The sequence below is a fragment of the Saccharopolyspora antibiotica genome (assembly GCF_047200635.1).
Classification (GTDB): Bacteria; Actinomycetota; Actinomycetes; order Mycobacteriales; family Pseudonocardiaceae; genus Saccharopolyspora_C.
Map to the genome: position 1 here is coordinate 113,890 of NZ_JBJZOI010000016.1, position 40,667 is coordinate 154,556.

Here is a 40,667-nt window from a genome sequence, read left to right on the forward strand (position 1 = left end):
TCGGCGGCGTGCTCGGCAACCGGGCCGCCGAGGCGATGCCCGCTCCCGCCACCGCCGGATGCGGCGGCTGCCCCGGCGGCTGCTGCGGCTGACCTGCCCCCCTACCGGCGGCCCTCTCGACCGAACGCGGCGGGAGGGCCGCTTCGCGTCCGGGCTAGTTCAGCTTCACGTCGCCGGGGTGGGTGGCGAGGAAGGCCAGCGGAGTGCTCTGGCGCCGCAGCACCCGGCCCCACAGGTCCGCCCCGGGAGCGATGATCACGTCGTCGGGCAGGGCCGGGACGACGTACCAGTCCCCGCGCCCGATCTCCCCGGCGAGCTGCTTGGCGTCCCAACCCGCGTAGCCCGCGAAGAACCGCATCCCGCGCGCCCTCGGCACGAGCTCGTCCGGGTCGCCGTCGAGGTCGACCAGCCCCACCGGGCCGCGCACGCCGATCATCCCCCCGACGCGCGCGACGTCCTCCCCGGCGCGCAGCGCGGCGAGGCAGATCGCGGTGCTCTGCTCCACCGGTCCGCCGACGTACAGCGAGGGCGGTTCGCTGGCGTGCGGCGCCCACTGCGGCAGCACGTCGCTGACCGCGACCTCGCTCGGCCGGTTCAGGATGACGCCGAGGGTTCCCTCCCCCCGGTGGTGGATGATGTAGACCACCGTCCGGCGGAAGTTCACGTCGAGCAGCTGCGGGGCAGCCACCAGCAGCGTCCCCGGCTCCACCTCCGCGTCTGATTCCACCTCCGCATGATCGCAGAGCGAAGGCCCTGCTGGCTCGGCCGCGCCGCGAACGCGCGAGAATTCGGGCGAGCGGGTCCGTTCAGCGGTGCCCAACTGCTGCGAGCAGCGAATAGCGGTCGCTCACGTGTTCCGGCGAGTATTAATAGAACCCGCTGACCAGCAGGAACGAGAGGTGCGGTTCCGCGTTCGGCGCCGGTCAGTCGCCGGGCACCTCGATGCCCTGTTCGGCCGCCCAGCGGTGCAGCTCGGCGACGGCCTCCTCGTGCGCCATCGGGCCGCGGTCCAGCCGGACGTCCTTGAGGTGCTTCCACGCCTGCCCGACCTGGGGACCGGGGGCCAGCCCGAGCAGCCGCATGATCTCGTTGCCGTCCAGGTCCGGGCGCACCTTCGCCAGGTCCTCCTCGGCGGCGATCCGCGCGATCCGCTCCTCCAGGTCGTCGTAGGAGCGCTGCAAGGCGTTCGCCTTGCGCCGGTTGCGCGTGGTGCAGTCCGCCCGGACCAGCTTGTGCAGCCGGGGCAGCAGCGGACCCGCGTCCGTCACGTACCGGCGCACCGCCGAGTCGGTCCACTGCCCCTCGCCGTAGCCGTGGAAGCGCAGGTGGAGGTAGACGAGGTCGCAGACCTGGCTGACGACCTCCTTCGAGAAGCGCAGCGCCCGCAGCCGCTTGCGCGCCATCTTGGCGCCGACGACCTCGTGGTGGTGGAAGCTCACCCCGCCGCCCGGTTCGAACCGGCGGGTCCCGGGCTTGCCGATGTCGTGCAGCAGCGCCGCCAGCCGCAGCACCAGGTCCGGCTCGCCGTCCGGATCGGCCGCCCGCTCCAGGTCGATCGCCTGCTCCAGCACGACCAGCGAGTGCTCGTAGACGTCCTTGTGCTGGTGGTGCTCGTCGATCTCCAGCCGCATCGCCGAGACCTCGGGGAGCACGTGCTCGGCCAGCCCGGTGTCCACCAGCAGCTCCACGCCGCGCCGCGGGAACCGGCCGCAGAGCAGCTTGGCGAGCTCCGCCTGGATCCGCTCCGGGGTGATCCGGGCCAGTTCACCGGCCATCTCCCGCATCGCCGCGAGCACCCGGTCGGCGGGCTCGAAGCCGAGCTGCGCGGCGAACCGGGCGGCGCGCAGCATCCGCAGCGGATCGTCGGCGAAGGACTCCTGCGGGGTGGCCGGGGTGTCCAGCCGAGCGCGGGCCACGTCCTCCAGGCCGCCGTGCAGGTCCACGAATTCGCGCCTGCCCAGCTCCACGGCCATCGCGTTCACCGTGAAGTCCCGGCGCAGCAGGTCGCCCTCGACGGTGTCGCCGAAGGCCACCTCCGGGTTCCGGCCGACGCGGTCGTAGCTGTCCGCGCGGAACGTGGTGATCTCCACGGTGGTCCCGCGCCGGTAGGCGCCGAGAGTGCCGAACTCGATCCCGGTGTCCCAGATCGTCTCGGCCCAGCCCTCCAGCAGCTCGCGCACCTGGTGCGGGCGGGCCGCGGTGGTGAAGTCCAGGTCGGTGCCCAGCCTGCCCAGCAGCGCGTCCCGCACGCTGCCGCCCACCAGGTACAGCCGGTGGCCCGCGGCCTCGAAGCGCGCGGCGAGCTCCTCGGCCACCGGGGCGACCTTCACGAGCTCGACGACCGCGTTGCGCTGCGCCTCCCGTTCGCGGGCGCGCAGGTCGGTCTCGTCGGGTGCGTCACGGGTCGAAGGGGCCACGGGAGAAGGGTATCGGCTGCTCAGCGGAGGATCTCCGGGCCTGGTGCCGCCGTGGTTCGACCGACTGGATCGCCGCTGATCGCACTACCATCGCCGCATGTCTCCGTCGCCCGGCCGCTCCGGCGGCGCTCAGCCGGGGCGCCGGAACCGGCGCCGCCGCCGACGGCTGCGGACCGTGGAGGAGACCTCCGCCGGGGGGTTGGTGGTCGCGGAGGCCGAACGGCTCGCTGCGATCATCGGTAGGTCAGACCGCAGGGGACGACTGCTGTGGTCGTTGCCGAAGGGCCACATCGAGCCTGGTGAGACGCCCGAGCAGACCGCGGTGCGTGAAGTCGCGGAGGAGACGGGGATCATCGGACGGGTGACGGTGGCGATCGGCACGATCGACTACTGGTTCGTCGCCGGTGACCGGCGCGTGCACAAGACGGTGCACCACTTCCTGCTGGACGCGGTCGGCGGAGAACTTTCCGACGAGGACGTGGAGGTCACCGAGGTGGCTTGGGTGCCGCTGGGTGAACTGGACGGAGTGCTGGCCTACACGGATGAGCGACGCCTGGTGCGGCACGCGCTCGCGCTGCTCGGCGGCGCCCGGCGGGGCGAGGGCGAAGCGGGGGGCGTGCCTCCCCGGAACACGGGAACGGAGCAGGGGTGAGGTGTCTGCTAGCCGCTGTGGTCGCGGTCCTGCTGATCAGCGGGATTCCGATCACCTCGGCGCGCACGGCGAGCGCGCAGAGCGGTGCGAGCACGGCCCGACTGGAAGTGACCGAAGTCACTCCTTCGGTGGTTTCGGGAGGGGCCGGTGAGGTCGCGATCAGCGGCCGGATCACCAACACGACCAGCGACCCGATCAACGGCATCGAGGCCCGGGTGCAACGCGGCTACCCGCCCCAGGCGGTGACCGCCGCCCAGGAGGCGCTGCGCGGCGAGGCCGCCACGGTCAACGAGACCGAGTTCCGCCCGCTGCTGGAGACCCTGGCTCCGGGGCAGCAGGCCCCGTTCGAGCTGCGGGTGCCGCTCACCGGCCCGGACTCGCTGGAGATCACCGAGCCCGGCGCCTTCCCGCTGCTGGTCAACGTCAACGGTCAGCCCGAGGGCGGTGCCCGGGCCCGGATCGGCGAGGCGCACTTCCTGCTGCCGGTGCTGGCCCCGCCCGGTGCTCCGCCCGCGAAGCCGCCGCGGCCGACGCCGATCTCGATGCTGCTGCCGATCGTCGACTACCCGCGGATGCAGCAGGAGGGCACGCCCGGTCAGCGGGCGGTGCTGGCCGACGACGCGCTCGCCGCCTCGCTCACCCCCGGCGGCAGGCTCTACGACCTGGTGCAGTCCGTGGTGGACGGCGCCGGTTCCGGATCACCGCTGGGCAGCGGGCTCTGCTTCGCCGTCGACCCGGACCTGCTGGCGACCGTGCAGGCGATGAGCCGCGGCTACCAGGTGCGCCAGGCCGACGGCGGGGTGCGCGACGGGACCGGCGCGGCCTCGGCGCAGCTGTGGCTGAACAAGCTCCGCGAGGCCACCGAGGGCCGGTGCGTGCTGGCGCTGCCGTACGCCGATTCGGACGTGGTCGCGCTGGAGCACGCGGGCCTGCCCGACCTGGTCAAGGGCTCGCTGGACGGTGCCGGAGTGGTCCAGCAGGTGCTCGGCGTGCAGCCGCGGCGCAGCGTGCTGTGGCCGATCGAGGGCGCGGCGGACGACGCCACGACCCGCAGGCTCGGCGAGTTCGGCATCGACACGATGCTGGTGGAGCCCTCCGCGATGTCCGAGGACGGCCCCGCGCGCCTGAACGGGGACGGGCCGGTGGCGGTGCCGGTGGACCCGCTGCTGTCCGAGGCGCTGGACCCGAGGTACGGCACCCCGCTGGAGACCACCTCCATGTCACCGGACGGCAACGGCGGCGCCGCGGTGCAGAACACCCTCGGCGCGCTCGCCTTCCGCGCCACCGCGGGCGCCCGGGAGGGCGCGACCTCGGTGCTGGCCCCGCCGCGCCGGTGGAACCTCGGCGGTGACGAGCTGCGCTCGCTGCTGGACGGGATGCGCTCGCTCACCGAGGCCGGCTACGTGCGGCCCACCGGGCTGCCGGAGGCCGCCGCGCTGACCGCGCCGGGCGCCCCACCGCTGCCCGAGGCCCGGCTGGCCTACCCGCCGGCCAACGCCGCCGAGGAGATCCCGCAGCCGGTGCTCGACCGGCTCGCCGAGCAGAACTACAAGGTCGGCGACCTCTACCGCTCCAGCCAGCGGGACCCGGCCGCCGACCTGGACCCCGCCGCGCTCACCACCCCGCTGCGCAACGGGTTGCTGCGCGGCGCGTCGAGCGCCTGGCGGGACAACCCGGGGGCGGCGCGGCACTGGGTGCGGGTCGCCACCGACACGCTCAACGGGGTGCTCGCCCGGGTCCGGCTCGACGAGTTCGCCGGCAAGATCACGCTCACGGCCTCGAACGCGCCGATCCCGATGACCGTCACCAACGACCTGCCGGTCACGGTCTCGGTGCGGCTGCGGATCCCGGCCACCGCCGGGCTCGAGACCCGCGACCTCGGCGTGATCCGGGTGCCCGCCCAGGGACGCAGGCACTTCCGGCTGGAGACCGAGGTGCACCGGGCCGGGCAGTTCACCGTCGACGTGGGCGTGACCACCGAGTCGGGCACCGAGCTGGGGCCCGCGAAGCGGATCCAGCTGCAGTCCTACACCTACGACCCGTTCACGGTCGGGCTCACCGCGATCGCCAGCGCGCTGCTGGTGGTCCTGTCCGCGCGCCGCATCCTGCGCAGGCTGCGCGCGCGCCGGGAGCGGCTCGCGGCGGCCGCCGGGAACGCGGGAGAGCAGTCGAGCACCGGTTCGGACGAATCGGGTGCCCGCCCCGAGTCCGTCCCGTCCGGGAGCACCACCGAAGGTGACCGCGGCCCGAGCTGACATCCTGGTTCGGCCACACGCGGGAGTGATATCCCGCGGCGGCGCAGGCGGTGAGTGAAGGGCGCAGGGCAGTGAACCGAGACAGCGACGCGGAAGCACGGCGGAACCCGGCGGGGCCGGGTCCCGGCGCGAACGGTCCCGTCGACGACCTCACCCGGCCGATCCCCCGGGTCGGACCGGGCGGGCCGTCGAGGGTGCCGGTCGAGGAGCGGGGCACCGTCCCGCACCGCGCCGCGCCACCGCCCGGCTGGCACGCCGCCGAGACGCAACCGATCCCGGCCGTGCTGCCCGCGCCCGGGCTGGACCAGGCCGCCGAGCTCGCCGAGGAGCAGACCCGGGTGCTGCGCCCCGCGGGCGGCGCTCCCGGGGGCGGCGGCAAGTCGTTGCTGCGCGCCAGCGGTTCGATGGCCATCGCGACGCTCATCAGCCGCATCACCGGCTTCGGCTGGAAGGTGATGCTGGCGCTGGTCATCGGCTTCGGCGTGCAGAACGACTCGTTCACCGTCGCCAACAACCTCCCGAACAGCGTCTTCGAGCTGCTCATCGGCGGCGTGCTCACCAGCGTGATCGTCCCGGTCCTGGTGCGCGCGCAGAAGTCCGACGCCGACGGCGGCGAGGCCTACATCCAGCGGCTGCTGTCGCTGTCGATCGTGCTGCTGGTGGTGGGCACCGCGCTGGCCGTGGTGGCGGCCCCGGTGCTGGTCTGGCTCTACGTCCGCGACGGCGGTGCCGCGAGCCCCGAGCTCGCCACCGCCTTCGCCTACCTGCTGCTGCCGCAGATCCTGTTCTACGGGATCAGCGCGCTGATGAGCGCGATCCTGCAGGCCAAGCAGATCTTCAGCCCACCGGCCTGGGCGCCGGTGGTGAACAACCTCGTCGTGATCGCCACGATCTGCGCGTACTACGCGCTGCCCGGCGAGCTCACCGTCAACCCCGTGCGGATGACCGACTCGCACCTGCTGGTGCTCGGCATCGGGGTCACGCTCGGCGTGGTCGCGCAGGCCTTCATCCAGGTCCCCGCGCTGCGCCGCACCGGTTTCCGGCTGCGCTGGCGGTGGGGCTGGGACTCCCGGCTCAACGAGTTCGGCGGCCTCGCGCTGTGGATGCTGGCCTACGTCGGCGTCAGCCAGATCGGCCTGATGGTGATGAGCGGCGTGGGCACCCGCGCCGTCGTGTGGTCGATGTACAACTACGTCTGGATGCTGCTGCAGCTGCCCTACGGCGTGATCGGGTTCTCGGTGATGACCGCGATCCTGCCGCGGATGAGCGGCGCGGCCGCCGACCACGACTACCCGAAGGTCGTCTCCGACCTGTCGCTGGGCAACCGGCTGTCGACGGTGACGCTGCTGCCGATCAGCGGCGTGATGAGCGCGCTGGGCCTGCCGCTGGCGCTGGCGCTGTTCTCCGTCGGCAAGAGCAGCGGCGACGCGGACCAGATCGGCGTCGCGCTGGCCGTCTCCGCCTTCGGCGTGCTGCCCTACGCGATCACGATGATGCAGATGCGGGTGTTCTACGCGCTCAAGGACGCGCGGACGCCGACTCTGATCATGGTCGTGATGACGATCGCCAAGATCGCGATGGCGCTGCCGTGCGGTCTGATCGAGGACCCCGAGATGGTCCTGTACGCGCTGGTGTTCATCAACTCGTTCAGCTTCGTGATCGGCTGGCTGGTCGGCGAGATCTGGCTGCGGCACCGCCTCGGCCGGCTGGAGGGCCGCGTCTTCCTGGCCACCTTCGGCAAGACGCTGCTCGCCTCGGTGCTCGGCGGGCTGGGGACCTGGGGGGTCGTGCTCGGGGTGGACGCCCTGATCCCCGGGCCCGCTGGCTCCGGCACCGGGTGGTCGCAGCTGGTCGCGGGCTCGGTGATCGGCTTCGCGCTGACCTTCGGACTCATGATGTTGCTCCGGGTGCGGGAACTGGAGCCTGCGATCGGGCGGCTCACCGCTCTGCTGCGTCGTCGGTGACATCGGCGTCACGTACCCTCGGGGCGGAAGTCTTCTCCCGTGGGGAGGGGGTGTTCAGTGCCCCCCGGCTGGAGCGGGAGGAGCGGGAGAGGGAAGGTGAGCAGCAAACCGACCAGGCAAGCGATGCCGGAACGTGACGCGGGCGAGTCGACGGCGGATGACGCCGAACAGCTGACCCCCGGCGCGGTACTCGACCACGGCCGATACCGCCTGCTGGAGAAGGTCGGCACCGACCCCCGGTGCGATGCGCAGCTGTGGCGGGCCAAGGACGGTGTGCTCGGACGCGACGTCGCGCTGACCATCCTGACCGGGGACCGGTCCCACTCGAACGCGGCCTCCAGCGCGCGGCGCACGCTGGAACGCGCGATGCACGCCAGCACCTTCAACCACGTCGGCGTCGCGCGGGTGCTCGACGTCGTCACACCGGCGCCGGGCGATCCGCAGGGCGTGCTCGGCGTCGTCATCGCCGAGTGGACCCACGGCACGGACCTGATCGAACTCGTGGGCGACGGGCCGCTGGCACCGGGAACCGCCGCACGACTGCTGCAGCCGCTGGCCGCCGCGGTCGAGGCGGCCCACCACGCGGGACTCGTGCTCGGCGCGGACCACCCGCAGCGGATCAGGGTCACGCCCGAGGGCGACGTCCGGATGGCGTTCCCCGGGCCGCTGTCCACGGCCAGCTCCAGCGACGACGTGCGGGGGCTCGGCGCCGCGCTGTACCTGCTGCTGACCGGGCGCTGGGCGTTGGACAACCCGCCGGACGGGTTGCCGACGGCGCCCACCGGACCCGACGGGACCATCGTGGCGCCCCGCACGCTGCGCCCCACCGTGCCGCTGGAGCTCTCCACGGTGGCGCTGCGCGCGCTCGGCAGCCCGGACACGCACGGGACGACCGGCGGCGTGCGCACCGGGGCCGCGGTGCTGCGGGTGCTGGAGCAGCACGCGACCTTCGACGAGCCGACCTCCTCGGCGCCCGCGGGGCCGAGGGAGAACAACGAGGTCTGGAGCACCCAGGACCCCAAGCCGGACAAGATCAAGCGCAAGAAGCTGGCGGTCAGCGTCGGCGCGCTCGCGGTGGCCACGCTGCTCGTCGTCGGCTGGATCGTCGCGAACCTCATCGGCGTGTTCGCGGGCAACCAGTCCGCCGAAGGTCCCTCGGTCACCCTGGACGACGGCAACAGCCGTCCGCCGCCTGCCCCGCAGCAGAACGTCCCGGTGCAGGTCACCGCCGGAACCCCGTTCGTCAAGGAGCAGACCCCGGACAGCCCCGGCAAGCTGGGCAACCTCTTCGACGGCGACCCGTCGACGTCCTGGGCCACCGACTCCTACAACGACCAGTTCGGCACCGGCTTCAAGTCCGGGACCGGCTCGGTGCTGAGCTTCGCGGCGCCGACCACCCTCCGCGAGGTCGTCATCGACTCGGCCAGCCCGGGGACCGTGGTCGAGATCCGCGCGGCCGACGGCAGCAGCCCGAACCTGGAGTCCAGCCCGGTCCTCGGGCAGCAGACGCTCTCCGGCGGCAAGACCGTCATCCCGATCAACGAGGCGCAGCCCACCCAGAACGTGATCGTGTGGATCACCCAGCTCGCGCCCGCCGAGGGCAAGTTCCAGAGCCGGATCAACGAGATCACCTTCTCCGGCACGCCTGCCTGACCGCACGCTCGTCCGACCCGCGCGGGGCCGCCTCCGGCCCCGGCTCCGCGCGGGACCGGCGCGGTGCTCGTGTCCGGGCTCACGATCAGTAGAGTGCTCAACCGTGTCTGCCCCCGTCAGATCGGACGCCGACCTCATCGCGGCGCACACCAGCGGCGACCCGGACGCCTTCGCGGAGTTGTTCCGCAGGCACCGGGACCGGCTGTGGGCCGTGGCGCTGCGCACCATGCGCGATCACGAGGACGCCGCCGACGCACTGCAGGACGCGATGATCTCCGCCTTCCGCAACGCCGGCTCGTTCCGGGCCGAGTCCCAGGTCACCACCTGGCTGCACCGGATCGTGGTGAACGCCTGCTTGGACCGGATACGCCGCCGGCAGGCCAGACCCACGGTGCCCTTGCCGGAGACCGGACCGGCGGAACCCGCCGTGCGCCGCGACGCGATCGACGAGCAGGTCACCCGGATGGCCGTGCAGGACGCGCTGGCCGCGCTGCCGGAGGACCAGCGCGCCGCGATCGTGCTCGTGGACGTCCAGGGCTATTCGGTCGCGGACACGGCGGCCGTGCTCGGCATCGCCGAAGGCACCGTGAAGAGCCGGTGCGCGCGAGGACGGGTGAAGCTGGCCACACTTCTGGGGCACCTTCGGAACCCGAGTGCGGATGCGAACGTCCCAGATGACGCCCATGCCACGCGCCGACGGGAGGGACGATGAGCGGCGAACAACAGCGCCCCGGCACGCCGCAAGGCCCGCCGTACGCGCTGGACCTGGTGGCCGATCTGCACGCGGGAGCACTGGACCCGGAGGAGGCCGAGCGGCTGCTGCCGCGGATCCAGGCCGACCCCGAGGCGGCCGAGCTGCTGGCCGCGCTGGAGGCGACCAGCGCCGAGCTGGGCGAGCTGCCCGCTCCCGAGGTGCCGGACGACGTAGCCGCCCGGCTCGACGACGCGCTGCGCACCGAGCTGCGCTCCTGGTCGATGATCCCCGGCTCGGAAGAACCGGTCGGAGCTCGCCCCGAACCGCGGCAGGAGGCGGAGGTCGTCGACCTCGCCGCCGCCCGGGCCCGGCGCCGGAAGCGGGCGGGCTGGACCGCGGGTCTGCTCACCGCGGCCGCGGCCGTCACCGGGGTCGTGGTGCTCACCACCACGCTCGGCTCCGGCGGATCCGAGCAGGCCGCTCCGCGACCCGGCTCCCCGCCACCGCTGGCGCTGCGGGGGGACACGCTGCCCCCGGACCAGCTCGGCGAGGCCCTGAACTCCGAGCAGTACGGCGCGTTGTCCGATCCGGCGCGGCTGCTCGGTTGCCTGCAAGCCAACGGCATCACCAGCGGGAACCCGCTCGGCGCTCGCGAGGTCACGATCGACGGCGCCCCCGCGAGAGCGCTGATCCTGCCCGGCGGCGGCATCGGGAAGTTCCGCGTTCTCGTCGTGGGCCAGGACTGCGGGCCGGGCCAACCAGCCACGATCTCCGACAGCACGCTGGGGGGCTGATCGGACCGCGCGGGGTCACGGGCGGCCGGCCCGGGAACAGTCACGCCTAGGATCGCGTTGACCCGGATACGCTCGCGCGCCCTGCGCGGCGGGCGGCACGCGACAACGAAAGGGGCGCGGTGACTGGCGACGTCCGAAACCTCATCATCGTGGGCTCCGGCCCTGCTGGGTACACCGCCGCGGTGTACGCCGCGCGGGCCGAACTGGAGCCGTTGGTCTTCGAGGGCACGCAGTTCGGTGGCGCGCTGATGACCACCACTGACGTGGAGAACTACCCGGGCTTCCGCGACGGCATCATGGGCCCCGAGCTCATGGAGCAGATGCGGGAGCAGGCGAAGCGGTTCGGGGGTGAGCTGCGCGCCGAGGACGTCGAGCACGTCGATCTCGCGGGTGACGTGAAGAAGGTCACCGCGAACGGCGTCGAGTACCGGGCCAGGGCGGTCGTGCTGGCGATGGGTGCCGCGGCCCGCTACCTGGGCGTTCCCGGTGAGGAGAAGCTCCTCGGCCACGGCGTGTCCGCCTGCGCCACCTGCGACGGCTTCTTCTTCCGCGAGCAGCACATCGCCGTGATCGGCGGTGGTGACTCCGCGATGGAGGAGGCCACCTTCCTGACCCGGTTCGCCGACTCCGTGACGATCATCCACCGCCGCGACGACTTCCGCGCGTCCAAGATCATGCTGGAGCGGGCGAAGGCGAACGAGAAGATCCGCTGGCGCACCAACGCCGCCGTCACCGAGGTCCTCGGGGACAACGCCGTGACCGGCCTGAAGCTGCGCGACACCGTCACCGGCGAGGAATCGCAGCTGGACGTCACCGGCATGTTCGTCGCCATCGGCCACGACCCGCGCAGCGAACTCGTGCGCGACCAGGTCGAGGTCGACGACGAGGGCTACGTCCTCGTGGAGCAGCCGACGACCCGCACCGGCCTGCCGGGCGTGTTCGCCGCCGGCGACCTCGTCGACCACACCTACCGGCAGGCCATCACGGCCGCAGGGTCCGGCTGCTCGGCCGCGATGGACGCCGAGCGCTGGCTGGCCGAGCACGACCTCAGCGAGAAGGCGCACGTCACGCCCGAGCACGAGGGCGGTGGCTACGCGCCGACCGCCGAGCCCGCCGCGGCGCGCTGACGTTCCCCGCCACGACCCGAATTTCCACACCTTCCCGAGGGAGATGAACATGGCCGGCAACACCGTGACCGTCAGCGCCGACTCGTTCAAGGACGACGTGCTGGGCAGCGACAAGCCCGTGCTGGTCGATTTCTGGGCGACCTGGTGCGGCCCGTGCAAGATGGTCGCCCCCGTCCTGGAGGAGATCGCCGACGAGCACCAGGACAAGATCACCGTCGCGAAGCTGGACATCGACAAGAACCCGTCGATCGCCCGCGACTACCAGGTGATGAGCGTCCCGACGCTGCTGCTGTTCTCCGGCGGCGAGCCGGTCAAGCAGATCGTGGGCGCGAAGCCGAAGGCGGCGCTGCTCTCCGACCTGGAGGACTACCTGTGATCCGCTGCTGACGCCGCGCGACGCAGCCGGAACCCCGCGTTCCCCCGCCCGTGAAAGGGGGACGCGGGGTTCCGTCGTTTCCACCGGTACCGGCCCTGCGATGGGCCGCAGCGCCGCTGCACAACAGGCAAGGCACAATGAGCCGGTGGGTTCGCACCTGAGCCCATCCACCCAAAAGTGGACATTCGGGGGAGTACGACCGTCCTACGCGCCGGGGTTTCCATCATCGGCGCCTGAATCGAGCGAGGAGTGCATGCAGCTGCTCCACCGCGGTGACGTCGGTCCGGCCGTTGCCGAGATCAGGAACACCCTTGCTGCGCTGGGTCTCCTACCGGCCCCCCCTAACGGAACCGCCTCCGGCCCCGCGAGCTTCGACGCGGTGGTGGAACACGCGGTGCGCGTCTTCCAGCAGCGACGCGGCCTGATCACCGACGGCGTCGTCGGCCCCGCCACCTACCGCGCTCTCACCGACGCGCGCTGGCGGCTCGGCGACCGCTCCCTCGCCTACCTGGTGTCCAAGCCGGTCAGCGGGGACGACGTGTTCGCGCTGCAGGAGCGGCTGCTGGAACTCGGCTTCGACGCGGGGCGGCCCGACGGCATCTTCGGCTGGCAGACCGAGCAAGCCCTGCGCAGCTTCCAGCGCGACTACGGCCTGGGCACCGACGGGATCTGCGGGCCCAGCACGCTTCGCGCGCTCAAGCAGCTCGCCCCCAAGGTCCGGGGTGGCCGCCCCGTCTACCTGCGCGAGCAGGAGAAGGTCCGGCGCTCCGGACCGCTGCTGCGCGGCAAGCGGATCGTGCTCGACCCGGGACACGGCGGCACCGACCGCGGTGTGATGTCGGCGGGCGTCAGCGAGGCCGATCTGGCCTGGGACCTGGCCCGCAGGGTCGAGGGCCGGATGGTCGCCACCGGGATGGAGGCGCTGATCTCCCGCGGGCCGCACTCGTGCCCACCGGAGGCCGACCGCGCCGGATTCGCCAACGAGGCGGGCGCGGACCTGTTCCTCTCGCTGCACATGGACGCCAACCCGTCTCCCGTGGCGCAGGGCGTCGCGAGCTTCCACTTCGGCACCGGCAACGGCACCACCTCCACGGTGGGGGAGGCGCTGGCGGGATTCCTGCAGCGCGAGATCGTGGCGCGCACCGGGATGCGGGACTGCCGCATCCACCCGCAGACCTGGGAAGTGCTGCGCCTGACCCGGATGCCGGCGGTGCGCACCGAGATCGGTTACCTCACCAATCCCGAGGACCGGCGGCGGCTGCTCGACCCGGCGTTCCGCGACATCATCGCCGAGGGCCTGCTGGTCGCGGTGAAGCGGCTGTACCTGCTGGGCAAGGACGACCAGCCGACGGGCACCTTCACCTTCGACGACCTGCTCCGCCACGAGCTCACCCGCGCCGAAGGCGCCTGAGCCCCGGCGGCCTCCTCCCGCCGCTCGTCGAGGGGGCCGTCGCACGGATCAGCCGAACACGGGTTCCGCGGTCTTCACCGAGACCGTGCTGAGCAGGCGTTCCAGCGCGGCTTCGACGTCTTCCTTCCAGGAGATCGCCGTCCGCAGCTCCAGCCGCAGCCGCGGGTACTTCGGGTGGTGCTGGACCGTCTTGAAGCCGACCTGCTGCAGGAAGCCGGCCGGGACGAGGCAGCCTTCGGCTGTCTCGTGCAGATCGCCGAACGCCTCGATCGCGCGCACTCCGCGCTTGGTGAGGTCCTTCGCGACGTTCTGCACCAGCACCCGGCCGAGCCCACCGTGCTCGAACTCCGACATCACCCGCAACGAGGTGAGCAGCACCGCGTCCGCGCTGACCGGGCCGGAGGAGAACGCCGCCGCCCGCGGCACCGCGGCGGGCGGCGCGTAGAGCGCGTACCCGGCGGGCACGTTGTCGATGTAGAGGACCCGGCCGCAAGACCCCCAGTCCAGCAGCACGTTCGAGACCCAGGCCTCCTTCTCCAGCCCGGTCTCGCCGAACTCCTCGGCCTGCTCCCGGATGTGCGGCGCGAGTTCCCAGAACACGCAGCGACGGCACTTCGGGGGCAGGTGGTCGAGGTTGTCCAACGTGACGCCGACGACGCGACGCGACACCCTGACCTCCCGCGATTCCGCCAGAACCCACGCACGGCAGGTGGGGCTGCCGCAAGGATAAGCCGCCGCCAGGTTCCGCCGGAAGCACCTCGCCGTTCCCAGTGACACTCGAATTGGTGAGATGGGTTACCGTCGACCCGGTTTGTGCGAGGCGCCCGTTACACGAACCACCTCCGGACGCGATAGCACAGATAGACTCGCGCGACCGTCACCTAGCGGTTACAGGAGACGATCACTACAGCGCACACCCGATCCACGGAGCGCGGAATGTCCGATCACGGCAGCACCCCGACCGATCCGCAGCAGCCAGGCCCCCAGCAGGAGGCCGCGGTCCAGCAGGCAGGAGCGGCGCGCAACCTCGACGCGCACCGCGACCGCTACGCCCAGCGCACCGCAGGCATGACCGCTTCGGAGATCCGGGCACTGTTCGCCGTGGCGAGCCGCCCCGAGGTCGTCTCGCTGGCCGGGGGGATGCCGAACCTCGCCGCTCTGCCGCTGGATTCGCTGGCCACCGAGGTCGCCCGGCTCATCTCCGTCGACGGCCAGGCCGCCCTGCAGTACGGCTCCGCGCACGGCGTGCCGGAGCTGCGCGAGCAGATCTGCGAGATCATGGCCGCCGAGGGCATCACCGGCCACCCGGACGACGTCATGGTGACCGTCGGCTCCCAGATGGCGCTGGACATGGTCACCCGGTTGTTCTGCGACCCGGGCGACGTGGTGCTCGCCGAGGGACCGTCCTACGTCGGGGCGCTCGGCTCGTTCAGCGCCTACCAGGCGAAGGTCGTGCACGTCGCGATGGACGACGACGGGCTCCAGCCCGAAGCGCTGCGGCAGGCCATCGCCGAGGTGACCAGCCGCGGGGAGCGGATCAAGTTCCTCTACACCATCCCGAACTTCCACAACCCCGGCGGCGTGACCCTGGCCGTGGAGCGCCGGGCCGAGGTGCTGGAGATCTGCCGCCGGCACGACATCCTCGTGCTGGAGGACAACCCGTACGGCCTGCTCAGCTTCGACGGGCGGACCTACCCGGCGCTGCGCAGCATGGATCCGGACAACGTGGTCTACCTCGGCTCGTTCTCCAAGACCTTCGCCTCCGGCCTGCGCGTCGGCTGGGTGCTCGCCCCGCACGCGGTGCGGGAGAAGCTGGTGCTCGCGGCCGAGTCGGCGACGCTGTGCCCGCCCACGCTGAACCAGATGATCGTGTCCCGCTACCTGAGCACGCACGACTGGAAGGGCCAGATCAAGACCTTCCGCGAGCAGTACCGGGAGCGGCGCGACGCGATGCTCGGCGCGTTGGAGCAGCACATGCCGGAGGGCTGCAGCTGGACCAAGCCGGACGGCGGGTTCTACGTCTGGCTGACCGCGCCGGAGGGCGTGGACACCAAGGCGATGCTGCCGCGGGCGGTGACCCAGCGCGTCGCCTACGCCTCGGGAACCGGGTTCTACGCTGATGCGCTGGGCTCCCGGCAGATGCGGTTGTCCTACTGCTACCCGACGCCGGAGCGGATCCGGGAGGGCGTGCGCAGGCTGGCGAACACGCTCACCGACGAGATGGAGCTGGTGCGGACCTTCGGCAGCGTGCCGCAGCGCGCGGTGTCCGGGCCCGAGGCTCCGTCCCCGGACACGGCGTAACCTCGTTCCTGCCGCACGATTCGATCGGTCCACTGCGCACCTGGTGCGCAGTGGACTCTTACTTTCAGGGGTGTTCGACTAGTGTCCGATCGTTGGGTCGCCGTGCTGTCCGGTGGGCTGTCGCACGAGCGAGATGTGTCGCTGCGCTCCGGGCGGCGGCTGTCCACCGCGCTTCGCTCCGTGGGGATGACCGTGGGGGAGTGGGACGCCGATTCCCGTCTGCTGTCGCGAATCCAGGACGAGCGCCCGGACGCCGTCGTCATCGCGCTGCACGGCGGTGAGGGCGAGAACGGCTCGGTGCAATCCGTCCTCGACATGCTCGGTGTCCCCTACGTGGGCACCGACCCGCGCGCCTGCCGCCGGGCGTGGGACAAGCCGACCGCCAAGGCCGAACTCGCTCGCGCGGGGCTGAGCACGCCGGACTGGGTCGTGCTGCCGCACGCCACCTTCCGCGAGCTCGGAGCGCAGTCCGTGCTGGACGCCCTGGTCGCCAAGCTCGGGCTTCCGCTGATGCTCAAGCCGGACCAGGGCGGCTCGGCCCTGGGGGCCCGGGTGGTCCGGGACGCCTCCGAGCTGCCCTCGGCGATGGTGGGCGCGCTGGCCTACGGCGACACGGTGCTGGTGGAGCAGTTCATCGAGGGGGTCGAGGTGGCGGTGAGCGTGGTCGACACCGCCGAGGGCCCGGAAGCGCTGCCCGCGGTGCGCATCGAGGCGGCGAACGGGGTCTACGACTACACCGCCCGCTACACCGCCGGGCTCGCCAGCTTCCAGGCTCCCGCCGATCTCGCGCCGGACGTCGCGGAACGGGCAGGGGCGCTGGCCGTGTCCGCGCACCGGCTCCTCGGACTGCGCGACGTCTCCCGGACCGACGCGATCATCGATCGGCACGGGGTGGCGCACTTCCTGGAGGTGAACGTCTCGCCGGGACTGACCGAGACCTCGCTGTTCCCGATGGCGGTGGAGGCGGCAGGCCGCTCGCTCGGCGAGGTGTTCGCCGGACTGGTGGAGAAGGCGATCGCCCGCGGCCGCTGAGCGCGGTGGCGCGGTTCGCCGTGTTTCACGTGAAACGACAGAACGAAAGAAGATGAGCCGCCGATGTCCGTCATCGGCGGCTCTATTTCTGACTCAGAACGCTTGGCTCACCTGCTCGCGCCGAGGCGCACCGAAAGGGGCGAAACGGGCGAATCGAAGATCGTCACCGTGACGAAAGGCGCTGGTGTCATCCTTCGCCGAGTTCACGGAGCTTCTCGGCATCTTCGGGCAACAACAGCTCCGCCAACCGCTCAAGATCGTCGACCGAGCCGAACTCGACGACGATCCGTCCCTTCCGCTTGCCGAGATCGACCTTCACCTTCGTGTCGAAGCGGTCGGACAGCTTCTCGGCGAGCCCCTGGAGACCGGGGGCCTGGAGCTGCTTGCGCGGCGCGGCCTTCGGCTTCGCCGGAGCCTCACCCTTCTTGAGGGTCACCGCCTCCTCCGTCGCCCGCACGGAGAGCCCCTCGGCGACGATCCGGGAGGCGAGCTCCTCCTGACCGCCCGCGTCGTCCAACGCCAGCAGCGCCCGAGCATGCCCGGCCGAGAGCACCCCGGCCGCCACCCGCCGCTGCACCGGCATCGGCAGCCGCAGCAGCCGGATCGTGTTGGTGATGACCGGTCGGCTGCGGCCGATCCGCTCCGCCAGTTCGTCGTGGGTCACGTCGAACTCGTCGAGCAGCTGCTGGTAGGCCGCCGCCTCTTCGAGCGGGTTCAGCTGCACGCGGTGGATGTTCTCCAGCAGCGCGTCCCGCAGCAGCGCGTCATCGTGCGTCTCCCGGACGATCGCCGGGATGACCTCCAGGCCGGCCCGCTGCGAAGCGCGCCACCGGCGCTCGCCCATGATGAGTTCGAACTGGTCCGGCTCGACCTCGCGCACCACGATGGGCTGCATCAGGCCGAACTCGCGGATCGAGTGCGCCAGCTCGGACAGCGCGTCCTCGTCGAAGACCTGCCGGGGCTGCCGCGGATTCGGCGTGATGGAGGCCGTGACGATCTCGCGGTAGGTCGCACCCGCCACGCTGCCGCCGCTCGTTTCACGTGAAACAGGCGCGCTCGCCCCGTCCCCGGGCGCGGGGGAGGGGGAAGGAGAGGGAGAGGGAGGCGAGCTGAAACCGGAGCCGCGCACCGCCACGCCGGTGGCGGGGCCTGCCTCCGCGGGAGGACCGCTCGGGATCAACGCCGCGAGACCGCGCCCCAGACCACCTTTGCGTTCGGTCATGCCGTCTTCCTCTCCACACCCCGCTCGGCGATCTCCCTCGCCGCATCCAGGTAGCTCATCGAACCCCGCGAACCGGGATCGTAGTTCAGCACCGTCTTGCCGAACCCCGGCGCTTCGGAGATCTTCACGCTGCGCGGGATGACCGTCCGCAGCGTCAACTCGCCGAAGTGACCGCGCACCTCGTTGGTCACCTGGTCCGCCAGCTTGGTGCGACCGTCGTACATCGTGAGCAGGATGGTCGACACCCACAGCGCCGGGTTCAAGTGCGCCTGCACCAGCTCGATGTTGCGGAGCAACTGGCCGAGCCCCTCCAGCGCGTAGTACTCGCACTGGATCGGGATCAGCACCTCGTGCGCGGCGACCATCGCGTTCACCGTGAGCAGACCCAGCGAGGGCGGGCAGTCGATGAAGACGTAGTCGGGGGCGATCTGCTCGATCGCCTCGGACTTCAGCGCCTCCTTCAGCCGCCCTTCCCGGGCGACCATCGACACCAGCTCGATCTCCGATCCGGCCAGGTCGAGCGTCGCAGGCACGCAGTAGAGGTTCGGCGATTCGGTGCTCGGTGCCGCCGCATCGGCGATGTTGATCTCGCCGAGCAGTACCTCGTACACCGAGGGGACACCGGAGCGGTGGTCCACGCCCAGCGCCGTGCTCGCGTTCCCCTGCGGGTCCAGGTCGATGACGAGCACCTTGAGCCCCTGGACCGCGAGGCCCGCGGCGAGGTTCACCGTGCTCGTCGTCTTGCCCACGCCGCCCTTCTGGTTGGCGACGGTGAGGATGCGGCGCCGGTCCGGGCGGGGGAGTTGCATCGTCTCCGGGTGCAGCACCCGGGTGGCGCGCTGCGCCTCTTCCATGATCGGAGTCCAGCCGACGCCATCCGCGGGAAAGTTCTCGTTGCCCGCCTGCTCGTCGGCTCCCGACGGGAAGCGCATGGAACCCATTACGCGGCCCCTCGTTTCACGTGAAACACGCCCTGCTCCGTTCGACTCCGTCACCGTTCACGATCCTTCCTCGCTCTCCGGCCGCCGTCACGACGCCGACCGGGCGCTTTCTGCGAGACCCGCTCCACGACGACCACCGTCGTCGGCACGTCGAGCACGTCGTCGCCACACGACATCACTTCACCGCGACTGCCACCCGCCGCTTGCACGGCGGCCGCATCGCGGTCCAGTTCCTCCGCAGCGGTCGACCCCTTCAACGCGAGCAACCGCCCTCCCGGGCGGAGCAGGGGGAGGCACCACGCGGCGAGGCGCTCCATCGGTGCCACGGCGCGCGCGGTGACCACGTCCTGATCGGCGAGCCGATCGCGCACGGGGCCTTCCTCGGCACGCCCACGCACCACCTCTGCGGAGAGATCCAGCTCTTCGATGACTTCCCGCAGCCACGCCACTCGTCGGGCCATCGGCTCCAGCAGAACCAGCTCGACATCGGGGCGGACGATCGCCAGCGGGATGCCCGGTAAACCTGCCCCAGAGCCTACGTCCACGGCACGGCAATTCGGTGGCAGCAACTCCGCGAGGACCGCGGAGTTCAGCAGATGGCGTTCCCAGATCCGCCCCAGCTCCCGAGGGCCGATCAATCCCCGGTGCACGCCTTGCTCGGCGAGCAGCTCGGCGAACCGCTCCGCTCGCGGAAGGCGATCACCGAAGACCGCCTGCGCGGCCGCCGGAACCGGGATCGGATCATCTCCTGCTGCGATCACAGTCTTCCACCCTGCTGTCGTCGTTTCACGTGAAACGGGGCGCGTCCGCCAAGTCGGTACGGAGTTGTTTCACGTGAAACGCGCTCGAACGGCAGCGCTCGGTTTCACGTGGAACATCGGCTCGGAACACGGGGTCCGCGCGGCCCGGTTCATCATCTCAGTCCGAAGTCGGTCTTGCTCCCGCGCCTGGTTTCACGTGGAACGCGCCGGGGGCGGTTTCACGTGAAACCAGCCGCGAACACGAAGGTGCCCGGCCGGAACCTCCCGGCCGGGCACCTTGATTCACCATCCCGCCATCGCGACGGGGGAGGGGTCAGCTCTTGAAGACGACGACCTTGCGGTTCGGCTCCTCGCCCTCGCTCTCGCTGTGGACACCGTCCACGGCCGCCACGGCGTCGTGAACGATCTTCCGCTCGAACGGCGTCATCGGCCGGAGCCGGGTCTCCTCGCCGGACTTCAGCACGTCCTCCGCCGTGGTCCGGCCGAGCGTGCTGAGCTCCTCGCGGCGACCGGCGCGCCAGCCCGCGACGTCCAGCATCAGCCGGCTGCGGACTCCGGTGTCCTGCTGCACCGCGAGCCGGGTCAGCTCCTGCAGCGCTTCGAGCACCTGGCCGCGGGAGCCCACCAGCTTCTCCAGGTCGCCGCCGCCATCGATGCTCACCACCGCACGGCCCGCCTCGACGTCGAGGTCGATGTCGCCGTCGTAGTCGAGCAGGTCCAGCAGCCGCTCCAGGTAGTCACCGGCCACGTCGCCCTCCTGGACGAGCAGGGTCTCGGTGTTGCTGCGCTCCTGCTCGGCCTTGGGCTCGACCTCCGCCGACTCTTCGACCTCGGTCGGCTCCTGCACGGTCTCAGACACTGGGCGTCTCCTCTCCAGGGGTACGCGACGCGGTCAGCGGGACTCACCCGGTCGCTCGTCGCGGGAACGGTCTTCGTGCACCCCGGGGGCATCACCGGGTTGGTCGGTGTCGGCCGAGTCGACGGGGGAGCGCTCCTCGGTCGCGTGCTGGCGAGCGGCGTCCTCGGGCTCCACCGAGCTCGGCGCCACCTCGATCGCGGGCTGGTCCGCGCCGGGGGTGCGGGCGGTGACGACCGCGGTGCTGTCGACGACCGTCGCGGCGCTCGCCGACTCGGCCTCCTCGCGGTCGATCCGGCTGTAGACGACACGCTGCTGCGCCAGGGTCCAGAAGTTGTTGGCCAGCCAGTAGAGCAAGATCGCCAGCGGCAGGAACGGGCCACCGATGATGGCGAACAGCGGGAAGATCCACAAGACCATCCGGTTCATCACCGCGGTCTGGGGGTTCGCGGCCGCCTCGGCCGTCTGTCGCTGCACCGAGTGGCGCGAGGTGAAGTGGGTGGCGATCGCGGCGGCGATCATCAACGGCACGCCGACCGCGATCATCGACATCCGGTCGGTGCCGAAAGAGGCGAGCACCTCGGGCGCCTGGCTGATCGTGTTGGAGAGCTTCGCCCCGAACAGGTCGGCGGCGACGAAGGACTGCACGTCCTCCGGCCCGAACACGAAGTTCGAGGGCGCTCCGGGGTGGAATCCGTTGAGCACGTGGAACAGCCCGAAGAACACCGGCACCTGGACCAGCATCGGCAGGCAGCCGGAGATCGGGTTGAAGCCCTGCTCCTGCTGGAGCTTCTGCATCTCCTGCGCGAGCCGCTGCTTGTCGTGGCCGTGCTTCTCCTGCAACGCCCGGACCTGCGGGGCGAACTCCTGCATCTTCTTCATCGACCGCACCTGGTGCACGAACGGCTTGAACAGCAGCGCGCGCAGCGTGAAGACGAGGAACACCACCGAGAGGGCCCAGGCGGTGCCGCTCGCCGGGTCCAGGACGAAGCCGAAGACCTCGTGCCAGAACCACAGGATCGCCGAGACCGGGTAGTTGATGAAGTCGAGCACTAGTCCTCCGCGGGGGATCGGGGCGCTGCACCCGGCTCGGCCTCGGGTCCGCCGTCGCGGTCCCGCCGGGGTGGGACGAAGTCGAGCCCGCCGGGATGCCAGGGGCCGCAGCGCAGCAGGCGCCGCAGGGCGAGCCAGCCGCCGCGGAACGCGCCGTGCACCGTCAGCGCCTCAACCGCATAGGTGCTGCAACTCGGGTAGAAGCGGCAGGTGGGCGGGAGCAGCGGGGAGATGATCTTCCGGTACACGTGCACCGGGAGCAGCAGCACCCACGCGAGCGGACTGGGCCGCGCCGATGCGCCGTGGTCGTGCGTGTCCGACATCCCGGGCCTCCGCCTGTCATCCAGATCCCGTCACCGGGCCACCGGGCCGCGCCAGGCGCAGCTTCCGCAACGCCGCGTCGAGGTCCGATCCGAGATCGCGGCTGGAGGCGCTCGCGGCCGGGGGGAGTGCGCGCACCACCACCAGTGTGCCAGTGGGCAGCAGGTCGAGGCGGTCGCGCACCAGGTGCCGGAGGCGCCGGGTCACGCGGTGCCGGAGGACAGCGTTGCCCACGGCCTTGCTCACGACAAAACCCACGCGGGCCGGTTCACCGGATTCCCGAGTGGGTTCGAGGCCCGAGGACGCGCGCGCGACCTCGGCTGAGCTGCCGGCCGCAGGCTCCTGCTGAGCGGTGCCGGGCGTCGAGCGCCCAGCACCGGTAGCGGCGTCCCCGGCCAGAGGCCGGGTCGCCGCGTTCGGCATCAGCAGGTGCACCACCAGACGGGTGCGTCCCGCACGGCGGCCGCGACGGACCGCCAGCCGGAATTCCTGGCTCGACGTCAGCCGGGCGGCCGCGGGTAGCACTGGCCGGTGATCAGGCCGTCAGCGAGGCACGGCCCCTACGGCGACGCGCGGTCACGATGGCGCGGCCGGCGCGGGTACGCATGCGCAGCCGGAACCCGTGCTTGCGGGCGCGGCGGCGGTTGTTCGGCTGGAAGGTGCGCTTGCCCTTGCTCACGGTGGATCTCCCCGTTACTTCTGGCCCGTTCGGAACGGGCGCGGTGCTCGGCCCGATGGCTCGGTCAAGGTGTCCCCGCCCGCCGTGGCGGCCATCGTGTCGAGCTCACCCCGAACGGGGGGCGTCCGCGCGCGGGAACACCGGGTGGTGCTCCGCGCACTGCGCCGGGAGATCTCGCGAAATCCAAGCGCGGCGACATTCCCGCTCGTGCGGCGGGGGACTGCACGAGGCTACGCTGCCGCTCCTCCTGCGTGGTCACCGGGGGTGCCCGGCGGGCCCGGCACGCCCGGGACCACCCGTCTTGTGAGGTGATCTCGACCTTGTTAGGTTGTCCCTCCTGCGATGCGCGCCCGGTGGTGTGGGAGCCGCCGGTCCAGTGCGCCGCCTGGGAGCCGTGACCACTCGGCGGGCAGGGAACCACCTGGATCGCGGGCACCGGCAGGGCCCCAGGGGGGATGTCCGAGGTCCGCTGCCGTACCTTCATGCACAGTTGTGGATAACTCTGTGGACACCTGTCCCGGGCGTTCGCGGAGGGAGTTCATCATCACCCCGCGCCGGCGATGACGCACTGCACAAGGTGTGGGAATCCCGGTGCGGGTGACGTGCCGGTGAGGGGAGCGCAGGGGTGTCCGACCATCAAACCGAGCTTGGTCGGGTCTGGGACGAAGTCGTGCTGGAGCTGTCCTCCGGCACGCTCTCGCCGCAACAACGCGCGTGGATGCGCGTGACCCGGCCGATCGGCCTGCTGGATGGTACGGCACTGCTCGCCGCGCCCAGTGATTTCGCCAAGGAAGCGATCGAACGAGCGCTGCGCGAGCCGATCACCGAGGCGCTGTCCCGCCGCCTGGGCCGGGAGGTCTCCCTGGCGGTCAAGGTCGACACCGCGGTCCCCGCGCCGACCCGCCCGCTGGCCGCTCCCGAAGCCCGGCCGGAACCCCAGGTGCGCACCGGCTCCCCTGGGCGCCCGGGCACCCCGTCCCGTCCGGAGACCGAGCGGCCCGCGGGTTACGGCATCGCCTACGAATCCTCCCCCTACATCGCGGCCGGTCCGCCGAGCTACCCGGCGCCGTCGCGGCGCCCGGAGGCGTTCGGCGGTCCGGCGCACCCGAGCGGTGCGCTGCCGGAGGAGCAGGGCGGCCAGTATCCGGCCGCCCCGTACTCCTACTCCGGCGGCGCGCAGTACGCCGCGGAGAGCTCCTACTCCGGCGAGACGCAGTACTCCTCCCCGAACGCGCAGTACCCGGCAGCCGAGAACGGCGCCGAGGCGCAGCCCGAGCCGGACCGGTACGCCGAGCAGCAGTGGCCGACGGCCCACGACTCCGCCGCCGACCACGACGAGGCCGACGTCGAGGAGGACTCCGAGCCGGAGGAAACGGTCCCGACCGAGTGGCCGACCTTCGGCCGCGGTCACCACGTCGAGCAGCACCCGCCGGGCCAGCCGTTCACCGCGCCGAAGCACGCCCCACCGACCTCGCAGACCAGGCTGAACGCGAAGTACACCTTCGACACCTTCGTCATCGGAGCCTCGAACCGGTTCGCGCACGCGGCCGCGGTGGCCGCTGCCGAGGCGCCGGCGCGCGCCTACAACCCGCTGTTCATCTGGGGCGAGTCCGGACTAGGCAAGACGCACCTGCTGCACGCGGTCGGGCATTACACGCAGCGGTTGTTCCCCGGGATGCGGGTGCGCTACGTGTCCACCGAGGAGTTCACGAACGACTTCATCAACTCGCTGCGCGACGACCGGCAGGTGGCGTTCCAGCGCCGGTACCGCGACGTGGACGTGCTGCTGGTCGATGACATCCAGTTCCTGGAGGGCAAGGAAGGAACCCAGGAGGAGTTCTTCCACACCTTCAACACGCTGCACAATTCCAACAAGCAGATCGTGGTGTCCTCGGACCGCCCGCCGAAGGGCCTGCGCACCCTGGAGGACCGGCTGCGCACCCGCTTCGAGTGGGGACTGATCACCGACATCCAGCCGCCCGAGCTGGAAACGCGGATCGCGATCCTGCGCAAGAAGGCCGCTCAGGACCGGATGGCCGCGCCGGCGGAGGTGCTGGAGTTCATCGCCGCCCGCATCGAGCGCAACATCCGCGAGCTGGAGGGCGCGCTGATCCGGGTGACGGCGTTCGCCTCGCTCAACCGGCAGCCGGTGGACGTGCAGCTGGCGGAGATCGTGCTGCGGGACCTCATCCCGGACTCGCAGACGCCGGAGATCACCGCGCCGACGATCATGGGAGTGACCGCGGAGTACTTCGCGGTCACGATCGACGACCTGTGCGGGCCGGGGAAGACGAAGGCGCTCGCCCAGGCCCGGCAGATCGCGATGTACCTGTGCCGGGAGCTCACCGACTCCTCGCTGCCCAAGATCGGTCAGAGCTTCGGCGGCCGGGACCACACGACGGTGATGCACGCCGACAAGAAGATTCGCAAGGAGATGGCGGAGCGGCGCCGGGTCTACGACCAGGTGCAGGAGCTGACCTCCCGGATCAAGCAGCAGTCCCGGGCCTGAGCCGTTCCGCTCGCTGTCCGCTCCCGGCCAGCGCTGGTGTCTTCCCTGGTCAGAGCTTTGCAGGTCGATCGCGGCTCGCCCGCGGAGTCCGCCCTTGGTCGCGCTGAGCGGTACTGGGAGCTGTTATTACCCAGCCGTCGGTGACGAATGCTTCTACCTGCGCGGACCTGGGCCGCTGAGGTCCGGCCAGGAGCTCTGGCGCCCCCCGCGCACTCCGGCCGCACCCGGCACCTTTCTGCCTCACCCCCTGAGCCCGGCCGCACCAGGCCGCCAGAAAGCCGTCGCGCGTTCACCCGGCCCCCTCACCCCGGCCACCGCGTCCCGAAGCGGGGCGTCCCGAAGCCGGGAGTCCCGAGCCTTGGGGCGTCCCGAAGCCGGGCGTCCCGAAGCCGGGCACGGCGGAGCGGACCGGGACGCGCAGCGGGGGCCGGAACCCCAGCCCGTTCCGCCGCACCTTTCTGCTGCGCCCGCTGAACGCTCCCGGTGGCCCCCCGGAGAAACATCCGGAGCACCGGATCCCGGCCTCGACCGCTCGGGGCCGGCTCTGGTCCGGCTCCGCGACGGTCGTTCCGCGCCAGATTTTCGGCCGCAGGGCGAACAGGTGATCGCAGAGCGCACGAAACGCGCCCGGGTTCGCGGCCGACGGCCTCCGACGCGCCCGAACTTTTCTGCACCGGGGGCGTGGTCTTGCCCTCACACCCCGGCAGAAAAGCCGCCGAAGCCCCGAGCTGTCCACAGCCCGGCCGTCCCCAGGCGCGAGCTGGAGTTTTCCCCAATTCATGCACAGGCTGTGCACAACGATCCCCACCTTGCCCACAGGCAGCACCCGAGTTGGCCACAGGAAACCCACAGATCCACCCACACCCCGATCGGTGGAGGGGCTCGAAGCGCGGTTCATCCGCAGGGGCTGGGTACAACTGGGGTCTCAGCTGTGGATGGAGATGTGGACAACACGGCCCGAATGTGGACAACTTCGGGCGAGGCAGAAGTTGTCCACGACCCGTTCAGACCATCCACCGGTTGCCCCCAGGTCCCATCCACAGGTGTGCACACCCGATGAGCTGCCAAAACAAGGGTTGTCCCCACAACCCACAACCGTTACTACTACTGCTCTCTTTCTTTTCTTTTGAATGAAGAAAAGAACAAGAGAAGGGGCGGTGGACAAGTGGACAACTCGGCGCCCGCCGGGCCCCGAGGCCGATCCGGCAGCCAGGACCCGGATGCGGCGATCACGTCGAACGCTCTACGGTGGAACTCCCGCGACGGTCGCCGGAATCAGGAGCTCCGAGTTCCTGGCGCCTCGCGGGACGAGTTCCGGCGCACCCCGAGCCAGGTGCTCGACCGCCCCGCGGCCGCACCCCGGGTGCTCGCGGCGGACCTCCCGACCTCCGACAGCCCTGTTCGACAGCACTCCCGGAAGCTGACCGACCGCGTCAGCGGCGTTCTCCCCGGAACCCGGCCTCGGCCGAAACCGAAAGGACATCGATGAAGATCCGCGTGGAACGTGATGGTCTTGCCGACGCCGTCGCCTGGGTCGCGCGCAGCCTGCCGTCGCGCCCGCCGGTGCCGGTGCTGGGCGGGGTGCTCCTGGACGCCAGTTCCGGTGAGGCGCTCACCATCTCCGGTTTCGACTACGAGGTCTCCGCCCAGGTCACGACCGAGGCCTCCATCGATTCCACCGGCAAGACCCTGGTCTCCGGGCGGTTGCTGGCCGACATCACCAAGTCGCTGCCGAACCGGCCGGTCGAGATCACCGTGGACGGCACCCGGGTGACGATCACCTGCGGGAGCTCCCGGTTCAGCCTGCCGACGATGCCGGTCGAGGACTACCCCGAACTGCCCTCCATGCCGGAGCGCGCGGGCGCCGTCCCCGGTGACCTGTTCGCGGCCGCGGTCGCGCAGGTCGCTGTCGCCGCCGGCCGGGACGACACGCTGCCGATGCTCACCGGGGTGCGGATGGAGATCAACTCCGACCGGCTGACGATGGTGGCCACCGACCGCTTCCGGCTCGCGATGCGCGAGTTCACCTGGGAGCCGGACGAGTCGATCAACGACGCCGCGATCCTGGTCCCGGCCAAGACCCTCGCCGAGTCCGCGAAGACCCTCGGCGGCGCGGGCAGCAAGGTCGAGATCTCGCTGGCCTCCGGCGAGGGTCTGCTCGGCCTGTCCGGCACCACGCGCCGCAACACGTCCCGGCTGCTCGACGCGGAGTTCCCCAAGTACCGCCAGCTGCTGCCCTCGGAGACCGCGGTCACCGCGATCGTCGACGTGGCGCCGCTGGTCGAGGCGATCAAGCGCGTCTCGCTGGTCGCCGAGCGCGGCACCCAGGTCCGGTTGGAGTTCTCCGACTCCGGGCTGCGGCTGACCGCGGGCGGCGACGACGAGGGCAGCGCCGAGGAAGAGCTCCCGGTGGAGCTCGACGGCGATCCGCTGACCATCGCGTTCAACCCGGCGTACCTGCTCGACGGCCTGGGAGCGCTCAAGACCGACCGCGCCCAGATGTTGTTCACCACGTCCAACCGACCCGCGTTGCTCAAGCCGGTCGGGGAGGATGGTGAGGTGGTGGAGGGCTACCTCTACCTGCTGATGCCGGTGCGCCTGCCGGGTTGAGGCAGCCCCGGCGCCCGCCGCGATCCGCCCGGGTGCCGATCACGTGCGGCACCGGGCCGCGCCGGAACGGCTGGCCCGGGCAACAACCAGTGTCGAAGGGGAATATCCGGTGCAACTGGGACTTGTGGGTCTCGGCCGAATGGGCTTCAACATGCGCGAGCGGCTTCGCGCAGCCGGGCACGAGGTCATCGGCTACGACCGGAACCAGGAGGTCAGCGACGTCTCTTCCGTCGCCGACCTCGCCGGTGCGCTGAGCGGACCGCGGATCGTGTGGGTCATGGTCCCGCACGGCGAGCCCACCAAGCAGACCATCGCCGCGCTCGCGGAGGTGCTGTCCGAGGGCGATCTGGTGATCGAGGGCGGGAACTCCCGCTTCACCGAGGACCAGGCGAACGCGGCGCTGCTGGCCGAGCACGGCGTGAAGTACGTCGACGTCGGCGTGTCCGGCGGGGTGTGGGGCGCGACGAACGGCTACGGCCTGATGGCCGGCGGTGACACCGCCGACGTCGAGCGCGCGATGCCGATCTTCGACGCGCTGCGTCCGGAGGGGCCTCGCGAGGAGGGCTTCGCGCACGCGGGGCCGGTCGGCGCCGGGCACTACGCGAAGATGGTGCACAACGGCATCGAGTACGGCCTGATGCAGGCGTACGCCGAGGGCTTCGAGCTGCTGGCCGCCTCCGACGTGGTCACCGACGTGCCCGCGACGGTCAAGGCCTGGAGCCGGGGCACCGTGGTGCGCTCCTGGCTGCTGGACCTGCTGGTCCGCGCGCTGGACGACGACCCCGAGCTGCAGAAGCTGCGCGGTTACGTCTCCGACTCGGGCGAGGGCCGCTGGACGGTGGAGGAGTCGGTGCGCCACGCCGTGCCGACCCCGGTGATGACCGCGGCGCTGTTCGCGCGCTTCGCCTCCCGGCAGGACGACTCGCCCGCGATGAAGGCGGTCGCCGCGCTGCGCAACCAGTTCGGCGGGCACGCGGTGGAGACCAACGAGGGCTGAGCCGGGTCGCCGTGTCGACAAGGTGACATGTCGGTGAGGTGACTCCGCGCGGGGTCACCTCACCACGTGCCCGGCCGGCGGCCGGGTTCCGCGCGCGTCCTCGCTCGCGCGACCAGACCCCGTGGAGCGCTGTGTACGTCCGACATCTGCAAGTGACCGATTTCCGGTCGTGGCCGCAGGCCGACCTGACCTTCGAACCCGGGGCCAGCGTGCTGGTCGGGTCGAACGGCCAGGGCAAGACGAACCTGGTGGAAGCGCTGGGCTACGTCGCCACGCTCGGATCCCACCGGGTGTCCGGCGACGCGCCGCTGGTGCGCTACGGCGCGCAGCGCGCCTACGTCCGGGCGGCGGTGGTCAACTCCGGCCGGGAGCTGCTGGTCGACTTGGAGATCACGCCGGGCAAGTCGAACCGGGCCCGGATCAACCGCGGCGCCCCGGGGAAGCCGCGCGAGGTGCTCGGGATCCTGCGCACGGTGCTGTTCGCCCCGGAGGACCTGGCGATCGTGCGCGGGGACCCGGGGGAGCGGCGGCGGTTCCTGGACGACCTGCTGGTCACGCGGGCACCGCGCTACGCGGGGGTGCGCTCCGATTACGAGCGGGTGCTGCGCCAGCGCAGCGCGCTGCTGAAGTCGGCGGGCGCGGCGCGCCGGGGCGGTCCCGCCGCCGACCTGCGCACCCTGGAGGTCTGGGACGGCCACCTCGCCCGGCACGGTGCCGACCTGCTGGCCGGGCGCCTGGACCTGGTCGCCGATCTTGCCCCGCACGTGACCAGCGCTTATGCCAGCGTGGCCGAGACCGGGACGGACAGCGCTCCCGCCGGCCGGGTGGCCGACGCGCACTACCGCAGCAGCCTCGGCGACTCGATGCCCGCGGACTACGGCGTGCCGCTGGGCGCGCGCGCCGACCGGGAGGTGCTGGAGTCCGCGCTGCTCGCGGAGCTGGAGCGGGTGCGCGGGCAGGAGCTCGAGCGGGGCGTCTCACTGGTCGGGCCGCACCGCGACGACCTGGACCTGGTGCTCGGCGAGCTGCCCGCGAAGGGTTACGCGAGCCACGGCGAATCGTGGTCCTTCGTGCTGGCGTTGCGGCTGGCCTCGTACCGACTGCTCGCCGAGGATGGCGCGGAGCCGGTGCTGATCCTCGACGACGTGTTCGCCGAGCTGGACCGGCGGCGCCGGTCGCGGCTCGCGGAGCTGGTGTCCGGGGCCGAGCAGGTGCTGGTGACGGCGGCGGTGGGGGAGGACGTTCCCGAGGAGCTCGCCGGAACCCGCTTCGACGTCCGCGACGGGGAGGTGCGCCGTGTCGAGTGAGCGGCAGCGCGGAGCGGCCCGGACCGGGGGAACACGCAGGGTGAGTGAGTTCCCCCCAGAGTTACCCACAACTGGGGATAAGGCTGTGGATGGTGTGGATAACTCGATGACAACGGGCGAGCAAGGTGGTGCCGCGACGCCCGCCGCGGTCGGGTCCGACGGCGCCGAGCTGCGCGGATCCGATCTGGCGCGGGCCGCGCTGGCGGCCGCCAAGGAGAAGTCGAAGACCCAGCGCCGGTCCCGGCGCAGCGTGCTCGGCTCCGGTGGTGGCCGACGGCGTCGCCGCTGGTCGGGGCCGGGCGCGGACGAGCGCGACCCGCAGCCGCTGGGCAGGCTCGCTTCCCGGATCGCGGCCGACCGGGGCTGGACCGACCGGCTCTCCGGCGGGCAGGTCTTCGCCCGCTGGACGGGTCTGGTCGGTGGGGACATCGCCGAGCACACCAAGCCGGTCGCGCTCTCGGACGGTGAGCTGACCGTGCAGGCCGAGTCGACGGCCTGGGCCACTCAGCTGCGGTTGTTGCAGCGCCAGATCCTGCAGCGCATCGCCGACGGGGTGGGCAAGGGCGTGGTCCGCAAGATCAAGGTGCAGGGTCCGGCGGCGCCGAGCTGGCGGCACGGCCCGCGCACGGTGAAGGGGCGCGGACCCCGGGACACCTACGGCTGAGCCGACGCTCGCGCGAGCCCGCGCAGGAGCCGTCCGGATGCGCTCGCGGGTCTCGGATGGTGTCCCGATCCGAGTTCTCGGCTCTGCGAGGAATTCAGGGGTGTCCTTGCCGCACTCCTGTCGGGGACACCCAGTAGAATCATCGGGTGGGTGCGGCGTCGTCGCGTCGCCCGACGCCCGGCCCGCACGCCCGCACCGCCGTTCGCGACCGTGCGCCGGGCCGGATGCCGAGCCGCGCCCGCTGTGGTGGGTGCCCGCGCGCGGGTACCGAAGCGACCGCTGGAGGCGGTCGGCCACCCGACACACTGCCGGTTCGAGGAGACACCGAGGCCCGTGGCATCGAAGAAGAACGAATACAGCGCGTCGTCCATCACCGTGCTTGAGGGCTTGGAAGCCGTCCGCAAGCGTCCCGGCATGTACATCGGTTCCACCGGTGAGCGCGGCCTGCACCACCTCGTGTGGGAGGTGGTGGACAACTCCGTCGACGAGGCGATGGCGGGTTACGCGACGACCGTCGAGGTGACGCTGCTGGCGGACGGCGGCGTGCGCGTCACCGACGACGGCCGCGGCATTCCGGTGGACATGCACCCGGTCGAGAAGAAGCCGACCCTGGAGGTCGTGCTCACCGTGCTGCACGCGGGCGGCAAGTTCGGGGGCGACTCGTACGCGGTCTCCGGTGGTCTGCACGGCGTCGGCGTCTCCGTCGTGAACGCGCTCTCGTCCGCGCTGGAAGCGGAGATCTACCGCGACGGCAGCGTGTGGCGCCAGCGCTACGAGGATTCCAAGCCGGTCAGCGACGTGAAGAAGGGCGAGGGGACCAAGCGCAACGGCACCTCGATCACCTTCTGGGCCGACCCGGCCATCTTCGAGACCACCCGCTACAACGCGGAGACGGTGTCGCGGCGCCTGCAGGAGATGGCGTTCCTGAACAAGGGGCTGACCATCGTGCTGCGCGACGAGCGCATCGCCGAGGAGGACGAGTCCGGCGAGGACGCGGGCGGCCAGGCGGCTCGCGCCTCGGAGCGGACCTTCCACTACCCGGGCGGGCTGGAGGACTTCGTCAAGCACATCAACGCGACGAAGGAGCCGATCCACAAGAAGGCCGTCGCGTTCAGCGCCTCCGGCACCGGGGTCGAGGTCGAGGTCGCGATGCAGTGGAACTCCGGCTACAACCAGTCGGTCTACACCTTCGCGAACACGATCAACACGCACGAGGGCGGCACCCACGAGGAGGGCTTCCGCTCGGCGCTGACCCGCGTGGTGAACGCCTACGCGAAGGAGAAGAAGCTCCTCAAGGAGAAGGACGGCAGCCTCACCGGCGACGACGTCCGCGAGGGCCTCGCCGCGATCGTGTCGGTCAAGGTCCGCGAGCCGCAGTTCGAGGGGCAGACGAAGACCAAGCTGGGCAACACCGAGGTCAAGTCGTTCGTGCAGACGGCGTCCTTCGAGTGGCTCAACGACTGGTTCGAGCGCAACCCCGCCGACGCCAAGACGATCATCAACAAGGCGGTCGGCTCGGCGCAGGCGCGGATGGCGGCGCGCCGCGCGAAGGAGCTGGTCCGGCGCAAGAGCGCGATGGACATCGGCGGCCTGCCCGGCAAGCTCAAGGACTGCCAGTCCAACCAGCCCGAGGAGTGCGAGCTCTACATCGTGGAGGGCGACTCGGCGGGCGGCTCGGCCAAGGACGGCCGGGAGTCGCGGTTCCAGGCGATCCTGCCGATCCGAGGCAAGATCATCAACGTGGAGAAGGCGCGGATCGACAAGGTCCTCAAGAACAACGAGGTCCAGTCCATCATCACCGCCCTGGGCACCGGCATCCACGACGAGTTCGACCTGTCCAAGCTGCGGTACCACAAGATCGTGCTGATGGCCGACGCCGACGTGGACGGCCAGCACATCCGCACCCTGCTGCTGACCCTGCTGTTCCGGTTCATGCGCCCGCTGATCGAGAACGGGCACGTCTACTTGGCGCGCCCGCCGCTCTACAAGATCAAGTGGCCGCGCTCGGAGCCGGAGTTCGCCTACTCCGACCGCGAGCGCGACGGGCTGCTGGAGGCGGGCGCGGCCGCGGGGCGCAAGCTGCCGAAGGACGACGGCATCCAGCGCTACAAGGGCCTCGGCGAGATGAACCCGCAGGAGCTGTGGGAGACGACGATGGACCCGGACACCCGGCTGCTGATGCAGGTCTCGCTGGACGACGCCGCGACGGCCGACGAGCTGTTCAGCGTGCTCATGGGCGAGGACGTCGAAGCGCGCCGCTCGTTCATCGTGCGCAACGCCAAGGACGTCGGCTTCCTCGACGTCTGATCGCCCCGGCAGATCGACGCCGCATCCAGACCAACCACCTGCCGGGCCGGCTCGCCGACCCGGTGTGAACCAGAAGGACTGGCATGACTGAGACGCTGCCTCCGGAGGGCGGCCGGACCGAACCGGTCGACATCCAGCAGGAGATGCAGAACTCCTACATCAACTACGCGATGAGCGTCATCGTCGCGCGTGCCCTGCCGGACGTCCGGGACGGTCTCAAGCCGGTGCACCGCCGCGTCCTGTACGCGATGTACGACTCCGGCTTCCGGCCGGATCGCGGTTACGTGAAGTGCTCCCGCGTCGTCGGCGAGGTGATGGGCAACTACCACCCGCACGGCGACTCGGCGATCTACGACACGCTGGTGCGGCTGGCCCAGCCGTGGGCGATGCGCCACCCGCTCATCGACGGGCAGGGCAACTTCGGCTCCCCGGGTAACGACCCGGCGGCGGCGATGCGCTACACCGAGTCGCGGTTGAAGCCGTTGGCGATGCACATGCTCGCCGACATCGAAGAGGACACCGTCGACTTCTCCGACAACTACGACGGTCGGACCCAGGAGCCGGACGTGCTCCCGGCGCGCATCCCGAACCTGCTGGTCAACGGCGGCAGCGGGATCGCGGTCGGGATGGCGACGAACATCCCGCCGCACAACCTGCGGGAAGTCGCCGACGGCGTGGTCTACCTGCTGGAGAACCCCGAGGTCGACGACGAGACCCTGCTCGAGGAGCTGATCCAGCGGATCAAGGGGCCGGACTTCCCGACCAAGGCGCTCATCCTCGGCACCAGCGCCATCGCGGAGGCCCACCGCACCGGCCGCGGCTCCATCAAGATGCGCTCGGTGGTCTCCGTGGAGGAGGACGCGAAGGGGCGCACCTCGCTGGTCGTCACCGAGCTGCCGTACCAGGTCAACCCGGACAACCTGATCGAGAACATCGCGGCGATGCACCGCGATGGCAAGATCACCGGGATCTCGGACATCGCCGACGAGTCGAACAGCCGTCGCGGGATGCGCATCGTCATCACCCTGAAGCGGGACGCGATCCCCAAGGTGGTGCTCAACAACCTCTACAAGCACACCCAGCTGCAGACCACCTTCGGCGTGAACATGCTGGCCCTGGTCGAGGGCGTGCCCCGCACGCTGCGCGTCGACCAGGTGATCCGGTACTACGTCAACCACCAGGTCGAGGTCATCGTCCGGCGCACCCGGTTCCGGCTGCGCAAGGCCGAGGAGCGCGCCCACGTGCTGCGCGGCCTGGTCAAGGCGCTGGACGCGCTGGACGCGGTGATCGCGCTGATCCGCCGCTCGCCGACGGTCGACGAGGCCCGCACCGGCCTGATCGCGCTGCTCGACGTCGACGAGGTGCAGGCCGACGCGATCCTGGAGATGCAGCTGCGGCGGCTGTCCGCGCTGGAGCGCCAGAAGATCATCGACCGGCTCGCCGAGCTGGAGCTGGAGATCGAGGACTACAAGGACATCCTCGCCAAGCCCGAGCGGCAGCGGCAGATCATCCGCGACGAGCTCATGGAGATCGTCGAGAAGTACGGCGAGGACCGGCGCACGAAGATCGTCCCGTACGAGGGCGAGGTGTCCATGGAGGACCTCATCGCCGACGAGGACGTCGTCGTCACGATCACCCGCACCGGCTACGCGAAGCGGACCCGCACCGACCTGTACCGCGCGCAGAAGCGCGGCGGCAAGGGCGTGCAGGGCGCGCAGCTCAAGCAGGACGACATCGTGTCGCACTTCTTCGTCTGCTCGACCCACGACTGGATGCTGTTCTTCACGAACAAGGGCCGGGTCTACCGCGCGAAGGCCTACGAGCTGCCGGAGGCCAACCGCACGGCCCGCGGTCAGCACGTGGCGAACCTGCTCGCCTTCCAGCCGGACGAGCACATCGCGCAGGTCATGCAGATCAAGGACTACACCGCGGCGCCGTACCTGGTGCTGGCCACCAAGAGCGGCCTGGTGAAGAAGTCCCGGCTCACCGATTTCGACTCGAACCGTTCGGGTGGACTCATCGGTGTGAACCTCAAGGACGAGGACGAGCTGGTCGGCGCGGTGCTGTGCTCCACCGACGACGACCTGCTGCTGGTCTCGGCCGAGGGCCAGTCGATCCGGTTCCACGCCACCGACGAGGCGCTGCGCCCCATGGGCCGGGCCACGTCAGGCGTGCTGGGAATGCGGTTCAACTCCGGCGACGAGCTGCTCGCGATGGGCGTCGTCCGGCCCGGGCGGTACGTCCTCGTCGCCACCGACGGGGGTTACGCCAAACGGACTGAGATCGACGACTACCCGGTCCAGGGGCGCGGCGGCAAGGGTGTGCTCACCGTTCAGTACGACCGCAAACGTGGGAGGCTTGTCGGGGCCCTCATCGTCGACCTGGACGATGAGCTCTACGCGATCACCTCCACCGGCGGCGTCATCCGGACCACCGCCAAGGAGGTTCGCAAGGCAGGCAGGCAGACGAAGGGGGTGCGTCTGATGAACCTGGGCGACGGGACTTCGGTGGTGGCCATCGCGCGCAGCGCCGACGAGGCCGCCGATCCGGACGCCGCCGGGCCTGAGCCGACGAAGTAGCGACCGCCGATGACGATCATGAAGGATCTCTCGTGACATCTTCCGAGAAGCCGGAGCGTTCGGACGGGCAGCCCGACGAGGGCGCCGACCGGACGGCCGGACAGAATTCGCAGCACACCTCGGTGATGACCGGGCAGTCGGACCCCGCTGCCCCCGGCGGCGAGTCGGCCGCCGCGGGGTCCGGGCACGGCGAGTCGGCCACCGGGTCGAACGGTTCGGAGACCTTCGAGGGCACCGAGACGCCTCCGCCGTGGCAGCGCACCGGTTCGAGCGGCGACGCCGCCGACGGGCACCCGGACGCCGCCGCGACGCCGGGCTTCGACACCGCCCAGACGCAGGCGATGCCGAAGCCGGGGTACGACCAGGAGACGGTCCGCACCGAGATCCCGAACCAGGGCGCCGAGAACCGCACCTCGGTGAACTTCGGCGCGGCCGCCCGGCCCGGCTCCCAGGCCACCAGCGCGCGCCGCCCCAGCCGCGGCCCGCGCCGGGCGAGCCTCCAGGTCAAGCGGCTCGATCCGTGGTCGGTGCTGAAGCTCGCCCTGGTGCTGAGCGTCGCGATGTTCTTCGTGTGGATGATCGCGGTCGCGGTGCTCTACGGCGTGCTGGACGGCATGGGCGTGTGGGACTCGCTGAACGGCACGTTCACCGAGCTCACCTCGCCGGAGGACGCCGCCAGCGAGGACCTGATCAGCGCGGGCCGGGTGTTCGGCGTCGCCTCCATCATCGGGGCGATCAACATCGTGCTGTTCACCGCGCTGGCGACGGTGAGCGCGTTCATCTACAACGTGGCCGCCGACTTCGCCGGTGGCGTCGAGGTCACGCTCTCCGAGCGGGAGTGATCTCCGGGCCGGGACGGCGCTCCTCGCGGGCGCCGTCCCGGCCGGACCCCCCTGCGCGGCGCGGGCTGAGCGTCGTGTAATCTTCGAGTCACACCAAGGGCCTATAGCTCAGGCGGTTAGAGCGCTTCGCTGATAACGAAGAGGTCGAAGGTTCAAGTCCTTCTAGGCCCACCCTTCCTGCTGCAGGATGTTCTCCCGATACCCGCCGTTCGCGCGGGTGCCCCGTTCTAGGAGGCGACCGGAAATGAAGAAGCTTCTCGCACTCGCCGTCGTTGCCGGTGCCGTTCTGTTCGTCGTTCGCCGCAACCGCGCCGCCAAGGCCGAGGCGGACCTGTGGCGCGAGGCCACCGCCGGCGAGGTGTGAGTTCGAGCTCCGGCGCCGGGACTCCGGCGGCCGCGGGAGCCCCGTTCAGCGCGACGCGGTCCGGGTGAGTCCCCGGCCGGGAGCGAGCGCCGAGCGGGGACGTAGCTCAATTGGCAGAGCACCGCCTTTGCAAGGCGGGGGTTAGGGGTTCGATTCCCCTCGTCTCCACCGCGAAAGACCAGGTCCGAGGACCTGGTCTTTTTTCGTGCCGCGGTGGCGTCGCTCAGCGCGGCACGGGTTCGGGGTAGTCCGCGAGCTCGACGGAGTTCGCGACCCGCTCCATGCCGCGGGCGACCAGGCGCCTCGGCAGGTGCCGCAGGAGGCGGACGGAGCGGTTGCGCATCCGGAGCTGCCGCCGCGACTCGGGCATCAGGCCGCCGTCGCCTGCGCCGCGGGCGAACTCGTGGGCCCTGTCGACGAACTCCCGCATCGCCCGCTCGTAGCGCGGGTAGGCGCGGTGGTGATCGCCTTCAGCGGCGGCGAGCTCCCCGGCCAGCACGTACGCCCCGACGAGCGCGAGGCTGGTGCCGATCCCGGACATCGGCGAGGCGCAGTACGCCGCGTCGCCGAGCAGCGCCGCGCGGCCCCGCGCCCAGCCGTCCACGCGGACCTGGCCGATGCGGTCGAAGAAGAAGTCCCCCGCCTCGGGCAGCGCGGCGAGCAGCTCCGGGACGTGCCAGCCGTCCCCGGCGAACGTGCGGGCGACGAGGGCCCGCTGCGCGCCGGTGTCGTGCCGCAGCCGCGGATCGGGAGCCGAGCGCCAGAAGAACCCGGCGAGCGCCCGGCCCGGCTCCGGCAGCGGCACGAGCCCCGCCGTGCGGCCCGGGCGGCCGCCACCCGCCGCGGCGGTGTGCATCAGCTGCCAACCGTCGAGGTCCAGCGCGGTGCTCGTGGAGAACAGCGCCACCGAGCAACCGAGGTCGTGCAGGTAGCGCTCCTCCGGGCCGAAGACGAGCTCGCGGACCCCCGAGCGGGCACCGTCCGCGCCGATCAGCAGGCCGAACTCCCGCGTCCCGCCCGAGGCGAAGGTGACCCGGACGCGGCCCTCGCGCTGCTCCACGGCGGTGATCGAGTCGCCGAAGACGTGCTCGACGTCGTCGGCGACGGCCTCGTGCAGGATCCGGGCGAGGTCGGTGCGGCGGAGGGCGAACTCGGCGACGGGTCCACCGGAGTGCCCGAACACGTCGGTCCCCAGCTCGGCGACCCGGCGTCCGTCCGAGTCGACGAACGCCATGCCCCGCGCGCCGGTGTGCGCCTGCCGGATCCGCGGGACGAGGCCCATCCGCTCGATCACCGTCCGCGCGGTGCCGCGGACGTCGACCACGTGGCCGCCGGTGCGAGGCGTGGCGGCGCGCTCCAGCACGGTCGGCCGGAAGCCGTACCGGTGCAACTGGTGCGCCAGCGCCGGCCCGGCGATCCCGGCCCCGGCGATGAGGACGGTGCGATTGCGCATGGGTGTTCCCCTCGAATGCGTACGGTGTATCGATCAGGCGTCAAGGTAGCGGCTGATGCCGGGCGTTCGGGCCGATTCTGGGCGTGAAGTGCGCCAGGTCGGAGCCGAAAGTGAACTAGTACGGTGGGGGAGTTTCGCGGTGTGGAGGAGGGCGACGTGACGTCGACGGAGCGGGGAGCGGGATCGCCCTACCGGGTCATCGCGGGGGAGGTGCGGGCCCGGATCAGCTCCGGTGAGCTGCGCCCGGGCGACCGGGTGCCGTCCATCCGGCAGCTCGCCCAGCGGTGGGGCGTGGCCGTCGCCACCGCGACCCGGGCGGCCGCGCTGCTGCGCGAGGAGGGCTTGGTGGAGCCGAGGGTGGGCGCGGGCACGGTGGTGAGCGCCCGCGCGGCGGCACCCGCTCCCGCCGGTCCGGACGCGGGGCCCGCCGGCCCCGAGCGGCCCGCGCACGCGAAGCGGGGCGGGGTGCTGGACGCGGCCATCGCGATCGCGGACGCGGAGGGGCTCGACGCGGTGTCGATGCGGCGGCTCGCCGCCCAGCTCGGCGTCGGCCCGATGTCGCTGTACCGCGTCGTCGCGGACAAGGAGGAGCTCGTGGCGCGGATGGCCGATCGCGCCTTCGCCGGGTGCGCGCTGCCCGCGACCGGTCCGCCGGGCTGGCGCGCGAAGCTCGAACTCGCCGCCCGCGTCGAGTGGGAGCTCTGCCGCGAGCACCTCTGGTTGCCCGGGGCGATCTCCCTCACCCGCCCGTCCTTCGCACCGAACGTCATGGCGCACACCGAGTGGATCCTCGGCGCGCTCACCGAGCTGGGGCTGCCGCCGCGGATCCGGCTGCAGGAGGCCCTGACGCTGCACTCGCTGGTGCTCGCGGCCGCCGCCGCGCAGGCCGAGGAGACCGATGCCGAGCACCGCACCGGCCTCCCGCTCGGCCGCTGGCGGAGCGCGCACCGGTCCCGCGCGGGAAGCGCGCTCGACGGCGCCCGGTTCCCGCTGCTGGCGGCGGTGCCCGAGGGCGCGGCCGACGACCTGGCGGAGCTGTTCGAGTACGCCCTCGCCCGGCACCTCGACGGCTTCGCCGCGCTGCTCGCCGAGCGCTGAACCGCGCCACCCGCCGCAGCGCGGCAGGCAGCGCCGAGCGGTTCGCGTGGTCGTTTTCGGTGAGCGGAAGCGCCGGGGTGGTGGGGCGGAGCCGGGCGGGCACGATGCCTCGGCAACGGCACCGAAGATCATCCAGGAGGGCCGGGCGTGGTTGCTGCGAACGAGGCCGGACCTGCCGCGAGGGCGGGCTGGGTGGTGCCGCTGTGCTGGTGCGCGGTGCTGCTCGACGGATTCGACCTGGTCGTGCTGGGCAGCGTGCTGCCGGTGCTGCTGGACCAGCACGTCTGGGGCCTGACCCCGGCGACCGCCTCGGTGGCCTCCACGCTGGGCCTGGTCGGCATGGCGATCGGGGCGCTCGCCATCGGCACCCTCACCGACGTCGTCGGCAGGAGGGCGGCCCTGATCTTCTCGGTGATCAGCTTCTCGCTGCTCACGACGCTGTGCGCGGTGGCGCCGTCGGTGCTGGTCTTCTCGGTGCTGCGCTTCCTCGCGGGGCTCGGCCTGGGTGGTTGCGTGCCCATCGCCATCGCGCTGGTCACCGAGTACTCGCGGCCCGGGCGCAACGGCGCGGCCACCACCACGATCATGACCGGGTACCACGTGGGCGCGATCCTCACCGCGGTGCTGGGCATCGCCGTGCTGCCCTCGCTGGGCTGGCCGTGGATGTTCCTGCTCGGCGGGGGGCCGGCGCTGGTCCTGGTGCCGCTGATGATCCGCTACCTGCCCGAGTCCCGGCAGTTCGAGGCGGTGGACGCGGAGAACGCGGGGCTCCGGGGCGGGCTGAGCGCGGTGCGGGGCCTGTTCCGCGACGGTTTCGCGCGCAGCACCCTCGCCTTCTGGGTGAGCTCGTTCATGGGCCTGATGCTGGTGTACGGCCTCAACACCTGGCTGCCCGAGATCATGCGGGTGGCCGGGTACCCGCTGGGCACGGCGCTCGGCCTGCTGCTGACGCTGAACCTGGGGGCGATCGCCGGGCTGCTCCTCTCCGGAGTCCTCGCCGACCGGGGCCGGATCCGGCAGGTGGCGATCGGCTGGTTCATCACCGGTGCGCTGTTCCTGGCCGTGCTGAGCATCCGGCTGCCCGAGGTCGGCGTGTACGCGGCGGTGTTCGTGGCCGGCTGCTTCGTGTTCAGCGCCCAGGTGCTCGTCTACACCTACGTGGGCCGGTCGTACCCGGCGCCGAACCGCGCGACGGGGCTCGGCTGGTCGGCCGGGGTGGGGCGGCTCGGCGCGGTCTGCGGCCCGCTGCTCGGCGGCGCCCTGCTCACTGCCGGGATCGCCTACCCGTGGGGCTTCTACGCCTTCGCGGTCGTGGGCGTGTTCGGCGCGATCGCCATCGCCCTGGTCGGCCGTCCGGAGGCGGAGCGCTCGACCTGAGCGGTGGGGGGGGGGGGGGGGGGGGGGAGGAGGGGGGGGGGGGGGGGGTGG

The 40,667-nt window shown here is 71.5% G+C and carries 34 protein-coding genes, 2 tRNA genes and 1 pseudogene (1 of these 37 running past the window's edge); 25 read left to right on the forward strand and 12 right to left on the reverse strand.

Annotated elements, in window-relative coordinates:
* Window positions 1-92, forward strand: the 3' end of a protein-coding gene (locus ACL03H_RS15260) for an SdpI family protein (RefSeq protein WP_412811921.1). Its footprint begins 301 nt before the window's first position; only the last 92 of its 393 coding nucleotides appear in the window; its start codon lies off the left edge, out of view; its stop codon occupies window positions 90-92.
* Between the two features lie 62 nt (window positions 93-154).
* Here the strand turns inward: ACL03H_RS15260 and ACL03H_RS15265 are convergent, their stop codons facing one another.
* Both ACL03H_RS15265 and ACL03H_RS15270 read right to left on the reverse strand, forming a co-directional pair.
* Complete coding sequence (locus ACL03H_RS15265; protein WP_412811884.1) at window positions 155-727, reverse strand: YqgE/AlgH family protein; 573 nt, start codon at window positions 725-727, stop codon at window positions 155-157.
* A 196-nt stretch (window positions 728-923) separates the two neighbouring features.
* The gene (locus tag ACL03H_RS15270; RefSeq protein WP_412811885.1) at window positions 924-2,417 is read right to left on the reverse strand and encodes a CCA tRNA nucleotidyltransferase; all 1,494 of its coding nucleotides are present in this window, start codon (window positions 2,415-2,417) and stop codon (window positions 924-926) included.
* Window positions 2,418-2,514: 97 nt separating this feature from the next.
* Here ACL03H_RS15270 and ACL03H_RS15275 point away from each other — a divergent pair, with 97 nt between their 5' ends.
* The 9 genes from ACL03H_RS15275 (at window position 2,515) to ACL03H_RS15315 (ending at window position 13,343) form a co-directional block, all read left to right on the forward strand.
* Complete coding sequence (locus ACL03H_RS15275; protein WP_412811886.1) at window positions 2,515-3,069, forward strand: NUDIX hydrolase; 555 nt, start codon at window positions 2,515-2,517, stop codon at window positions 3,067-3,069.
* A gap of 17 nt (window positions 3,070-3,086) precedes the next feature.
* Window positions 3,087-5,324, forward strand: a complete 2,238-nt coding sequence (locus ACL03H_RS15280) for a DUF6049 family protein (protein WP_412811922.1) — start codon at window positions 3,087-3,089, stop codon at window positions 5,322-5,324.
* Window positions 5,325-5,395: 71 nt separating this feature from the next.
* Window positions 5,396-7,288: a murein biosynthesis integral membrane protein MurJ gene (gene murJ, locus ACL03H_RS15285; RefSeq protein WP_412811887.1), complete on the forward strand. Its 1,893-nt coding sequence runs from the start codon at window positions 5,396-5,398 to the stop codon at window positions 7,286-7,288.
* A 96-nt stretch (window positions 7,289-7,384) separates the two neighbouring features.
* Complete coding sequence (locus tag ACL03H_RS15290) at window positions 7,385-8,941, forward strand: protein kinase family protein (protein WP_412811888.1); 1,557 nt, start codon at window positions 7,385-7,387, stop codon at window positions 8,939-8,941.
* 103 nt (window positions 8,942-9,044) lie between these two features.
* Window positions 9,045-9,653, forward strand: coding sequence for an RNA polymerase sigma factor SigM (gene sigM, locus ACL03H_RS15295; RefSeq protein ID WP_412811889.1), 609 nt, complete (start codon window positions 9,045-9,047; stop codon window positions 9,651-9,653).
* Complete coding sequence (locus tag ACL03H_RS15300; RefSeq protein WP_412811890.1) at window positions 9,650-10,429, forward strand: hypothetical protein; 780 nt, start codon at window positions 9,650-9,652, stop codon at window positions 10,427-10,429. The genes sigM and ACL03H_RS15300 overlap by 4 nt, the downstream gene beginning before the upstream one ends.
* Window positions 10,430-10,548: 119 nt before the next feature.
* The gene (trxB, locus tag ACL03H_RS15305; protein ID WP_412811891.1) at window positions 10,549-11,556 is read left to right on the forward strand and encodes a thioredoxin-disulfide reductase; all 1,008 of its coding nucleotides are present in this window, start codon (window positions 10,549-10,551) and stop codon (window positions 11,554-11,556) included.
* 49 nt (window positions 11,557-11,605) lie between these two features.
* Window positions 11,606-11,932, forward strand: coding sequence for a thioredoxin (gene trxA / locus ACL03H_RS15310; RefSeq protein WP_412811892.1), 327 nt, complete (start codon window positions 11,606-11,608; stop codon window positions 11,930-11,932).
* Between the two features lie 253 nt (window positions 11,933-12,185).
* The gene (locus tag ACL03H_RS15315) at window positions 12,186-13,343 is read left to right on the forward strand and encodes an N-acetylmuramoyl-L-alanine amidase (RefSeq protein WP_412811893.1); all 1,158 of its coding nucleotides are present in this window, start codon (window positions 12,186-12,188) and stop codon (window positions 13,341-13,343) included.
* A gap of 48 nt (window positions 13,344-13,391) precedes the next feature.
* Here ACL03H_RS15315 and ACL03H_RS15320 read toward each other — a convergent pair whose 3' ends face one another.
* On the reverse strand, window positions 13,392-14,012 hold the full coding sequence (locus ACL03H_RS15320) for a GNAT family N-acetyltransferase (RefSeq protein WP_412811894.1): 621 nt from the start codon (window positions 14,010-14,012) through the stop codon (window positions 13,392-13,394).
* Window positions 14,013-14,279: 267 nt separating this feature from the next.
* On the opposite strand from ACL03H_RS15320, the gene ACL03H_RS15325 reads away from it, so the two are divergent.
* On the forward strand, window positions 14,280-15,644 hold the full coding sequence (locus ACL03H_RS15325) for an aminotransferase-like domain-containing protein (protein ID WP_412811895.1): 1,365 nt from the start codon (window positions 14,280-14,282) through the stop codon (window positions 15,642-15,644).
* An 81-nt stretch (window positions 15,645-15,725) separates the two neighbouring features.
* Window positions 15,726-16,676 carry a D-alanine--D-alanine ligase family protein gene (locus tag ACL03H_RS15330; protein ID WP_412811896.1) on the forward strand — a complete coding sequence of 317 codons (951 nt, stop codon included), beginning with the start codon at window positions 15,726-15,728 and terminating at the stop codon, window positions 16,674-16,676.
* Between the two features lie 187 nt (window positions 16,677-16,863).
* Here the strand turns inward: ACL03H_RS15330 and ACL03H_RS15335 are convergent, their stop codons facing one another.
* The 8 genes from ACL03H_RS15335 to rpmH form a co-directional block, all read right to left on the reverse strand.
* Window positions 16,864-17,898, reverse strand: coding sequence for a ParB/RepB/Spo0J family partition protein (locus ACL03H_RS15335; RefSeq protein WP_412811897.1), 1,035 nt, complete (start codon window positions 17,896-17,898; stop codon window positions 16,864-16,866).
* Window positions 17,895-18,830, reverse strand: coding sequence for a ParA family protein (locus ACL03H_RS15340; RefSeq protein ID WP_412811923.1), 936 nt, complete (start codon window positions 18,828-18,830; stop codon window positions 17,895-17,897). The genes ACL03H_RS15335 and ACL03H_RS15340 overlap by 4 nt, the downstream gene beginning before the upstream one ends.
* Window positions 18,831-18,889: 59 nt before the next feature.
* Entirely contained in the window at window positions 18,890-19,600 is a 711-nt protein-coding gene (rsmG, locus tag ACL03H_RS15345; protein ID WP_412811898.1) for a 16S rRNA (guanine(527)-N(7))-methyltransferase RsmG, read from the reverse strand.
* Window positions 19,601-19,913: 313 nt separating this feature from the next.
* On the reverse strand, window positions 19,914-20,459 hold the full coding sequence (locus tag ACL03H_RS15350; protein ID WP_412811899.1) for a Jag family protein: 546 nt from the start codon (window positions 20,457-20,459) through the stop codon (window positions 19,914-19,916).
* A 33-nt stretch (window positions 20,460-20,492) separates the two neighbouring features.
* Window positions 20,493-21,509, reverse strand: coding sequence for a membrane protein insertase YidC (gene yidC, locus ACL03H_RS15355; RefSeq protein ID WP_412811900.1), 1,017 nt, complete (start codon window positions 21,507-21,509; stop codon window positions 20,493-20,495).
* Window positions 21,509-21,832 (reverse strand): membrane protein insertion efficiency factor YidD, encoded by a 324-nt coding sequence (yidD, locus tag ACL03H_RS15360; protein WP_412811901.1) that lies wholly within the window; start codon window positions 21,830-21,832, stop codon window positions 21,509-21,511. The genes yidC and yidD overlap by 1 nt, the downstream gene beginning before the upstream one ends.
* A gap of 16 nt (window positions 21,833-21,848) precedes the next feature.
* Window positions 21,849-22,355 carry a ribonuclease P protein component gene (gene rnpA, locus ACL03H_RS15365; protein WP_412811902.1) on the reverse strand — a complete coding sequence of 169 codons (507 nt, stop codon included), beginning with the start codon at window positions 22,353-22,355 and terminating at the stop codon, window positions 21,849-21,851.
* Window positions 22,356-22,365: 10 nt separating this feature from the next.
* Window positions 22,366-22,509: a 50S ribosomal protein L34 gene (gene rpmH / locus ACL03H_RS15370; protein ID WP_412811903.1), complete on the reverse strand. Its 144-nt coding sequence runs from the start codon at window positions 22,507-22,509 to the stop codon at window positions 22,366-22,368.
* A gap of 625 nt (window positions 22,510-23,134) precedes the next feature.
* Between rpmH and dnaA the strand changes: the two genes are divergently transcribed.
* The 11 genes and pseudogenes from dnaA to ACL03H_RS15425 all read left to right on the forward strand — a co-directional run bounded on the left by dnaA (window position 23,135) and on the right by ACL03H_RS15425 (window position 36,856).
* Window positions 23,135-25,018 (forward strand): chromosomal replication initiator protein DnaA, encoded by a 1,884-nt coding sequence (dnaA, locus tag ACL03H_RS15375; protein WP_412811904.1) that lies wholly within the window; start codon window positions 23,135-23,137, stop codon window positions 25,016-25,018.
* A 1,485-nt stretch (window positions 25,019-26,503) separates the two neighbouring features.
* The gene (gene dnaN / locus ACL03H_RS15380) at window positions 26,504-27,628 is read left to right on the forward strand and encodes a DNA polymerase III subunit beta (RefSeq protein WP_412811905.1); all 1,125 of its coding nucleotides are present in this window, start codon (window positions 26,504-26,506) and stop codon (window positions 27,626-27,628) included.
* A 109-nt stretch (window positions 27,629-27,737) separates the two neighbouring features.
* Window positions 27,738-28,625, forward strand: a complete 888-nt coding sequence (gnd, locus tag ACL03H_RS15385) for a phosphogluconate dehydrogenase (NAD(+)-dependent, decarboxylating) (protein ID WP_412811906.1) — start codon at window positions 27,738-27,740, stop codon at window positions 28,623-28,625.
* A 131-nt stretch (window positions 28,626-28,756) separates the two neighbouring features.
* Complete coding sequence (gene recF / locus ACL03H_RS15390) at window positions 28,757-29,932, forward strand: DNA replication/repair protein RecF (protein WP_412811907.1); 1,176 nt, start codon at window positions 28,757-28,759, stop codon at window positions 29,930-29,932.
* Between the two features lie 106 nt (window positions 29,933-30,038).
* Window positions 30,039-30,596: a DciA family protein gene (locus tag ACL03H_RS15395; RefSeq protein WP_412811908.1), complete on the forward strand. Its 558-nt coding sequence runs from the start codon at window positions 30,039-30,041 to the stop codon at window positions 30,594-30,596.
* A 333-nt stretch (window positions 30,597-30,929) separates the two neighbouring features.
* Window positions 30,930-32,903: a DNA topoisomerase (ATP-hydrolyzing) subunit B gene (gene gyrB / locus ACL03H_RS15400; RefSeq protein ID WP_412811909.1), complete on the forward strand. Its 1,974-nt coding sequence runs from the start codon at window positions 30,930-30,932 to the stop codon at window positions 32,901-32,903.
* 83 nt (window positions 32,904-32,986) lie between these two features.
* Complete coding sequence (gene gyrA, locus ACL03H_RS15405; RefSeq protein WP_412811910.1) at window positions 32,987-35,482, forward strand: DNA gyrase subunit A; 2,496 nt, start codon at window positions 32,987-32,989, stop codon at window positions 35,480-35,482.
* Window positions 35,483-35,514: 32 nt separating this feature from the next.
* Entirely contained in the window at window positions 35,515-36,324 is an 810-nt protein-coding gene (locus tag ACL03H_RS15410; protein ID WP_412811911.1) for a DUF3566 domain-containing protein, read from the forward strand.
* 97 nt (window positions 36,325-36,421) lie between these two features.
* Window positions 36,422-36,495, forward strand: a tRNA-Ile gene (locus ACL03H_RS15415).
* A gap of 73 nt (window positions 36,496-36,568) precedes the next feature.
* A pseudogene (locus ACL03H_RS15420) lies at window positions 36,569-36,676 on the forward strand (DLW-39 family protein); the annotation flags it as partial.
* A 107-nt stretch (window positions 36,677-36,783) separates the two neighbouring features.
* Window positions 36,784-36,856 (forward strand) — tRNA-Ala (locus ACL03H_RS15425).
* Between the two features lie 55 nt (window positions 36,857-36,911).
* Here the strand turns inward: ACL03H_RS15425 and ACL03H_RS15430 are convergent.
* Window positions 36,912-38,141 carry an FAD-dependent monooxygenase gene (locus tag ACL03H_RS15430; RefSeq protein ID WP_412811912.1) on the reverse strand — a complete coding sequence of 410 codons (1,230 nt, stop codon included), beginning with the start codon at window positions 38,139-38,141 and terminating at the stop codon, window positions 36,912-36,914.
* Window positions 38,142-38,297: 156 nt separating this feature from the next.
* Between ACL03H_RS15430 and ACL03H_RS15435 the strand changes: the two genes are divergently transcribed.
* Window positions 38,298-39,239 (forward strand): GntR family transcriptional regulator, encoded by a 942-nt coding sequence (locus ACL03H_RS15435; RefSeq protein ID WP_412811913.1) that lies wholly within the window; start codon window positions 38,298-38,300, stop codon window positions 39,237-39,239.
* Between the two features lie 147 nt (window positions 39,240-39,386).
* A complete protein-coding gene (locus tag ACL03H_RS15440) occupies window positions 39,387-40,616 on the forward strand; it encodes an MFS transporter (protein WP_412811914.1) in 1,230 nt (409 codons plus the stop codon).
* The last annotated feature ends 51 nt before the right edge of the window (window positions 40,617-40,667 follow it).

Excerpts from the sequence above, each read along its gene's own strand:
- ACL03H_RS15300 (WP_412811890.1), top strand. The coding sequence starts at position 9,650 with ATGAGCGGCGAACAACAGCGCCCCGGCACGCCGCAAGGCCCGCCGTAC.
- ACL03H_RS15335 (WP_412811897.1), bottom strand. The coding sequence starts at position 17,898 with ATGACCGAACGCAAAGGTGGTCTGGGGCGCGGTCTCGCGGCGTTGATC.
- ACL03H_RS15275 (WP_412811886.1), top strand. The coding sequence starts at position 2,515 with ATGTCTCCGTCGCCCGGCCGCTCCGGCGGCGCTCAGCCGGGGCGCCGG.
- ACL03H_RS15430 (WP_412811912.1), bottom strand. The coding sequence starts at position 38,141 with ATGCGCAATCGCACCGTCCTCATCGCCGGGGCCGGGATCGCCGGGCCG.
- gyrA (WP_412811910.1), top strand. The coding sequence starts at position 32,987 with ATGACTGAGACGCTGCCTCCGGAGGGCGGCCGGACCGAACCGGTCGAC.
- dnaN (WP_412811905.1), top strand. The coding sequence starts at position 26,504 with ATGAAGATCCGCGTGGAACGTGATGGTCTTGCCGACGCCGTCGCCTGG.
- trxA (WP_412811892.1), top strand. The coding sequence starts at position 11,606 with ATGGCCGGCAACACCGTGACCGTCAGCGCCGACTCGTTCAAGGACGAC.
- ACL03H_RS15325 (WP_412811895.1), top strand. The coding sequence starts at position 14,280 with ATGTCCGATCACGGCAGCACCCCGACCGATCCGCAGCAGCCAGGCCCC.
- yidD (WP_412811901.1), bottom strand. The coding sequence starts at position 21,832 with ATGTCGGACACGCACGACCACGGCGCATCGGCGCGGCCCAGTCCGCTC.
- ACL03H_RS15315 (WP_412811893.1), top strand. The coding sequence starts at position 12,186 with ATGCAGCTGCTCCACCGCGGTGACGTCGGTCCGGCCGTTGCCGAGATC.
- ACL03H_RS15395 (WP_412811908.1), top strand. The coding sequence starts at position 30,039 with ATGACAACGGGCGAGCAAGGTGGTGCCGCGACGCCCGCCGCGGTCGGG.
- ACL03H_RS15340 (WP_412811923.1), bottom strand. The coding sequence starts at position 18,830 with ATGCGCTTCCCGTCGGGAGCCGACGAGCAGGCGGGCAACGAGAACTTT.